Origin of the sequence: uncultured Serinicoccus sp. (genome assembly GCF_947487915.1) — a bacterium.
Lineage (GTDB): Bacteria > Actinomycetota > Actinomycetes > Actinomycetales > Dermatophilaceae > Ornithinicoccus.
The window spans coordinates 1-50,470 of sequence record NZ_CANKYH010000015.1 but is presented as its reverse complement, the minus strand read 5'-3'; the positions used below and the strand labels follow the sequence as shown (position 1 = coordinate 50,470).

General features: G+C 68.4%; 53 protein-coding genes and 4 pseudogenes. 23 read left to right on the top strand and 34 right to left on the bottom strand.

Annotated elements, in window-relative coordinates:
* Positions 1-340: 340 nt before the first annotated feature.
* The 10 genes and pseudogenes from Q0795_RS16485 to Q0795_RS16440 all read right to left on the bottom strand — a co-directional run.
* A pseudogene (locus Q0795_RS16485) lies at positions 341-625 on the bottom strand (integrase core domain-containing protein); the annotation flags it as partial.
* 7 nt (positions 626-632) lie between these two features.
* Positions 633-1,835 carry an IS30 family transposase gene (locus Q0795_RS16480; RefSeq protein ID WP_298891565.1) on the bottom strand — a complete coding sequence of 401 codons (1,203 nt, stop codon included), beginning with the start codon at positions 1,833-1,835 and terminating at the stop codon, positions 633-635.
* 242 nt (positions 1,836-2,077) lie between these two features.
* Positions 2,078-2,965 (bottom strand): annotated as a pseudogene (locus Q0795_RS16475) (IS3 family transposase); the annotation flags it as partial.
* A gap of 410 nt (positions 2,966-3,375) precedes the next feature.
* Positions 3,376-6,135, bottom strand: a complete 2,760-nt coding sequence (locus tag Q0795_RS16470; protein WP_298891561.1) for an AAA family ATPase — start codon at positions 6,133-6,135, stop codon at positions 3,376-3,378.
* Between the two features lie 321 nt (positions 6,136-6,456).
* Positions 6,457-7,590, bottom strand: coding sequence for a tyrosine-type recombinase/integrase (locus Q0795_RS16465; protein ID WP_298891560.1), 1,134 nt, complete (start codon positions 7,588-7,590; stop codon positions 6,457-6,459).
* Positions 7,587-7,751: a hypothetical protein gene (locus tag Q0795_RS16460; RefSeq protein WP_298891558.1), complete on the bottom strand. Its 165-nt coding sequence runs from the start codon at positions 7,749-7,751 to the stop codon at positions 7,587-7,589. Before Q0795_RS16460 ends, Q0795_RS16465 begins: the two co-directional genes overlap by 4 nt.
* The gene (locus tag Q0795_RS16455; protein ID WP_298891556.1) at positions 7,748-8,926 is read right to left on the bottom strand and encodes a tyrosine-type recombinase/integrase; all 1,179 of its coding nucleotides are present in this window, start codon (positions 8,924-8,926) and stop codon (positions 7,748-7,750) included. The genes Q0795_RS16460 and Q0795_RS16455 overlap by 4 nt, the downstream gene beginning before the upstream one ends.
* Before the next feature lie 516 nt (positions 8,927-9,442).
* A complete protein-coding gene (locus Q0795_RS16450) occupies positions 9,443-9,628 on the bottom strand; it encodes a hypothetical protein (protein WP_298891555.1) in 186 nt (61 codons plus the stop codon).
* A gap of 67 nt (positions 9,629-9,695) precedes the next feature.
* A complete protein-coding gene (locus Q0795_RS16445) occupies positions 9,696-10,928 on the bottom strand; it encodes a hypothetical protein (protein ID WP_298891554.1) in 1,233 nt (410 codons plus the stop codon).
* A 169-nt stretch (positions 10,929-11,097) separates the two neighbouring features.
* The gene (locus Q0795_RS16440; protein ID WP_298891553.1) at positions 11,098-11,469 is read right to left on the bottom strand and encodes a hypothetical protein; all 372 of its coding nucleotides are present in this window, start codon (positions 11,467-11,469) and stop codon (positions 11,098-11,100) included.
* Between the two features lie 242 nt (positions 11,470-11,711).
* On the opposite strand from Q0795_RS16440, the gene Q0795_RS16435 reads away from it, so the two are divergent.
* Positions 11,712-12,581: a hypothetical protein gene (locus Q0795_RS16435; RefSeq protein ID WP_298891552.1), complete on the top strand. Its 870-nt coding sequence runs from the start codon at positions 11,712-11,714 to the stop codon at positions 12,579-12,581.
* A gap of 13 nt (positions 12,582-12,594) precedes the next feature.
* On the opposite strand, the gene Q0795_RS16430 is transcribed toward Q0795_RS16435, so the two are convergent.
* The 5 genes from Q0795_RS16430 to Q0795_RS16410 form a co-directional block, all read right to left on the bottom strand.
* Positions 12,595-13,044 carry a hypothetical protein gene (locus Q0795_RS16430; protein ID WP_298891551.1) on the bottom strand — a complete coding sequence of 150 codons (450 nt, stop codon included), beginning with the start codon at positions 13,042-13,044 and terminating at the stop codon, positions 12,595-12,597.
* Positions 13,045-13,082: 38 nt separating this feature from the next.
* The gene (locus Q0795_RS16425) at positions 13,083-13,802 is read right to left on the bottom strand and encodes a hypothetical protein (protein ID WP_298891549.1); all 720 of its coding nucleotides are present in this window, start codon (positions 13,800-13,802) and stop codon (positions 13,083-13,085) included.
* Entirely contained in the window at positions 13,795-13,950 is a 156-nt protein-coding gene (locus Q0795_RS16420; RefSeq protein WP_298891548.1) for a hypothetical protein, read from the bottom strand. Before Q0795_RS16420 ends, Q0795_RS16425 begins: the two co-directional genes overlap by 8 nt.
* A gap of 249 nt (positions 13,951-14,199) precedes the next feature.
* Complete coding sequence (locus tag Q0795_RS16415) at positions 14,200-14,973, bottom strand: hypothetical protein (RefSeq protein ID WP_298891547.1); 774 nt, start codon at positions 14,971-14,973, stop codon at positions 14,200-14,202.
* 124 nt (positions 14,974-15,097) lie between these two features.
* Positions 15,098-15,394, bottom strand: a complete 297-nt coding sequence (locus Q0795_RS16410; RefSeq protein ID WP_298891546.1) for a helix-turn-helix domain-containing protein — start codon at positions 15,392-15,394, stop codon at positions 15,098-15,100.
* 631 nt (positions 15,395-16,025) lie between these two features.
* Here Q0795_RS16410 and Q0795_RS16405 point away from each other — a divergent pair.
* Both Q0795_RS16405 and Q0795_RS16400 read left to right on the top strand, forming a co-directional pair.
* Positions 16,026-16,835, top strand: a complete 810-nt coding sequence (locus Q0795_RS16405; RefSeq protein ID WP_298891544.1) for a sigma factor-like helix-turn-helix DNA-binding protein — start codon at positions 16,026-16,028, stop codon at positions 16,833-16,835.
* Entirely contained in the window at positions 16,822-17,676 is an 855-nt protein-coding gene (locus tag Q0795_RS16400) for a hypothetical protein (protein WP_298891542.1), read from the top strand. The genes Q0795_RS16405 and Q0795_RS16400 overlap by 14 nt, the downstream gene beginning before the upstream one ends.
* A gap of 20 nt (positions 17,677-17,696) precedes the next feature.
* Here the strand turns inward: Q0795_RS16400 and Q0795_RS16395 are convergent, their stop codons facing one another.
* From Q0795_RS16395 to Q0795_RS16375, 5 genes are all read right to left on the bottom strand, one after another.
* Positions 17,697-18,707: a site-specific integrase gene (locus Q0795_RS16395; RefSeq protein ID WP_298891540.1), complete on the bottom strand. Its 1,011-nt coding sequence runs from the start codon at positions 18,705-18,707 to the stop codon at positions 17,697-17,699.
* Positions 18,708-18,775: 68 nt separating this feature from the next.
* Positions 18,776-19,111, bottom strand: coding sequence for a hypothetical protein (locus Q0795_RS16390; protein ID WP_298891538.1), 336 nt, complete (start codon positions 19,109-19,111; stop codon positions 18,776-18,778).
* A complete protein-coding gene (locus tag Q0795_RS16385) occupies positions 19,108-19,992 on the bottom strand; it encodes a hypothetical protein (protein WP_298891537.1) in 885 nt (294 codons plus the stop codon). Before Q0795_RS16385 ends, Q0795_RS16390 begins: the two co-directional genes overlap by 4 nt.
* A gap of 122 nt (positions 19,993-20,114) precedes the next feature.
* Positions 20,115-21,272, bottom strand: coding sequence for a pentapeptide repeat-containing protein (locus Q0795_RS16380; protein ID WP_298891536.1), 1,158 nt, complete (start codon positions 21,270-21,272; stop codon positions 20,115-20,117).
* Positions 21,273-21,337: 65 nt separating this feature from the next.
* Positions 21,338-21,760: a hypothetical protein gene (locus Q0795_RS16375; protein WP_298891535.1), complete on the bottom strand. Its 423-nt coding sequence runs from the start codon at positions 21,758-21,760 to the stop codon at positions 21,338-21,340.
* Between the two features lie 288 nt (positions 21,761-22,048).
* On the opposite strand from Q0795_RS16375, the gene Q0795_RS16370 reads away from it, so the two are divergent.
* From Q0795_RS16370 to Q0795_RS16350, 6 genes are all read left to right on the top strand, one after another.
* A complete protein-coding gene (locus Q0795_RS16370; RefSeq protein WP_298891534.1) occupies positions 22,049-22,174 on the top strand; it encodes a hypothetical protein in 126 nt (41 codons plus the stop codon).
* A gap of 47 nt (positions 22,175-22,221) precedes the next feature.
* A complete protein-coding gene (locus Q0795_RS17270) occupies positions 22,222-22,464 on the top strand; it encodes a helix-turn-helix domain-containing protein (protein WP_366942473.1) in 243 nt (80 codons plus the stop codon).
* Between the two features lie 247 nt (positions 22,465-22,711).
* Positions 22,712-23,797 carry a hypothetical protein gene (locus Q0795_RS16365; protein WP_298891533.1) on the top strand — a complete coding sequence of 362 codons (1,086 nt, stop codon included), beginning with the start codon at positions 22,712-22,714 and terminating at the stop codon, positions 23,795-23,797.
* Positions 23,798-24,053: 256 nt separating this feature from the next.
* Complete coding sequence (locus Q0795_RS16360; RefSeq protein WP_298891532.1) at positions 24,054-25,685, top strand: ParB N-terminal domain-containing protein; 1,632 nt, start codon at positions 24,054-24,056, stop codon at positions 25,683-25,685.
* 140 nt (positions 25,686-25,825) lie between these two features.
* Positions 25,826-26,839, top strand: coding sequence for a DUF932 domain-containing protein (locus tag Q0795_RS16355; protein ID WP_298891531.1), 1,014 nt, complete (start codon positions 25,826-25,828; stop codon positions 26,837-26,839).
* A 115-nt stretch (positions 26,840-26,954) separates the two neighbouring features.
* On the top strand, positions 26,955-27,284 hold the full coding sequence (locus Q0795_RS16350) for a hypothetical protein (RefSeq protein WP_298891529.1): 330 nt from the start codon (positions 26,955-26,957) through the stop codon (positions 27,282-27,284).
* Here the strand turns inward: Q0795_RS16350 and Q0795_RS16345 are convergent.
* Both Q0795_RS16345 and Q0795_RS16340 read right to left on the bottom strand, forming a co-directional pair.
* Positions 27,257-27,715, bottom strand: a complete 459-nt coding sequence (locus Q0795_RS16345; RefSeq protein ID WP_298891527.1) for a hypothetical protein — start codon at positions 27,713-27,715, stop codon at positions 27,257-27,259. The two genes, Q0795_RS16350 and Q0795_RS16345, sit on opposite strands and share 28 nt — an antisense overlap.
* Positions 27,716-27,751: 36 nt before the next feature.
* A complete protein-coding gene (locus tag Q0795_RS16340; protein ID WP_298891526.1) occupies positions 27,752-28,174 on the bottom strand; it encodes a hypothetical protein in 423 nt (140 codons plus the stop codon).
* A 357-nt stretch (positions 28,175-28,531) separates the two neighbouring features.
* Between Q0795_RS16340 and Q0795_RS16335 the strand changes: the two genes are divergently transcribed.
* The 4 genes from Q0795_RS16335 (at position 28,532) to Q0795_RS16320 (ending at position 31,508) form a co-directional block, all read left to right on the top strand.
* Entirely contained in the window at positions 28,532-29,644 is a 1,113-nt protein-coding gene (locus Q0795_RS16335) for a tyrosine-type recombinase/integrase (protein ID WP_298891524.1), read from the top strand.
* On the top strand, positions 29,644-29,979 hold the full coding sequence (locus Q0795_RS16330; RefSeq protein ID WP_075818527.1) for a helix-turn-helix transcriptional regulator: 336 nt from the start codon (positions 29,644-29,646) through the stop codon (positions 29,977-29,979). The genes Q0795_RS16335 and Q0795_RS16330 overlap by 1 nt, the downstream gene beginning before the upstream one ends.
* Entirely contained in the window at positions 29,976-30,251 is a 276-nt protein-coding gene (locus tag Q0795_RS16325; RefSeq protein WP_075818529.1) for a hypothetical protein, read from the top strand. The genes Q0795_RS16330 and Q0795_RS16325 overlap by 4 nt, the downstream gene beginning before the upstream one ends.
* Before the next feature lie 774 nt (positions 30,252-31,025).
* Positions 31,026-31,508 carry a hypothetical protein gene (locus tag Q0795_RS16320; RefSeq protein WP_075818531.1) on the top strand — a complete coding sequence of 161 codons (483 nt, stop codon included), beginning with the start codon at positions 31,026-31,028 and terminating at the stop codon, positions 31,506-31,508.
* A gap of 32 nt (positions 31,509-31,540) precedes the next feature.
* On the opposite strand, the gene lnt is transcribed toward Q0795_RS16320, so the two are convergent.
* From lnt to Q0795_RS16280, 8 genes are all read right to left on the bottom strand, one after another.
* Positions 31,541-33,142 carry an apolipoprotein N-acyltransferase gene (gene lnt / locus Q0795_RS16315; protein WP_075818533.1) on the bottom strand — a complete coding sequence of 534 codons (1,602 nt, stop codon included), beginning with the start codon at positions 33,140-33,142 and terminating at the stop codon, positions 31,541-31,543.
* Positions 33,135-34,049, bottom strand: a complete 915-nt coding sequence (locus Q0795_RS16310) for a cation diffusion facilitator family transporter (RefSeq protein ID WP_298891520.1) — start codon at positions 34,047-34,049, stop codon at positions 33,135-33,137. Before Q0795_RS16310 ends, lnt begins: the two co-directional genes overlap by 8 nt.
* Positions 34,046-36,040 carry a cation-translocating P-type ATPase gene (locus Q0795_RS16305; RefSeq protein WP_298891518.1) on the bottom strand — a complete coding sequence of 665 codons (1,995 nt, stop codon included), beginning with the start codon at positions 36,038-36,040 and terminating at the stop codon, positions 34,046-34,048. The genes Q0795_RS16310 and Q0795_RS16305 overlap by 4 nt, the downstream gene beginning before the upstream one ends.
* Positions 36,037-36,459: a metalloregulator ArsR/SmtB family transcription factor gene (locus Q0795_RS16300; RefSeq protein ID WP_051125173.1), complete on the bottom strand. Its 423-nt coding sequence runs from the start codon at positions 36,457-36,459 to the stop codon at positions 36,037-36,039. Before Q0795_RS16300 ends, Q0795_RS16305 begins: the two co-directional genes overlap by 4 nt.
* Before the next feature lie 61 nt (positions 36,460-36,520).
* Positions 36,521-37,138 (bottom strand): vitamin K epoxide reductase family protein, encoded by a 618-nt coding sequence (locus tag Q0795_RS16295; RefSeq protein ID WP_006593160.1) that lies wholly within the window; start codon positions 37,136-37,138, stop codon positions 36,521-36,523.
* Entirely contained in the window at positions 37,119-37,778 is a 660-nt protein-coding gene (locus tag Q0795_RS16290) for a thioredoxin domain-containing protein (RefSeq protein ID WP_006593161.1), read from the bottom strand. The genes Q0795_RS16295 and Q0795_RS16290 overlap by 20 nt, the downstream gene beginning before the upstream one ends.
* A 152-nt stretch (positions 37,779-37,930) precedes the next feature.
* Positions 37,931-38,485, bottom strand: a complete 555-nt coding sequence (locus Q0795_RS16285; protein WP_075818543.1) for a cadmium resistance transporter — start codon at positions 38,483-38,485, stop codon at positions 37,931-37,933.
* Between the two features lie 91 nt (positions 38,486-38,576).
* Positions 38,577-39,056, bottom strand: a complete 480-nt coding sequence (locus Q0795_RS16280) for a signal peptidase II (protein WP_006593163.1) — start codon at positions 39,054-39,056, stop codon at positions 38,577-38,579.
* Positions 39,057-39,559: 503 nt separating this feature from the next.
* Here Q0795_RS16280 and Q0795_RS16275 point away from each other — a divergent pair.
* Genes Q0795_RS16275 through ccsB form a run of 4 tightly spaced genes read left to right on the top strand, consistent with a single transcriptional unit; the run spans position 39,560 to position 43,584 of the window.
* Positions 39,560-40,156, top strand: a complete 597-nt coding sequence (locus tag Q0795_RS16275; protein ID WP_006593164.1) for a TlpA disulfide reductase family protein — start codon at positions 39,560-39,562, stop codon at positions 40,154-40,156.
* Positions 40,153-40,899: a cytochrome c biogenesis protein CcdA gene (locus tag Q0795_RS16270; protein WP_006593165.1), complete on the top strand. Its 747-nt coding sequence runs from the start codon at positions 40,153-40,155 to the stop codon at positions 40,897-40,899. Before Q0795_RS16275 ends, Q0795_RS16270 begins: the two co-directional genes overlap by 4 nt.
* 1 nt (position 40,900) lies before the next feature.
* Positions 40,901-42,550: a cytochrome c biogenesis protein ResB gene (locus Q0795_RS16265; RefSeq protein ID WP_006593166.1), complete on the top strand. Its 1,650-nt coding sequence runs from the start codon at positions 40,901-40,903 to the stop codon at positions 42,548-42,550.
* On the top strand, positions 42,547-43,584 hold the full coding sequence (gene ccsB / locus Q0795_RS16260) for a c-type cytochrome biogenesis protein CcsB (RefSeq protein WP_006593167.1): 1,038 nt from the start codon (positions 42,547-42,549) through the stop codon (positions 43,582-43,584). Before Q0795_RS16265 ends, ccsB begins: the two co-directional genes overlap by 4 nt.
* A 208-nt stretch (positions 43,585-43,792) precedes the next feature.
* Here ccsB and Q0795_RS16255 read toward each other — a convergent pair whose 3' ends face one another.
* The gene (locus Q0795_RS16255) at positions 43,793-44,350 is read right to left on the bottom strand and encodes an isoprenylcysteine carboxylmethyltransferase family protein (RefSeq protein WP_075957313.1); all 558 of its coding nucleotides are present in this window, start codon (positions 44,348-44,350) and stop codon (positions 43,793-43,795) included.
* 66 nt (positions 44,351-44,416) lie between these two features.
* Entirely contained in the window at positions 44,417-45,034 is a 618-nt protein-coding gene (locus tag Q0795_RS16250; RefSeq protein ID WP_187345494.1) for a class I SAM-dependent methyltransferase, read from the bottom strand.
* 136 nt (positions 45,035-45,170) lie between these two features.
* Between Q0795_RS16250 and Q0795_RS16245 the strand changes: the two genes are divergently transcribed.
* Together Q0795_RS16245 and Q0795_RS17265 are read left to right on the top strand one after the other, a co-directional pair.
* A complete protein-coding gene (locus tag Q0795_RS16245; RefSeq protein ID WP_237770022.1) occupies positions 45,171-45,737 on the top strand; it encodes an FAD-dependent oxidoreductase in 567 nt (188 codons plus the stop codon).
* Between the two features lie 45 nt (positions 45,738-45,782).
* On the top strand, positions 45,783-45,968 hold the full coding sequence (locus Q0795_RS17265) for a hypothetical protein (protein WP_366942474.1): 186 nt from the start codon (positions 45,783-45,785) through the stop codon (positions 45,966-45,968).
* Here Q0795_RS17265 and Q0795_RS16235 read toward each other — a convergent pair.
* Positions 45,943-46,272, bottom strand: a pseudogene (locus Q0795_RS16235) (integrase core domain-containing protein); the annotation flags it as partial. The gene Q0795_RS17265 and the pseudogene Q0795_RS16235 sit on opposite strands and share 26 nt — an antisense overlap.
* Positions 46,273-46,437: 165 nt before the next feature.
* On the opposite strand from Q0795_RS16235, the gene Q0795_RS16230 reads away from it, so the two are divergent.
* From Q0795_RS16230 to Q0795_RS16215, 4 genes are read left to right on the top strand one after another with little or no spacing between them, the layout of a single operon-like run.
* Complete coding sequence (locus Q0795_RS16230; RefSeq protein WP_298891504.1) at positions 46,438-47,643, top strand: tyrosine-type recombinase/integrase; 1,206 nt, start codon at positions 46,438-46,440, stop codon at positions 47,641-47,643.
* On the top strand, positions 47,640-48,596 hold the full coding sequence (locus tag Q0795_RS16225; protein ID WP_298891501.1) for a tyrosine-type recombinase/integrase: 957 nt from the start codon (positions 47,640-47,642) through the stop codon (positions 48,594-48,596). The genes Q0795_RS16230 and Q0795_RS16225 overlap by 4 nt, the downstream gene beginning before the upstream one ends.
* Positions 48,593-48,802, top strand: coding sequence for a hypothetical protein (locus tag Q0795_RS16220; RefSeq protein ID WP_298753035.1), 210 nt, complete (start codon positions 48,593-48,595; stop codon positions 48,800-48,802). Before Q0795_RS16225 ends, Q0795_RS16220 begins: the two co-directional genes overlap by 4 nt.
* The gene (locus Q0795_RS16215) at positions 48,754-49,632 is read left to right on the top strand and encodes a tyrosine-type recombinase/integrase (RefSeq protein ID WP_202817424.1); all 879 of its coding nucleotides are present in this window, start codon (positions 48,754-48,756) and stop codon (positions 49,630-49,632) included. The genes Q0795_RS16220 and Q0795_RS16215 overlap by 49 nt, the downstream gene beginning before the upstream one ends.
* Positions 49,633-49,721: 89 nt before the next feature.
* On the opposite strand, the pseudogene Q0795_RS16210 reads toward Q0795_RS16215, so the two are convergent.
* A pseudogene (locus Q0795_RS16210) lies at positions 49,722-50,396 on the bottom strand (DDE-type integrase/transposase/recombinase); the annotation flags it as partial.
* Positions 50,397-50,470 lie beyond the last annotated feature (74 nt).

Here is a 50,470-nt window from a genome sequence, read left to right as displayed (position 1 = left end):
CGACCTTGACGGCGACCAGCGGCGGCGCACCCTAGAAAGCGACGGCACCGGGGCCCTTGACACAGAGGGGAACCAGAGTCGGACGCGGTCGGTTGGCGCAGCCGTGCGGGTCATTGCGAGGGCCGTGTCGGTGTGACTGGTCGTCGCCGCCCACTCACGTCAGACGCTCGGTGGATTCAGGCGGACCATGGGGTGGCGTCCTGGGAGGACTGCAGAGGCACATGAACGGTCACGGTTCCCGCCGGCGCTGCGGGCGACGGCGAGTAAAGTCCCGTGCAAAAGTCCAGGGCTGCGAATATGGGACTGCTGAAGGTCTGGTTGACACTTCCGGTGTGGTGTTTCAGGCCGCTTGAGCGGCACGGTTGATGGTCTCAAACTCGACCGGGGTGAGCCTGCCGAGGGCGCGTTGCCTCCGCCGGCGGTGGTAGGTGCGCTCGGTCCAGGTGACGATGGCCAGGCGGAGCTGGTCGCGGGTCTGCCAGCGGCGGTCGTTCAGGACGTTCTTCTGGAGCAGCGCGAAGAAGGACTCCATCGCGGCGTTGTCCGCTGAGGAGGCGACCCGGCCCATCGAGCCGCGCAGCGCGTGGCGGTGCAGTGCGGCGACGTAGGGCCGGGAGCGGAACTGACCAGGTTCAACCAGTCGATGCAACACCGGCTTGTTGGAGCAATAGTAGATGCTCGTTGAAGGCTTCGGCTGGTGTCTTCCAGTCCAGGATCTTGCGCGGTCTGGTGTTCAGGGCGTGAGCGACGGCCTCGATCTCCTCGGCCGACCAGCAGGACAGGTCGGTGCCCTTCGGGAAGTACTGACGCAGCAGTCCGTTGGTGTTCTCGTTCGTACCGCGCTGCCATGGCGAGTGCGGGTCCGCGAAGAAGACTGGAATCCCGGTCTCGACGGTGAACTTCGCGTGTGCTGACATTTCCTTGCCGCGATCCCAGGTCACCGACCTCGCCAACTGAACCGGCAGCGTCGACATGGTGTTCGCCAGGGCGTTCTTCATCGTGATCGCGCCGTAGCCGGCCAATGCGGGGCCGTTCTTCGGCGTCTCCTTGTGCCGGTAGCCTTCCTCGCGCGGAAGGTGGACGAGCATCGTGAACCTGGTCGTGCGGTCGACGACGGTGCCGATCGCCGAGCGCTGCAGCCCGATCAACAGATCACCTTCCCAGTGGCCCGGAACGGCACGGTCTTCGGCTTCTGGTGGGCGTTTGCTGATCAGCGTCTTCGGGGTGACGTGCGCCCACGTCTTGCGACGCGATCGTTCCCGTGGCGCCCGCAACGCTCGGCCGGTGCGCAGGCACCAGACCAGCTCGCGCTTCAACGCGCCACGGCCCTGGATGTAGAGCGACTGGTAGATCGCCTCGTGGCTGATGCGCATGGACTCATCCTCGGGGAAGTCGACCTTGAGCCGGTTGCTGATCTGTTCCGGGCTCCACGCCGCGGACCACCCACGATGCTTGCGGTGCGGCTTGTTGATGCCGGTGAACCGCGGCGCCTGCGGGCCGTGGATGATCTTGCCGTCCAGTGTCTTGATCTGCCCGGCCAGCCGCTCCTGCACGTAGGCGTGCAACCGCACGTTGGTCACCAGCTTCGCGACCTTGGGCCGCTTGGCCGCCATGTCGGCCTTCCACTGCGCGACCGAAGCTCGGTACTCAAGCTTCCCGCCACGCGTGGCGGCATTGCGGCGCAGCTCTCGCGACACCGTGCCGGGGTCACGACCAATGTGGCGAGCGATCTCGCGTACGCCCTTGTTCTGCGCCCGCAGGAGCGCGATCTCCTCACGCTCAGCGAAGGACAGGTAGCGGCCCGTAGGCGTGAACTTCAGGTCGAACGGCGGCATGCCGCCAGCGTTGCGGAACCATCGCTGCCCGACGGCTTGCGCCACGCCGACCACGCCCGCGGCTTCGATCGGCAACAGTCCCTTGGCGATCTCGGCCCAGAACGCAGCCTCCACGTTCCGCTGGAACTTCGGATGACCAGGCGACCGCAACTTCGGCCGGATCGCCCGATCTGCACCCTGCTGACGACGGACCACTCAACACCTCCATGACAGGGGTGTTGCGACGACCGATTGATTTCGCCCTGACTGCCCCTATCGGCGTGGACCACGCAGCCAGCCACGCTGTCGCGACCCCTGCGGACGATGGCCATCTCGAGCGCATCCACGGCGAGGTGGCTGGTCATCCTCGAGTCGATGGCGTAGCCGACGATCCGCCGAGACCACACGTCCTTGACCACGCACAGGTATAGCTTCCCCTCGGCGGTGGGATGCTCGGTGATGTCGGTCAGCCACAGCCGGTTCGGCCCGGTCGCGGTGAAGTCCCGCTCGACCAGGTCGTCGTGTACCGGCGGGCCCGGCTTCTTGAACCGGCCTCGTTTGCGGGCGTGCGCGGAGACGATCCCAGCCTGCGAGCAGACCTTCCACACCCGCCGCTCGGAGATCTCGTGGCCGGCGTCGGTGAGCTCGTCGGCGATGAACCGGTACCCGAAGCCCGGGTCGTCCCGGTGGATCTCGAGCGCAGCGTTGGTGGCCGCAGGCGTCGACCAGGTCCCGCTCACAGACAGGGTTCGCCTTCCAGGCATAGAAGGCTTGCCGGGAGAATCCCAGCAGCCCGCAGGTCACCGCGACGGGAATCCCGTCGTCGGCAAGGTCCAGGACCAGCGGGAACGTCATTCTGGGGACTGACCCAGCCGCAAGTTCGCCTGCGACAGGTACGCCGCAGCGCGACGCAGCACCTCGTTCTCCTGCTCAAGAAGCCGGATCTTGCGTTTGGCCTCTCGCAGCTCGGCATTCTCCGCCGCGGTCGTGCCGGGCCGTACGCCGTCCTCGACGTCGGCCTGGCGCAGCCAGTTCCGCAGGCACGATTCGGAGATCCCGAAGTCAGCGGCGAGTTTAGTGATCGGAGCCTCGCCCTTGCGGACGACCGCGACCACGTCGTCGCGGAACTCCTCCGGATGGGGTGCAGGCATGTCGACATCCTCCCAGCGGAGCCTCCTCGGCCCCACAGATCAGGTGTCAACCGAACCCGCAGCAGTCCCTGGCACATTAGCAGCGGGAGACGGGGGGTGGCCGTGTCCAACAGCACCGGCTAGGGACAGCCGCCACGCGGCAGAGGTGGGCCACTGGCATGGTCGGAGGGCCCTCCGGATAGTCCCTGCGGTGACGCCGTGGCCAGATCGCCGCCGGGGGGGCACTTAATAAGCGTCGGCTCGGACTTCGTGCGCTCGTACCGCCGAATCGACGAAGGGGACGGCTCCCTATAGGCAGACTGTCACGCTAGGCCTGCCGCCGGAGTTGTGCTGGCCCATTGTGGAGCCACGAGTATCGCCGTGCCACGCACACGGGCTATCCCGGTGGACCGTTCGCGGGCGCTCGCAGCCTAGATTCCGGCTGCCGCCTTGATGGCAGCCGCTGCAACAGTGGTACCGACAGCCGTTGCAGCTCCCAGCGCCCACTTGCTCAGCTGCTTCAGGTGTGAAGTAGCCGCCTCCGCATCCCCTTGTGTGGCAGCAGCCTCTGCCGCCTCGAGCAACTGCACATCCGCCCTTTCTGCCGCGTCTTCGGCGCCGGGGGCCAAAGCCTCACGCAAGGTCCTCAGTTCTGCGGCTAGCTGCACAAGCTCGCCTGAAGCCCCGTCCGCCCCTTGTTGAGTTCCGTGTACTTCGAAGTTGCTTGCGGACGCATTCTTCCCTACGACGCCCGCCACTCCAGTCTCGTACTTGTCGCCCCTGACCTGCTCCTTTGCCATCTGAATTGATCCAACATTGGGTGCGATCTGATTGACGATACTGACCCTCACGAAAGGGCCGGTTTCGCCCTCTCTGCTCCTTCCAACTCCAACTTCCTCCCCGCCCTCGCCCAGCACATGGGGCAGGGCAAGCAGTAGCTTGTCAGGGAGAGCGCTTGCTTGCTGCTCTAGACGCACGAGGTCGTACGCGAGGCCTGTGATGGGCCGCGGGAGTCGGGGAAAAAAGTATGCAGGATACACGCGAGGCGCGCGCGGAACGATATCCCAAACACGCAACCATAGGTTGGGATCCGCAATTTCACTTTCGCTCAAACCACGACCAAGCGACGAACTCATCGAGGCCGCCGCGAGTTCTGCTCGCCCCTCACGTAAAGCCAAGAGACCAATCAGCCAATCGCTCGCGGCGTTCTTCCCGAGGCCATGACGGCTCGCTGCAGATACGGCTTTACCTACATCTCCCGTCGCCAACCAAGAAAATGCGCATTGAGTTCCCACAGCCGTGTATGCATAATCCGACGCATCTAATAACTCAGCCGAATCTTGATATCGGTTTTCGCACTGGAGCAGGGCAGCGTCGCACACAAGCCGCTTGTCATCGAAGGCTGGACCTAACGGCAGGGTCGACCTGAGACGGTCGATAGTCGATGTGTCCCGTCGCGCCAATGCGGGAAACAGAACGGACTCGAAGGCCTTATGAAAGTTCGTGTTTGACGCCGCAACATCGGCAAGTCGACGTAGAGTAAAAGTTCGAGCCCCACGGTAATCGTCTCGCCGCAGCAGAAGACCGGCGTATAACTGCGCTAATGGAATGGACTCGTTTGCGTCAAACCTGACCACCCCCTTGGCTGCCAAGTCGGCGGCTTGCTCTAGTTGACCGAGCTCCGCTAGGGTCTTGGCCGCAACGATGTAGATTTGTTGCGACGCTGCTGTACCTAACGAAGTAACGGCTCGAGTAGTCGCCCGCACCACAGCGTTAGGCCCTTCCACCAGGCCGGCCAGCTGTATATAAAGCGTCCAGTGCTCCTGCAACGGTTCGGCAAGTACGCACTGACGCAGTTGGTTAAGGGCGACAACGCGGTCCGCCAGGACCCCACGGTCTAATAGGAGCCTCGCTAATAGATAGCGGAGCCGTCCATGTCCCCCATCTGTATCATGAAGTGCCGATGCCAACGTCGCAAGCAGTTCATTGCGCTCACGTTCTCCCGACGGCAAAGACTCACGATCCTGAAGCGAATCAAGCAACCGGTGTCGCATCCCAGACGCAATGCGCTGAAACGCTTCCTCTTTGCCACATGCAATTAGATGAAACCGCGCCTCTACAAATTCTTTCCCGTGCTTCAACTGCTGGGATTTGTTCACCGATTGAAAATGTCTCGAGTAATACTTGGCGGCTACTTCGTGGCTCTGCAACTTCGCGCGCGTGTTCTTCTCTAGAGACGCCAGGGCTAGTAGACGAGCCACCGGTTGCAGGGAATACCAACCTCTGTGATTCTCGATGAGAAAATAATCGATCAGCTTGTCGCGTAACCCTTCAGCATCCCCGACTTGAACCCTATGGTGAGTGAAGGTGGCTTTATCGAAGGGGATTCGATACACCGACAATGCTTGCAGCAAGAAATTGGACCCAGAGTCTAGATGGCCGAGAGTGCGCGCCAGCATGCGCGCTTCCAGCCGTTCCACCAGCCGTCCGGAAAGACCTTGGTGGCGTTCCGCCCAAGACTCCGGCTCCGCATCTATCAGTTCCTCGATTGGGTCCGAGCGGAGACAGATCGCCAAGACCTGTAATGCGCGAGGATTACGGCCCATCCAGGTCACGACGTCCTGCTTAAGTTCTGCCGGAACTGCCCCAGGGACCCCGTGCGTCTCCAGCAGGTTATCTAGCGCGGACACTGCAGTCTCTGTGTCCGGCGCAACCAACGTGATTGTGCCAACCGAGCTGGGATACGGATCGAACGATATCGCTCGGCTGGTGACAAGCAGGATTCGCCCGGGCAAGCCCAAAGTGCTTATTCGAGCCAATGTCTTTATTAGTCCAGCGGTCGCATGGCCAGAGGTAGATGAAAGCAATTCTTGAAAGTCATCAATTACAAGCAACTTGGGGCTCTTTAGTGCGTCGCTCAATCCCTGCAGCAGGTCGCCGTCTGGCCGCGCTGTCATCGCGTAATCGCCCAGTTCTTCGAAAGCGCCAGCAATCTCGAAGAGCAGGTCTTCTTGGCCGAGGGTCCCTGTGGGCACGGTGACCTGGACAACAGGTAAGCTCGCCTCGAACGCGAGTTCCCTTGCAAGCCAGCTCTTGCCGAGTCCAGTAAAACCCTGGAGCACGAGTACGGGTTCAGCCCCGCTCTGGAGCCAGGCTGAGAGTTTCTGCCGGGCACCGTCGTGCAGGTCCACAGCCCTCCTCCCCCAGTCCGGCTCGCTGGCGATGGTCCGACATTACACGGCGCAACGTCCTGGTGTCGTGCTTCTCAGACGTGGTGCTTGTCAGGCGTGAGTTGGGCCGGGTTCGCCGCAGTTGCCAACACCCCCACGAGGCAAGGTTGCCAAGGGCGACCGATTCGACGCCTGCAGCGGCCCTCGGTCGGTGGAGGGGTCGTCGGCAGGGCAGCGGCCAGCCGGGCACGCTTCGTCACCTCTGCAAGGTTGCCCTGTCTGACCGCAGGGGGCCCTGTCTTGCCAAGCATCCGACTCTCGGCATTATGTAGGTATCGGGTGTCAAGAGGCGGCGTCGTTGTCGAGGTTGCTGAGGAGTTGGTCGTAGATCGCGGTGCGGCGGGTCTGGCCCTTGGCGGTGGCGTCGTCGCGTTGGGCGAGCAGGGTGGGGCGGAACTCGATGGTGGTCTGGAAGAAGGTGCAGGACTCGCAGATCGTCTCGTAGACGCAGTCCATGGCTTGGGGTCTGGTGCAGTAGCCGTTGCCGAGCATGCGGGCGTGCTCGCGGCGCAGTCTGGCCATGTTCGGGCCGAGGTCGTCAGCGGGCAGCTGGGCGGGGTGGGCGTAGAGCGCGTCGACCTTGGCGGCGACGGTGAAGTACTCCTCGGCGACGGTGCGGTTGGCGATCTTGGCGTAGACCAGGGTCATGTCCATCGACTTGTGGCCCAGCATCGCGGCGATCGCTTCGAGGGACATGCCGCGGTTGATCGCTTGGGTGGCCAGGGTGTGACGCAGCTGGTGGGGGTGGATGTGACCCAGGCCGGCGGCGGCGCCGGCTTTGTTGATGAACCGGGTGACGGTGTGCCGGTCCAGGGGTTTGCCGTTCTCCCGAGGCAGCAGCAGCCGGTGTCCCTGGGGCACGTGCGTGGCCCGGTAGGCGGCGACGAGCTCGACCAGCCGGGGGTGCAGGGGTAGGTAGCGGTCCTCGTGCAGCTTGCCGACCGGCACGTGCAACCAGTGGGTCTGGCCGATGAGGACGACGGCGTCGGCGGCCAGGGCGGTGTACTCCCCGACGCGTAGCCCGGTGCGCAGGAGGAACTCCACGGTGAGCGCGACGAGCAGACGCCGGTCGGCCTGGGCCGCGACCAGCAGACGTGAGGCGGCCTGGTCGTCCAGGGCCTTGGGCAACGGGTGGCGCTGCTTGGGCACGTCACCGGGGAACATCGGGACCCGGGGCGGGGCGTCGTCCCAGCCCCATTCATCGATACGCAGGAAGAACATGCGCAGGGTGCCGAGCCGGTGCGCCAGGGTGGCGGGATTGGCGCGGGGCGCGCCGGCGCGTCCGGGCCGTGCTGCCAACCAGGGCTTGTACCCCTCGATGTGGACCCGGCCGATCTCACGGATCCTGGTGACCTCACGGTGGTGGGTCAGCAGGTAGGTCGCGAAGACACGCAGGCACTGGTCGGCGTTGCTCACGCTGCCCGGACGCAGCACGACCGCGACCTGGCCCAGGTAGGCCCCATGGTGGCGGCCACGAACGGCAGGTCGGCGTCCACCTGCTCCCAGGTGGCCACCGGCGCCCCGCCACCGCGTCCGGGCTGCTGCGGGCAGAACCGTCCCGGAAGGGCGGTGCTCACCGCAGCCTCCTGAAGCCCGCGATGGGCACCCGGTCCAGCGGGTCCGGATCCGGCGGGCGCGGTGATGCGGCGGTGGGCCCGGCGTAGACCTGGGCATCGATCACCTCGGCCGCCCGCCGGTACTGCGAGGCCAGCCAGTCATCAGCCAGGTGCAGGTAGATCCTGGTCGACTCGATCGAGGCGTGCCCGGCCTGGGCCTGCACGGCTTCCAGGGCCATCCCCGCCTCCCGCAGCCGCGTCAGACAGGTGTGCCGCAGCTCGTGGCAGGACCCGTGCTGTAGCCCGGCTCGTTCCCGAGCCGAGGCGAGCACCTGATCCAGGCCCTTGGCCGACAACGGGCGACCACGGTGAGGCCGTTTCAGGACCAGGAACAGCGCGTCGGAGGCGGTGTCGGCGGGCCGTTCGATGTCCAGATAGGCGCCCACGTGCTCGAAGAACCGTGGTGAGACCGGGACCAGGCGTTGGTGGCCGCCCTTGCCGTCAGCGACGAACAGCTGCCGGTCCCCGGCACGCACGTCGACCAGGCGTAACCCGAGGACCTCGCACCGGCGCAACCCACCGAGCAGCATCGCAGCGACCATGGCCCGGTCCCGGTGGGTGCGCAGCGCGCCGGTCAGGGCATCGACCTGGCCCGGGGACAAGATCCGAGGCAAAGTCCGGGCAGAACGCAGCAGCGGCACGCCCTGGGAAGGGCGCGCCTTCTCCCGACGGGTCGGCAACCCACGCGGTACCGGGTTGGCGTCCACGTCGCCGCGCACCGTCAGGAACGCGTACAGCCCGTTGATCGTCGACAACCGGCGCCGGATCGTGCGCACCGAGACACCCGCGCCCTCAACCACCCCGACCACCGGACCCGGCAGCGGATCCGGCAGCCTCGCCAACCCCGCCCGTTGCGCGCTGATGAAACCGAGCACGTCGACCGCACGCACCTCATCGACCGGCCTGCCCACCACCGTGAAGAAGACCTTCAGATCGAACCACGTCGCCAGCACCGTGTTCGGACGCGCCCTGGCCGCGACGAACTCCAGATAGGCATCCAGACGCGGGTCACCCAAAGACCCCCGCCCCGGGTGGACAGGCGAGACCACGCACGGCAGCACATCACTCATCGCAAGCTCCTCCTCGAGCATCGACAACGAGCCCAACACTGCCGCGCCCACACCCGAGAAGATCACCTACATATCAAGCAGAGTCGGTCTGTCACGACCGCGAGGGCGAATGCCGAGGAGGGGCGAGACGCCGCCTCGGGCAGGGCGCGCGTCTCATGCTGAGGGCACTATCACCCACAAGAGCTGGGGCCGGTCAGCCGGGCGCCTCTCCCCCGTCATTGACGTCAACTCTCCGAGCTATTGACCGGGGCTGATGCCGCGGTTCGGTCTGCTGTGGCTGGGCCACGCCTGTCCAAGTGCTCGGGTCGACGCGCGGGGGCTGGCCTAGCCTCCTGGAGGCTTCTCGTGCTCGTGGCCAGCCCGCTGGCGTGGAAGGCCGCTGCGGAGGCACGTCCGACTTCGCTCAAGTGCTGCCGCGCCGTCCCGTGAAGGGTGGGTCAAGGGGATGGGACGGTTCAGCATGAGAACTTTCGGGGCGATGACGACCGAACTGTCAGCAGGAAGGAACTGGTTGGGATCCTCTTCCTGAGCGTGGTGTCTCATGACGGCGCGTTGTCCGGCTCGGGCGCCAACAGTCATACTTCAAGGGGTGCCGGTGACCTGGTCAACGGTGCCGTCGTCTAGGTCGGTGCATGCGATCGACCAGTGTTTGACGCGTTGCACGCTCCGGGTGTCGGGGTCGCGCAGGTAGGGCACGATGCCAAACCGGTTCTCATCGATCCCCGGGCGCTTGACGTGCCGGCGGTCTACGTCGGTGTCCAGATCCACGGCGGTGAGCATCCGCATCGCCGTGGACGGGACGGGCCTCTCACGCCAGGTCCGGCAGGTACCCGCATCACGGAGCGGTGCGGGAGACAGGACCTGCGGGCGGGGTGCAGTTAGTGGTCCCCTGTCCGTGCCGCGCCTGCTCGCGCACGAGGCGGAGCCGTCCGGGATCCGGACGTGGGCCGATCCGCTCGATCACTGAATTGGCACGGTAGTGCGGTGTGCCGGCGATGGTGCTCACGGCTTGGTCGAGCTGCCGGACGGCCCGCAGCGGGCCTTCGGCCTGTAACGAAGCCGGCGTCATCAGCACCCTAGGTAGCGGCTCAGCTCGTCTCAGCTGCACGCTGCGCGGCGAGACCGGCGTGGAGCGGGGGTCCGGTAGGCGTCCTTGTTCGATCATCGTGGCGATCATCCTCGAGGCGCCTCGCGCGTCGACCCTCAACCCTGGGTGCCGGGTCGCGGTGGCGACAGCGCCGGCGATGCCCACTGCACTCAGGTGGTACTGACGCAACGCGGCAAGTGCTGCTCCCATGTCGGTTCGTGCCGTGATGACTTCGGGTGTGGCTGGGCCCAGGCGGTCCTTGGTCAGTTCTCCGAACGAGGTCCGCAGATCGACGGCGGCGTGCTGCAGCGCCCCAGCTCGTCCCTGCACGGGGTGTGTCAGGGCGTCCCAGGTGCTGGCGAGGGAGAGCCAAGAGTTCCCGGCGTGCTCCAGTGCCGGGTCCAGCTGGGTGCGGTGCTCTCGGGAGTCGACGTGGCCCGCGTCGGCGGCGATGCGCCATAGGGCCCGGGCGTAGGTGGTGGTGACGTGCATGGTGTTCGCCACGTCGCGCAGGTCCCGTGCCGTCGGGGCGCCGGTGAGTACCCGGTGGGCCTGAATGTCGAACGCGCTGACACTGGTGCCGAGGCGGTCCGGGTCCGGCCAGTCGCGGTGGGTCTCGGTCAGTGCCTCTGGGTAGGAGCTCTGGTGGTAGCCGAGCGCAAGACCGGTCGGGATATCCATCCGCCGCCGGAAGCTCTCGTCCACGGGTGAGTGTCGCCCCAACCCGACCGTGGTGGCGTGCCCCGTCAGGTACACGACGTGCGTCACCTGCACCCTGGTGGCGAACGCATCGCGAAGGTGGTCGGGGGTCGGGAGCTTCCGCACGTTGGAGTTCTCGACGGCCGCGGCCGCCCGCATAATCAGGGACCCGATCGCCTCGAGGTCACGGTCGGGCTCGAGCCGTTGGCCGGTAAGCCTGGCGTGCAGGACACGCGCGTCACGGCTCACTGCCTCAACATGCGACTGGATCTGGTCGAGCACCCCGACCTGGGGCTCGGCTGGTCCTGACTGGGGGATAGCGCGCCAGAGCCGGCCAGAGTTCTCGACGAGCGTCTCCCAGGCCCGGACCATGGACAACCCGTCACGGTCTGGAGCGTCGTAGAGAAGGGACCGGGCTCGGAGCTCGGCCTCCTGCAGGAGCTCACCCACGTTAGGCACGGCACCGGTCCCTGGTGGTGTCGATCAGCGCCGCCACCAGTGCCGTCGTCCCCGGCGGGAACTCGTGGATCGGCCGCTCCCGGGTGGCGAGTTCGGCCTGTCGGATCAACCCTCGAGGGTCCTCACCGGTGGGGTCGCCATGCTGGTCTTCTCCCAGGTCGACGCCGTCAGGCAGCAGAGACAGGGCCAGCCCGTTCAGCCCGCCGGCCTCGAACGACAGCTCGGCCATCTCCAAGCCGGCCAGGCCGGTCCCTGGTGCGACCTGCGCCAGGGCCTCTCGCTCAGCCTTGCGAAGCAGGTTGGTGACCCGGATGAGGGCCTCCAGGGCGGCCGGGGTCGTCAGGTCGGGTCCTCTGGTCATCATCGCTCTCCCTTTGTTGATGGGTGGTGGTGCTTCGGGGTGGTGCGCTCCATCACCGCAGATCGACGCCCTCGGTGGGCACTCCTCCCCAGATCTGTGGACAACTCCTCGGGTATGTCAGGGATGTGCGCAACAGTGGTCACACCATCCGAAAGCCGAGCAGCGGCCGCCGCTGGCATCACCGATGCCGGATTCGCGTCATCGCAACTAGTGCTCGACTGGCAGAGGAAAGGAGGTGCGTGACGATGAGCATCATCCGAGCCCGGGCGCTGCGTCTTGGGGCCTTGGCCTTGCCGCTCACCGTCAGTGCCGCGCTCTTCCTGGTCCTCGTGTCACTCCCGGCGCCTTGGGGCACCGTGGTGCTGGCCGGGCTTGTCCTGGTCGCCCTCTGGGGACTCACCGGAGTGGGGGAAGTGGCCGTGGTGCGCGCCCTGACGTTCTCCCGCCTAGCCAAGCTGCACCAGCGGCATACCCTCGCAGGGGTCGCCCGAGTGCTTCGGGACCACCGAGTGGATCCGGTGCAGCTGCTGGTGGCCCGGCGGGGAGGGGTGTGCGCTCGCGCGTACGGCCGGCGGACCGTGGTCGTCGGTCGGTCTCTGGTCGAGGAGGTCGCTCGCGGGCGACTGCCTAGCGCGGACGCCGCTGCGCTCATCGCGCACGAGGTCGGGGTTCAGCGCACCGGGCTGACCCGCACCGACGCCGGCCTCGGGGTGATCCTGCTGCCGTGGGAGTTAGTGGCCGGCGCCCTGATCGGCCTCTGGCGGGCCCTAGGAGCCGTCCTTGCACCGTGGGTCCGCTGGGCCAGCCTCGCGATCGCCTTCGGGATCCAGGTTTGGCTGACGGCCACAGCCGATGCGCGACACCTCGCTCCTGCGCTGTTGCTCGGGGTAATCTTCGTCACGTGCGGGCTCAGCCTGGCCTGGTCTCGGGCCCGCGCCGACCTTGGTGACACCTACCTCACCCAGCACGGGCTGGGACACACCTACGCCGCGATCCTGTGGCGCAGTTTCCCGGATGACCACTCCCGCGACCGCGCGGTCCGGCTGCTGCACGCCCCGGCACCGCAGCCTTCTGGGCCCAGCCCCGTACCGGCCCCCATGCGATCCGAGCTCTGACACCTCCCTTGGATCAGGGAACGACCCACAGGTGCTGACGGCCGGGCCCAGCGTCTGACGACGCGTGCTCGAGCAGCCCTTGCAGGTCTGCGGCAGCGGCCGCAGCCGCGGCCAGGAAGCGGCGAGTCACCCCGGCCGATAACTGCGCGGTGGCGTGCAGGTCGTCCTGCCGGCACAGCGCGGTCGCGACCGGAGAGACGGTGTGACCCGCGGCGTCGAGCGATGACGCCACAACTGCTGCCGCCAACCGTGTCTCGTTCCACGCAGGTGTCGTCGGCACGTCCTCCAGCACACTGCGGGCCAGGTACGCCACGTCGGCAAGGGTGCGGCGCAGGTCTACCGCCTGGTCAATCACCACCAACGTCGGGCTCTGTGCCGCTGCCACCTCAGCCCACGCGTCCACATCACTCAACCGCGCCGACACCAGCCGTCTCACCTCCCGCACCCTGTCCAGCGCCATCATGGGCTTCGATGGGAAGCGACCGGGCACAGCCGACGTGCTCATCGTGCCACTCCCGTCGTCCGTGCAGACGCCGGCTCAGGGATCCTCACTGCCGCCTGCATTCTTGCCCGCGCCGCGGCCGCCACACCGTCCGCATGCCGACCGATCCGCTGAGCGCCCTCGGCCACCACATCCAGCCGGTCACCGGCCTCCTGGGTGGAGACCGTCGCCCCCCTCAAAGACTGGCGCCAGACCTCGCTAGGCGCCTCGACACGCACCGTCCCCTGTTGGGCCGGTCCCACCTCACGAGCCGAGAGTGCAGCACGACGCAGCGAGTTCACCGTCTGCTCCAGTGAGGTCTCCACCTCGTTCAAGGCGGTCGTCAGCTCACGTGCCCGCCCCCGCAGCGCCGCCCGATCCACCCGCTCCTGGGTGGACCCCGACGACCATCCCTCGACCAGGACCCCTGCCGCCTGCAGAGCCGCCCGGACACGCACCACGGCGCGACCCGTGTCTCGACCAGTTTCAGCCGCGTCCTCACATGTCCGTGCCAGGTCCTGCTCTCGTTCCCCGAGCCGGACTCGGCCGGCTGACCCAGCCTCTATCGACCCTGGCTGCCGTTGCGCCCACTCGACGTCGGCCAGGATCCGCACCGCTGTGGAAACCTTATCCTGCAGCTGACCCAAGCCGACACGTGCCAGCAACAAGGCCGCTCGCGCCTCGGTGACGACGTCGACGACCTCCCGTGCGTCCCGATCCCGCCGCGCGAGCTCACTCATCCTCATCACCCTCGCCCACGTCCATCAGCACCTCGACCTGGTGCATGGCCTGGCCGGCGCGCACTGACCACGCCAATGCCTCGGCCAGATCGACCCGCACGGACGTGGGCGTCTCCTCGTGCTCAACAGGATCGGTCATCGCCTGCACACCTCAGCCTCGATCTCAAGGGCGCTCCACACGGACGTGGAGCCCACCTACGATCTACAGGCCGCTCAGCACGGTGGCACAGCGTCACATTGGTCTGGGGATGGGGAACCCAGGGACGAGTGGTCGATGGCTGTCGGTTGATGCACCAGGCGAATGGGCCAACGTGCGGCGTATTCCAGGGGGTCAGGGCGGGATGGGCGGGCGGCGGACCGGACCGGACCGGACCGGTGGAAGTGAGGACTGCGCCGCCTAGGGCTCGGCGATGATTCTCAGGTCTCTGACTCCGCCCTGGTTGATGACGTCTCGGGCGAGATCTCCCATCGTTTGCACGAGCTCGTCGCCCCCCGCCAGTGGGTCAAGGTCGATGGTCACTAGTTCGAACCGGCGAATGGCCTCTGCCGAGTCCTCAGGCTGCAGATAGCCAGCGTGTTCTTCGCGGGTCTGAATGTACAGCGGGCTTCCTTCCCTGCCAACGAGCCCAACTCGGACCCGGTATCCGCCGTGCACACCTCGCTCCTGCGCGTACTTGCGCAAGATGGCGGTGAAGTCGATCAAGGCTGCCTCGACGTCGCCAGAGACGCAGTGGTTCAGTTGCCCCACCGGGGTCCAGGCGGCGGCGCGTTCGTCGTCGCGGAGGCCCCCGAGTCGGTAGCCTGCCAGGACTGTCCCATCGTCATGGAGCGCCTTCCGGTAAGCCTCTGTGGTGTCGGTATTGCTGCGGATGACCCACTGACGCAGGCCCTTTCTCACTTGCCCGGTGTCCCACCGCTGCCACGAAGGGGCATACCCCGCGACGAACCGTGGAGGTGGACGCAGATTCAGGTACGTGAGGGCGTTCTCATGGGTGAAAGACGCCTCACCACGCAACAGCTCCGCCGGGACCGCGGCCAGGACGATGCATACTCCCTGGTCTGGGTGTAGCCCGTCACCCGCCCGGTCAAGGAGACCCGCGATGTGCTGCTCACGGGCGTGGGCCTGCTGGAAGCGTTCCCTAAAACCACGCTCGATCTCCCGCTCGCTCATGGCAACCGTGAGCGAGCCGTTGCGGCGTGGTGCCACGAAAGCGTCTGCCCCCTTGCGAGCGAAGTGCGGGGCGTCGCGCGAGTCGGGCACCCGCAGCAGGACGACGTCGACCTTCTCGGAACCCTCAAGCGGGTGAAACTCCAGGCCCAGGACCGGGGGGGCCGATGTGTGCGTACGCCGCGGTGAGCAGCCGCTTTTCGATGGACGCGTTCCACTCCACGGGCGTGATCTCTTTCGCGGCGTTCCGTTCGCCGTCCTCGGCGACCCCGAACACGATGCACCCGCCACCGCTGTTGGCCATCGCGGCGAAGTCCTTGGCGGCCTCCTCGCGCCACTTCGGGTTCTGGTGGTCGTAGATGACCCGTTTCCAGTCCAGGTCAGCTGTCTCCTCGACACCCTGCGCGACGGCCTCCTCGATCATCTGAAACGTGACCGGTCCAGGTTCGCGGCCAAGAGCCCGGTGCAGAGGTGTGAACAACAGTCGTCCTTCCGACGCAGGTGGTCGCAGCTGCGACCAACGCTACGTTGCTACAGCCCGCGCTGGGTGGCGATCGCGGTGAGCGGCACCGTCCGGGTTGCAGCCGCGGGGGATGTCGACGATCTCGGCGCTTCTAGTGGCCGACGAGCTTGTGGAGAATGGAGACGCTGAGCGCTCCAGCTGCTAGGCCGGCCAGCACCCAGCTGGGGGCGCCCAACCAGGTAAGCACACCCGCGATGACCCCGATGATCAACGACGTCAGCAAGATGAGAAGGGTGCGAGTGCTGAGCAACGGACGGTCCTCGGGAGGCTGGTCGCGGCCGCGCTGAGGGCTGACGGTCTGACTCATCGTGGCTTCCTTCCACACGTGGGTAGTGCCCATCGGCGTGAGGGGCTGTGTCCTCTTGCAGGTCGCTGACCAGCGCGTATCCCACTGTGATAAGAATCTCTGAAGAACGTTCTTAAGCGAACGTGGGGTGGCCTGTTGAGCCTCCCCTATGAAAGTCCGACTTCGTCGATGCGGCGAAGCCGCCCCGGAGCTTGTGAGGGGTTGACGAAAGGCAGTGGGGACGCGATGGTCGCCGAGGACGGGGTTGAGGAGGTGCCTCAGGTGGCGGGTGACGTCTCCCTGCCACCAGCTGCGGAGGGCGGCCTACAACTGGGCAATCAGGCGGCTGAGGATCTCGCAGTCGCTCAAGACGACGCCGACCGGGCCGCCAGACTGCTCGCAGATCAGGAGCTCTTCAATGAGATGGCAGCTGACGGCTTCGCCGGGCCGAAGTTTGAGTTGTGGAGCGAATCCTTGATGCGGTACTCGATCGCGGTCCTTCATGCTCAGCTGATCACGGGGCTGATCTGGGGGTTCGCGGCGCAGAAGGGGAGGCCAGCTGTCGGGGCGACTCTCACGGTTCGACAACGCCTGGCCGAAGATCAAGAGGCCCGTCAAGATCTAGTTCATCTCCTCTTGGCCCAGACGTGGAAACGGTTCTACGACCATGCTCTACAAGAGTCTCAGTGGACCGCCGACGGCGGCGCCAGCCTCCAGACCTACTTTATTGGCGCCGCTCATTTGCAGCTGAGCACGACTTTTCGGGAGTGGCGCAAGAACTACCCCGACCCCGATCCCGCCCGACGCCCGCTCCCCGATCCCGACGCTGGTTCACACGGACGGAGGTCGGAACGTCCAGACACCGCGATCATCGATCAGGCCGAAAAGGACGCAATGCTCGCCCTCGCTCCTGCCGGCTCTCGAGACGTCGTTGTATACCGCCTTGACGGTTACAGCCATGCCGAGATCGCCGAGCTCACCAACAGGACTGAGCGCGCCGTCGAAGGCGTGATTCACCGCTATCGAAAGACCTTGGAGCGCCATGGATACTTCTGACGAGCTTCGCGAATTCGAAGAACGCCTCAAGAGGACCTCCCTTGGAACTGCAGGCGCGCAATCGCTCATCGAGTCAGTGTCGACCGAGGAGGCGCAACAAGTCCTCGCCGAGACCATCGTTCCGCAGGAGGAAGATCGACAGCGGGGCAAAAGCGCTGGTCGAAAGGGGCGGAAGAAGGTGGTGCGGCGCAAAGACGCTGGCCCAGAGGTTCCAACGGTGGTCCGGCCAGAAATTTTGCGCAACATCAGAACGTCGTTCGCTGCGACCTCGCTCCCAAAGTTGCGTGAACTGACAATAACGCCGTCGGCATTGGGTAAGGGTGAGTTTACACCTGACGCCCTTCGGGTCCTGGTAGGAGAAAAGCCACTTCTTGTCCGCATAAGTTCAGACACCCCTGGGTTTGCTCATATCCTCAAGGCATTCGTCCGGAAGCATGCAAGCAAAGCCATGCCAATAGGCGAGCGTCATTTTTTGATTGTCCCAGAGACGGATCCTGAACAGCCCATTGATTCAGTAGATGAAAATTGGGGAGCCGAACGAAAGATGGCCAAGGACATCGTAAGGGATCGTGATTATGAAAGCTTGAGTCCCGAACGTCGCAAATTAAAGGGCAGGGGGCGTTTCCAGCCTAAAAACTCGGAGCGATTGGCGCTCCGTGCTTTCGCACTGCACGCTCGCGGAGTAGCCTTACAACAAATCGCCTGGCGCCTACGCGTCAGTGAAGCCAGCGCCGCACGTCTCATCGAGAGAGGAAGGCTGAGAGAGGACATGGAGAGAGGCATCACCTCTGCAAAGAATCCCAGCGGGCATTCTTCTTCGAAAGACCGCAGGCGGTTATAGCTCCATCTGTCACCGCGTTGCTACAGGCCGAGCTGGGTGGCGGCGTTGTCGGTCCAGGCGTTCTCGATGCGGGTGTAGATCCCGAGGGTGGCCAAGGACCGGTGGCGGGTCTGGTGGGCGATGGCGCGGTCGGTGATGCCACGCAGATGGGCGTAGGTGACGAACCCGGCCCGCAACGAGTGGGCGGTGTACCCGTGCGGGTCGAGGTCCGCGCGGGCGACAGCGTCGGTGATGAGTGTGTTCGCGGCCGCGGCCGTCAAGGGCCGGTCCAAGGCCCGGTTGCCCTTGGACACCGGCCGCAGGAGCGGTCCTTCGGCGGCCGGGTCCTCGAGGCCAGCGAGGTGCCGCCAGGTGGCGATCGCGGTGACCGGGCACCGGGCGGGATTGCCGCCGCGGGGGATGACGACGATCTCGGTGTTCTCGCCGTACTGGTTGGTCTTGGACCTGGGCAGGGTGAGCACGAGCCCGTTGGGGTGCTCGGCGAGGTGCTTCAGCCGGATCCCGACGAGCTCAGAGCGGCGTAGCGCGGCGACGAACCCGACCAGGAGCAGGACCCGGTCCCGGGCGCCGCCCAGGTGCGGCTGCGGGGCGCGTTTCGGGTCGGCCCAGGTGCGGGTGGTGGGGCAGGCGTCCAGGACGGTGAACAGCTCTGGTGGCATTAGCGGCCGGGACTGGACAGGTGGTTGGCCGTGGACCCGGCGGATCCCTTCCCAGACGGCGACGACGCGGGCGTGCTTGGTCGGGTCCGGCAGTTCGCGCAGCTGGTGCGCGAACCGGATCGCCGAGAGCCGGCGGGACATGGTCCCGGTCTTGGCGCCGTGCTCGGCCAAGTAGGTCAAGTATCGGGCGATCGCGACCGCCGACGCCGGCATTAGCTGCTGGCCGTACCCGTTCGCCTCGCACCAGGTCGTGAACTCGCGCCAGTCCGCGGCATACCCGGACAGGGTGTTCTGCGACCGGGCGGCCGCGACGTACTCGGCCTCCTGGTCGGTGAGCTCCTCGGTCACCGGGACCGCGGCCAGCAACGCCATCGGGTCAGCCGGTTGGACCGAAGCATGCGGCAGAGGCGGAGCGCCGGGCGCCGGCGGCTCGAGAAGGCTCATGAGCGGCGCCGAGGGCGGGCGAGGAGGGCGTTGGCCACCAGAGCTAAGACGCGGTCACCGAAGGTGGGGTGGCGCCCGGGGGGAGCGGGCAGCGTCCCTGACGTGCTCGGGCCGTCGAGGCCGTCGAGGCCGTCAAGCCGGAACGGCGGATCGACCAGGGCCTGCCAGGACGTCCTGACCAGGACTAGCCCGGCGGTGTAGATGAGGATCCCCGCTGCACCGACCCAGCCAGCAGCTCCGGTCTGGATTGACGGGTCGAAGGCGACCCAGGCTGCGGTGCCGGTCGTGGCCACCCCGGCGGGAGCCAATGTCGCGCCCAGGCTCAAGGTCACGATGTTGTCCGTAGACGCCGCCGTTGGGCAGGCTGGCCATGGTGATGAGAACGGAAACTGGCCAGTAGCGACGCAGGCGGCTTGGCTACCGGGAGCTCGTCATCGAGGAGCCGCCGAGCGATGCCATTGCGGGCGTTCACTTCCTCAGCGATCGGCACCAGAGCAGCACCGATCGTTATCGGGGCACCCACCAGTAGTCCGCCGAGGAGAATCCAGACGGGACGGGGGGCTCCTGCGGCGCGCTCGACGTCGACACCGACGGCGGCCGTCAGCACCCCCAGCAAGACAGCGAGCAGAGAGCCAAGCAGGAGCAGCGCCGGCCGCGCGAAGGGAAGATAGGGCGGATTGAGCCGCAGGCTCAGGAGCTGAGCAGTCACTTCCCGGTGGAGGTCCTCGATGAGCCGGCGTTGTTCGGGGAGACACGTGCCGGCCTCGAGCAGGCCTCGCCACTGGGCCTCCTCACGGCGGAGGCGGGCCGGGCGAGCAACCGCGGACGCCAGGCCCCAGAGACCGACCAGGCCACCGATGACCACGCCGGCGGCGTTCAGCCAGGCTGTCAGCTGCTCACTCATCAGGAGAGCGCTCCTGGCCGAGGCACGGCATCTGCGTCGGAGCCGGTGCTGCAGATCCTCGCCGTGCGGATCGGGGAGCTGCGGCGGGTCCAGCCGGTCGGCAGGCCAGGTAGCGAGCTGGTGGGCACGCTTGTCGTCGAGATGGCGCCGGCCCCGGTCTCCTACCGCAGGCGGCACCCGGTCCCGCGCCCCGGACTGCTGTCCCATCTTTCGAGCAGTGCGGCGTTTGGTCAGTGCCCACCCGGTCAGCAGGACCAGGACCGTAAGGATCGCCACCACGGCGACGGCAACTGTCGCGAACCCGCTCATGCAGACCAACCCGTCCCAGCTGCCGACATCGCCATATTACCCACCATTCTATTCATTATGGTGGGTAATAGACGACCACGACAGCCCAGCGGAACGCCGACCGCTCGGGTTCGCTCGCGCGGTCACTCCCACCCGTGGAACTGTTTACCGTCTTGGGTGATGGTCGCGCCGTCCTGGAGCCGAGGAGCACTCAGGCCACTGAGCGTGGCGTCGTTCTCTCGCTTGACACCATCGAAGGTCACCTTCACGCCCGTCGTCCGTGGGGGCTGGGCGCAGAACGTCGCCTCGTCAAACCTGGTGGTCTCCCCGGAGAACGTCGCCCCGTCGAACAAGGCGATTTCCCCGGAGAACGTCGCCCCGTCGAACAATGTGTGATCCCCGGAGAACGTCGCCCCGTTGAACAAGGTGGTCTTGGCGGAGAACGTCGCCCCGTCGAACCAGGTGTGATCCCCGGAGAACATCGTCTCGGCAAAGGAGGTCTCCACCCCCGAGAACGTCGCCGCGTAGAAGTCCACGTGCCCTGCGAAGCGTGACTTGGTTAGGTCGAGGTTGGTCAAGTGCGCACCGGTGAGGTTGTAGTCAAGGCTGGACCACGATCGGTGGGCGTCAGGTTGAGTGTGGTCCCGGATTACGGTCGTGATGGTCTCACGGACCTGCTGGTCGAAGGGTTTAGAAGCGGGGTTCTCGTGGTGGACAACGGTGCGGCCGTCGTGGAAGACCTGGGTGATGGTCGTCGAGGTGTCGGCGAGGTGGTTGGTGGCGGGGTCGAACGGGAGCCTCAGGTACCCGCAGAGGACGTCGAGGCACTGTTGCCGGCGGGTGGGGTGTTCGTCGGCCAGGGCGGCCATGGCGTAGACGCCGGCGATCCGTTCTGCGGGTGCGGCGCCGCCGAGCTGGGCGGCGGCGGAGGCGAACCGGTCGGTGAAGGCGGCGTCGAACTCCCGTCTGGTGGTCTGCTCGGACACGTCTTGTTTGCGCAGGTTCACGACCAGGGCGACGAGCACACCGGCTGCGGTGGCGACGGCGAACGCCGCGGTGATCCTCTGAGCCGGGGTGATCCCCGCATCGGTGTCTACTTCGACGAGCTCACCGACACCTACGTAGGCGCCCCAGACCGCGCCAGTTCCCAGTAGCAGAGCACCAAGCAGGACGGCCCATAGTGACCAGCTGGCGAGCCCCCGCAAGCCGGGATCCCTTTCTGGGTTCGGCTTTGGCTGGGGAGCCGGATCCGGGTGCCTGGCGCGCTGTTCCGGCGGGGCGGGGTCGTCGTCGGTGGCCATGAACGCCATCGTTCCAGCAGTCGACCGCTACTGCTGGTCAACCCACACTTTCGAGCTCCACTCCCCTACCGGCGCTCCTCCTGGGTGCGGTATCCCTGGCCGGCGATGGCGCTCTGCGCGGCCTCGAGCGCGGCGCCGAGAGTGCGCGCCGCGTCGGCAGCCGTCAACAGGTGCCCTCGTGCGACGTCGACGCTTTCGTGCGGGTCCCCTGCGGTGTCGTACACGTCGTACTCCGCCAACGACTTCTCCAGCCCCTCCCCCAGCTGGGTCAGCGCCTGCGGCAGCAGGTACCCGACGCCCTTGAGGTTGCCGACAACCTCGTACAGCACCGGTGCCGGCACCGCGTACCCCTGAGAGGTGAGGTGGTTGATCGCCCGGATCGACTCGCACGCCACCTGCGGCCAGCCGGCCACGTCCTCGCGGGCGTTCTGGCCGCCCCAGGCCCGCAGCCCCCGGCCCCCGTGCACCGCGTTCTCGACCCCGCCCATGTCCTTCACCTTCCCGTCGCTGGACTACTACCGTCATCGTGCCCGAGGCCGCGGACGGACCGCTGCAGTTGTCCACAGGGAGACTGCTGGTGTTGCGAAGTGTGTTCGATACCGTGGGTGGATGGCTGGCGGCATGTACGGCAAACGGGGCCCGGGTGTCCCGTTGCGGGACCGCGGCCGCGTCACGGTCACGACGGATGTCGCGGCCCCGGCGCTGCGGCCGGCCGGGCAGGCGCCGGCGACCCGGCATGCCTGGGCCACGTTCGAGGATCTTCAAGACCCGGTCCCGTGCTGGTGGTCAGCTGGCACCGGTCAGCCACCGGGTGGCAGGCGTGGGTCGTGCTCGTCGTCGACGACCAGGCCGTCACGCGGTTCCTGCCGGCGGCCCAGCTGCGTCCGGCGCAGACGTCCTGAGACCCGAGCGCGGGCACGGGGTCACACTAAGGTTGTACGTTCACCAGGTGCCCTACCCCGGCCGGCCCTCGAGCCACGACGCCGACCCAGAACTAGCAGGAACCGCGGCGCCCGGACGGTGCCTGCCCGACCACGTGAAGGCCTACGTCGTCCGCGAGTACGAAGCCGGACGTTCACTGCGCGAGCTGGCCGAACTTACGGGCCGGTCCCACGGCGCCGTCCGGAACATCCTGCAGCGCGCCGGCGTGCCACGCCGCGGCCGCGGCGCACCGCCCGTCGCTTCCCACTGAACGTGAGCACAGCAGCTCAGACAGCGCTCAACGCTTGCACTGATAGGCAGGAGCGACGGTCGACGCAGCCAGGGAATCCACGCGACACGGCTTGCAGGTCCCGTCCCGTTGGCAACTGTTCGGCACCATAGAGTCCGTGGGGGACCAAGCTGACCAGCGAGCAGAGGCACGTGGCGCGTCGCGGACGTGGCTAACGTCGGGCGGGGCAGCCGGATGGGCCGTCGCTGGTGTTCTAGTTGCCATCCAGGTGATCTACGCCTCTCTGAACCAATGGCTGCCCGCGGACGGCTCAGGAGCCCAACTAGAAACGGTCAGGAGCGCCGTCACAATCATCGGTGTCTTCGGCGCCGGGATCCTTGCCACCGCGGCCGTAGTGCGCCTGAAACAGACCGATGACACATACAGGCTCGAACTCGCGAAAGACGACCGCAGCGACATCTCCGCCCTTCGCTCCCGGTATACGACCACGGCGGAGCAGCTCGGCCACCCTTCTCCCGCTATCCGACTCGCCGGCGTCTATGCCATGGCCGCCCTGGCCGACGACTGGGCCGCCCGCGGAAACACCAACGAGGTGCAGACCTGCATCGACGTCCTGTGCAGCATCATCCGGACACCCCCACCAGCAGATCTCGCGGAGCACGAGCAGCGTGCGGACCTCGAGGTCCGCCAGACCATCACCCGAACTATTGCAGCCCATCTGCAGCACGACACCTCACCGGGCTGGCATGGTCGGGACTTTGATTTCACCGGCGCCGCTTTTACTGGCACTCACTCTTTTGCCGGAGTTCACTTCACCACTGGCTACTTCAGTTTTGAGCGCACGCTATTCACCGACTCTACGTTGAGGTTCGACGACGCCCATTTTGACTCCGGCACCGTGGCGTTCGCCAACGCTCGATTCATTGGCCACCGGATGAGCTTCACCAACGCCAGGATCGCCGGATCCAGGCTGAGATTCGACGGGGTGGAGTTCGCCGGTGGGAAAGCAAGCTTCACAAATGCTCGGTTCACCGGCGGCCGCACAAGCTTCTATCGTGCCCAGTTCGTCAACGGAACGTTGAGATTCGACGGAGCCAAGTTCGATGGCGGTGAAACGACCTTTGCCCGCGCCCAGTTCATCAACGGGAACGTTGTCTTCTCCCACACACGGTTCACTGGCGGCACAGTGACCTTCGACAGTGCTTCGCAGGAAAGAGTGGACTGGAACGTGCTGGCGTCTTGGCAGTACCCCGGAGTCGTACTTGGCCAATGGGCAACGGCGCCCCCGGTGGGGTGGCCTCTGCCTGCACGCCAAAGACCCGGCCATGGCGCAAGCGCCAGGTCCGAGGCCTAACACCCTCCCGGGTGCATTGACGGTCGGTGGGTGCGCCCCCTTATGTTCGTCACCCTCCCTCTGAGGGAATCCGCCTGGAGGTGGCGAAGCGGCGGCTGGTGCGTCGGGGCGCGCCGCGTCGGGTGTCGCGTTTCCCCAGGTCAGAGCGGGTTTGGTCGGCTGTCCACAGATTCTCTAGGACGGCCCTGCCGGGGTGTGTCGGTTGGCAGTGTGGGTGGTGCAGGAACACCTGTCATCCGAGGGGAAGGAACCCGACATGAGCACCACCACCAGCCTCAGCACCAGCACCAGCACCATCACCGAGGCCCCCGAGGCCGACGTCCGGGGGTGGGAGGCCGGGAGGGTCTACGAGGTCGACCCGGCCGCCTTGGTGATCGGCACGAATGTGCGCACCGACACCCGCGAGTCCAAGGAGTTCTCCGCGTCAGTCAAGGCCCGGGGGGTGATCGAGCCGATCACCGCGTGGGCCGACCAGGACGGTTCCCTGGTCGTGGAGCGGGGCCAGCGCCGCGCCCTCACCGCTGCGCGGGTCGGGACCCCGTCCGGGACGGTCCCGGTGCGGGTGATCGAGCGTCCGGGTGAGACGGACCGGATCACCGACCAGCTGACCGAGAACATCCACCGGGAGGGCATGCACGCGACCGAGGAGCACGAAGCGATCGAGCAGCTCGCGCTGCTGGGGGTGTCCGCCGCGCAGATCGCGAAGCGGACCGCGATCAAGCGGGGCACCGTGGACACGGTCCTGACCGTCGCCGGGTCGGCCACCGCCAAGGAGAGAATGACCGGGGAGGGTCTGACCCTGGAGCAGGCCGCCGCTGTCGCGGAGTTCGAGGACGAGCCGTGGGCGATGGCCGAGTTGGAGGGCCACCTGCGGTTCGGTGGGTACGGCATCACCCACGTGGTGCAGCGGTTGCGGGACGCCCGCGCCGAGCGGGACCGGGTTCAGGCCGAGGCCGAGCGGCTGCGCCAGGACGAGGGCCTGCCCGCCCTCGACGTGGTGGACTACCCGGCCCGGTGGCGTGACCTGGCCCTGTGCGACCTGGTCCGCGCCGAGGACGGGCAGCCCGTCCCGGAGCAGGACTGGCCCGGTGTGCCTGGTGCCGCCGTCGCGGTCAGCCTCGAATGGGACGACCGCGACACCGACACCACCACCGAGCACGACGGCGAGGGTGAGAACGACGGCGCTGACGCCGACCTCGAGGACCTCGACGCCAGGGAGGACGAGCGGCAGGCGGTGCAGGTGCTGGTGCCGGTGTGGATCTGCACCGACCCGCCAGCGGCCGGGCTGGTCACCTCGTGGGACTACCGCCTGTCCCAGCGCCAGGACTACGGCACCGGGACCGGCAGCGACGGTGGACCGTTGGATGAGGCCGCGCAGGCGGAGGCGAAGCGTTCGCAGCGTCGCCTGGTGCGGGAGAACAACACCGCGTGGCGGTCGGCAGAGACGGTGCGCCGTCAGTGGCTGGCCCAGTTCGTCACCCGGAAGACCCCGCCCAAGGGGGCGGAGGACCTGATCTGCCAGGCGGTGCTGACCGGGCCGCACTGGCTGCGGCAGGCGTTCGAGTCCTCCCATCCCCGGCTGCGAAGCATGCTGCGCCCGACCGAGGACGGCACCCCCCTGGTGTCCTATCTCGGCGGGCACGCCCAGGCCCGTGAGTTGGCCGACGAACCGGTCAACGCCAAGGCCGCGACGATGCGGGCCCTGGCCGCGATCCTCATCGCCTGGGAGGACAAGACCGACGTGCACACCTGGCGCAACCCCGACGACTGGGACCGCCGGGTCATGGCCGCCCTGACCGGGTGGGGCTACGAGGCCTGCGACGTCGAGCAGCTGCTCACCGCCACCGCCGACGAGGGCGAGGGCGCCGCCGAGGACGGCGCCGTCTGAGCCGTCCACACCCCGGGTCCATCGGGCGGGGTCGTCCACAGATCGGGGCGACCCCGCCCGGTGCGGTCCCGTATTGAGAAGACTCAGAAGTGAGCGGGGAGGCCACCAGGGCCGCCGCCACCACAGGGGAGGGACCCACCATGTCGCACCAGATCGAGACCCACGATGACCAGGCCGCAGCCATCTTCGCCCACAAGGACCCCTGGCACCGCCTGGGCACCACCGTGCGGGGGATGTCGTTCACCGCGCAGGACGCGATGACCCTGGGCCGCCTCGGCGGCTGGCGGGTCCGCAAGGCCCCGGTCACCACGACCGAGGTCACCGACGACGGCGTGCACGTCATCGAGGTCACCGGCAAGCAGGCCACCATCCGCACCAACCCGTTCACCGGCACCCCCGAGGCTTTGGGCGTCGTGGGCGAGGGGTACGTGCCGATCCAGAACGAGGAGCACTGCGAGTTCCTGAACCTGCTGGCCGACGAGGGCGGCGCGGTCTTCGACACCGCCGGGTCGCTGCGCGGGGGACGTCAGGTCTTCGTCACCATGCGCCTGCCCCGCACCATGAAGGTCGGCGGCGTCGACGACGTCGACGTCAACATCGCCGCTCTCAACAGCCACGACGGGTCGTCCGCGTTCCGGGTCATGGTCACCCCGATCCGGGTCGTCTGCGCCAACACCCAGCGCGCCGCGCTGCGCCGCAACCACGGCATGATCTCGATCAGGCACACCACCAACGCCAAGGCGATGGTCTCCCAGGCCCGCGAGGCGCTCGGGCTGACGTTCGAGTACGTCGAGGACTTCGAGGCCCAGGCCGAGCAGCTGGTCAACACGACCATGACCGAGGCCGGGTTCATCGACCTGTCCCGGGCCGTCTTCGGCACCCCACGGGCCGAGGCGTCGAAGCGGACCGCCACCACGGCCAAGAAGCGGGAGCAGGCCCTGCTCGCCCTGTGGTCCGACGCCGCGACTCAGGCCAGCGTGCGCGGCACCGCCTGGGCCGGCTACCAGGCCGTGGTCGAGTACGTCGACCACCACGCCCCCGTCCGGTCCACCGACCGGCCCGCCGACCAGGCCCGAGCCGAGCGGCTCCTGACCACCAGCGGCCCGAACCAGGCCAAGGACGCCGCCTGGGCGTTCGCCACCGCCACCCTCTGAGGCCGCACCCCAGACCGCAGGCCCCGACCCGGTACCCCTCCCCCTCGAACCGGGCCGGGGCCTGCACCCACCACCACGCACACTCGACCGCCCTCACCCGGCAGAGAGGGACACCGTGAGCACCACCACCAGCCACCAGCCCGTTCCGGCAGCGGATTACGTCTACACCGGCAGCGTGGCCGACCTGCACGGCCAGCCCGTGCCCACCGCCACCATCGACCGGTGCACCTGCCAGCACTGCCCCACCGACCCGTTCACCTGCCCCACCTGCAGCAGCACCGGCGGCCACGTCGAGTACCTGTGGAACGAGTGCCCGCACCACTGGCCGCCGCCCCGGTACACGGCCTGGACCACCCACCCGGGCGGGCACCCGGTGCGCCTGGTCCACGTCCGCGCCACGTCACTGACCCCGGCCTCTCACCACAACAACAGCTGCTCCCCGTAGAGCGCCCGCAACCGGGCCAGGTCAGCAGCCACCAGGGCAGGGTCTTGCCGGGCCAGGTCCCGCAACTCCCGCGCCCGACGCCGCGCCCCCCGGGGGTCGCCCAACGGCGATCCCGCCAGGTCCCGACGGGCCACCCACTCCCGCCGGTTCTCCTCATACGAGGAGGCCACCACGTGGCCGGGGTGCACCCGCTGGCACAGCGGGTTGTCGCACCGGTGCCCCAGCACCCGGACCTGGTCCAGAGCGTCCAGCCCGTGGGCCAGGCCGAAGGCGAACCGGTGCGCGATGACCACCCGGTCGGGCGCGTAGTAGAACCTGCCGTGCCCGCGCCCGCTGATCGCACCGGTCCACCACCGGCACCCCGACCCCGGCACCTCGACCACCTTGGCCTGCCGCGCTGGCCACCGTCCCGCCGTCGGCCAGCGCGGCACCCAGGGCAGCCAAGCCCGCACCCTCCAACCGCGCCATCACCCCATGATGCCCGCGCCGCCAGGCACCGGCCCGTGCGCGGGCGCTCTCACCGCAGCGTCCTGCCCCGCCGGCTCCTGACCCTGGGCCTGCTCCCCCTTCTCGCTCTGGTCCTGGGCGAGCTGACGCAACCGGGCCGCTTCCCGCGCCTCCAGGCCAGCCCCGCACCACCGGAGCGCCTCCCCGACCGTCAGTCCCTCGACTTCCACCATCGACCGCAGCGCCTTCCCTGCCCGCACCTCAGCCGCCCGGATCCGCTCATCCCTGGCCCGCACCAGGATGTCCCGCTGCGCCAGTTCCTCGGCCACTCTCACCCCCAGGTCACCCAACCGCTTCTCCCTCTCCCTGCGCTCCGCCGCCAAGCGCTGCTGACCCTCCCGAGCCGCACGCCGAGCCTTCTGCCGCGCCGTCTGCTTACCCATGCTGATCACCGGACCTTCCCGACCATCGACGAAACCGACACCTGTCACCACCCACAAGCCCAGCCACCACCCCGGACAGCATCACCACTTCCCCGACCGCCACCACCGAGCACGTCCACCCGCCGCACGCCCGCAGACCCCTCACCACCGCGCTCAACCGCTCCGAGTCCCACACACCTCTTGCATTGCCGGTGGAAGCGAGCATTATCGCGTCAGAAGTCACACCCGCCGGGTGGTCTGCGGATTAGTAGGGACTCCGACGTCCCCACGCGTGTCCGTTGACCAGGGACGCCCAACTAGGTGTAACGTCAGGAGCAACAATATGGCTTCTGCGGCAACGACGGATCGGCGGTCCTGATGGTCGGTATACCCGGCTCGGCGGGGCTCGTCCTGGTCGCCGGGGTGGCTCATCTGAACGAGGAGAGCGCCGTTTTCGAGGCGATGCTGACCGGGTGGGGTCGTCAGCAGGCCTCCCGGCTGCTGGGTGAGAAGACCATCAGCGACCGGGTCCGGCTGGTCCGTCGGTTCACCGAGTTCGCCGAGTCCTACCCGTGGTCGTGGGGCCCTGGGGACGTGGAGGACTTCACGGTATCCCTGGCCAGCGGGGACGGTCGTCGGTCACCCTCGACGATCCGCGGGTACCACCTGGCGCTGCGGATGTTCTGCGATTACCTCACCGACGCCCGGTACGAGTGGCCCCGCCAGTGTCGCGACCGGTTCGGCTCGGTGCCCTCGCAGGTGTGCCACGAGTGGAACACGGTGGCACATCTGAACGAGTACGAGGGCCGTCCGGCACGGCGACCGTTGACGTACGCCGAGTTGCAGGATCTCTTCGACCACCTGGACGCCCAGGTCGAACGGGCCGCGTCCTCGGGCCGCAAGGGAGCGTTGAGCGCGTTGCGGGACGCGCAGGTCTTCAAGACCGCCTATGCGTTCGGCCTGCGCCGCAACGAGCTGTGCCGCCTGGACGTGGCCGACCTGCGCCCCAACCCGCACGTGCCCAGGTGGGGAACGTACGGCTCGGTGCACGTCCGCTACGGCAAGGCCGTTCGCGGCGGTACCCCGCGCCGCCGCACGGTCCTGGCGGTGCCCGAGTTCGACTGGGCCATCGAAGGGATGCGGCAGTGGGTCGAGCAGGCCCGTCCGCTGTTCGGCGTGCCTGGACATCCAGCCCTGTGGGTGACCGAGCGGCTCTCACGGGTCTCGTTGCGCCACTTCGACGCCCGTTTCGCGACGGTCCGCCACCAGGCGGGCCTGGACCCGGCGCTGTCGCTGCACTGCCTGCGCCACTCCTACGTCACCCACCTGGTCGAGTTCGGCTACCCCGAACGGTTCGTCCAGGAACAGGTCGGGCACGCCTACGCCTCGACCACCGCGATCTACGCCTCGGTCAGCAACGACTTCAAGGACAAGACGCTCAAGGCCGCGCTGGCCCGCGTCTACGCACCCACCGATCAGGAGGACCAGTGATGACCGTCCGCACCGTGATGGGGTGGAACCTGCGCCAGGTGATGGCCACCCACGGCATGTACCAGACCTCCGAGCTCGTCCCGCTGCTGGCCGAGCGCGGGGTCCACCTGTCCCGCGAGCACGTCTACCGGCTGGTGGCCCGCACCCCGCAACGGCTGAACATGGACGTCCTGGCGGCCCTGTGCGACATCCTGGACTGCGAACCCAACGACCTGCTGGTCCCCACCGTCGTCGAGGACCAACCCGCCAAGACCGGGACCGGGGACAGCGGTCCGGGCATCGGTGACCTGCGCCCGATCCGGGCCCGGGTCCGCCGCCCGCCCGAGGGCCGGTGAGCCCACGGGCGCGGCTGCCGCGCCAGGACTGCGCGCACTGCGGGCGACACGACCGGTGCACCCGGATCGTCCTGGAGGAGGCGGTCTGCCAGCGCTGCACCCTGCGCTTCGCCCGGACCGCCCAACCCTGCCCCGGTTGCGCCAACATCAGGGTGCTGGCCTTCTACGACACCGCACGCCGGCCGGCGTGCGCGCCCTGCACCGGCAACGAGGCCGTCTACGCCTGCACCGCCTGCGGGAGGGAGGACTCCCCGTGGGGCCGGCTGTTGTAGGTTCTCGGGCGACCTGTCGGGCGCGCAGCCCACTGACCTGCGCAGCGACATCTTGGTGAGACTCCGGCTGTCTCAACAACTTGTCGGAATCTCGGCCCTGATCTGCAGACCAGGCTGGCTGGGGGTCGGCAGCATCGGTTCGTGGGCGGCTAGCGGGGGGCGCTCCCCGCATCTTCCTCGATCACCATCCCGAGTCGATAGAGAGCGTTGCGGCTCGCGAGCAGTTGCCCGAGCCGGATGATGGGGGTCGTAGCAGCCGCTGCGACCTGCCCCAGACCACGCTGCCGAGGACGAGGTCCACCTGAGTCCCGCCAGCGATCGGGGTGACGGTGACGCGAAACCACCGTCCCGGTCCGGAACGGGACGAGCGCAAGACTTCCCGACAGACTGCTATTTCTCCTGCCACAACACGTGGCCCGCGGTCTCATCGGCGGTCGGCTCCAGCGCGCGGAACCGGCGCACGTAAATGCCCTGCAGCCTGCCCTCAGTGCGGTTGCCCTTGCGCATCGTGCCGATAGCCCGGGCCCTCGTCGGGCTGCAGATGTGGTGTCCGGAACGCCGGTGACCGGCGAGCCTGTCCAACTCGGCTCAGCGGCCAACTGGTGAAGCACCGGTCGCCTACAACTGGCCATTGACACCTACCGTGTGCTTGCAGGTTGCCGCTGTACCTGCGGTGCCCCGGTTCTGGTTGCCCCGCCGAGGCGTGGTTCATCCGTCGCCCGGGGCCGCGGAGTCGCGGGGACCGGGTCGTTGCAGTCTTCGGAGAGGTATCGCATGTCCCGTGCTGAGCCAGCCGAGTTCGTGGTGGACCGGCAGGTCTGGACCAGCTATCGACCCTTCCTGGACCTCGGGTCCGTGGGGGTCGTGCTGGGTGGGTTGCTCGCTGCCGTCACAGGGCCTCTGGCGCTGCCCATGGGGTCATGGGCAGCTGCCTACCTCGTGCTAGTGGTCGGGGTCGGCCAGATCGTTCTTGCTGGCGGTCAGGCGTTCGTGGGCGGGTCGGACCTGGCGTCGTGGCGAGTCTGGTCCGAGGTCATGGCGTGGAACCTCGGTAGCGGCATCGTTCTTGTCGGTGGTATGCCCGGGATCCCCGTGGTGGTCGCCGTTGGGGGGCTGGTGCTGCTGGCGGCCCTCGTACTCTTCGCGACCGCGGTGCGTGGCGGGGGAGCAGCCGTGGGCCTGTATCGCTTCTTCACGCTCTTCCTCGCGGCGAGCGTGGCCGTCGGGGTCGGACTCTCTGCCGTACGCCACGGATAAGCCGCCCCCGGCGTGATGGCCCCCACCTTGGATCAGGCGCCTGTGTGGGCCCCGGGTGATCCACGGCGAGGCAGCCGTCGCCGTGGTTGCCAGAAGAGCCCAACGGCGACGACGAGGGCGGCGGCGGGTACGACCCAGGGGCCGGTGTGGACGGCGAGGGTCTGCTCGGTGCGCACCGGCAGCTGCCCCAGCAGGGTCGCCTGGGTGTACGGGTCGCTGCGTTGGTGAACGACTCCGTCCGGGGTGATGAGTCCGGAGACACCGACGTTGCTGACGTGCGCGACGGAGCGGCCGTACTCGACCGCCCGGACCCGGGAGATGGCCAGATGCTGCGCGGACTGGTCTCCGTCGCCGAACCAGGCGTTGCTGGTGGGGACCACGAGCAGCTGCGCGCCGCCGGTGACGAGGTCGCGCACTGCCCGGTCCACGACGATCTCGAAGCAGATGGCCAGTCCCAGGTCCACGGGCCGGCCGTCGGCAAGCGGCACCGGCACCACGCCGGGGCGGTCGCCGGCGCTGAGGTCGACGATCCGGTCCACCCACGGGCTGAGGTGCCTCAGGAGCGGGCGCAGCGGCATGACCTCACCGAAGGGCGCCAGATAGATCTTGCTGTACGTCTGGTCGAGCCCTAGCCCGGGCAGGTAGCTGAACACCATGTTGGCGGGTGGCCCGGCACCGCCCTGTCGGGACAGGCCACCGAGCACCAGCGGGGCGCCGACGGCTTCCACTGCCGCCATGATCTGGTCGGTGGCCGCCTGGCCGACCCGCGGGTCCAGCGGGTCCAGGTCGGTGGCGCCCTCGGGCCACACGACCAGGTCCGGAGCCGCAGCCTGGCCGGCGTCGACACGGGCCGCTAGCTCGTGGGTGCGGTCGGCATACCGGTTGAGCATCGTCCCCGGCTCGGCGGTCAGGGTCCGGGTGTACCCCTCGGGGATGTCTCCCTGGAGCGCGGCCACGCGCACCGGCTCTCCCCCGGTCGGGCGGGGAACCAGCACCGGCCCGACCACCAGGACAGCGGCAGCAACCAGCGCTCCGGTGGCCCTGCCCAGGTGCGTGCGCCCAGGTGCGAGGAACCGCTGCACGGCCACGGCGAGCAGACCACCGGTCAAGGCGAGGAGGAAGCCGAATCCCGGGACTGCCAGGAGGCTGACGGCGCCGAGCATCGGTGAGTCCGCCTGGCTGAAGCCCAGCCGTGCCCAGGGAAAGCCGCCGAACGGTGTTACCGAGCGGGCCCACTCCATCAGTACCCACGCCGCGGCACCGACGACGGGGCGGACCGCGCCCGTGCGCTGCAGCAGCGTCAGCAGCACGCCGAGGGCGGCCGGGTAGAAGGCGGAGGCCACGCTCATGGCAAGCCAGGCCGGAGCGCCGGCGTAGGTGCCGGCCCAGGTGAACATCGGCGTGAACCAGGCCAGTCCCAGCAGCAACCCGGACAGCGCGCCGGCCCACCAGGACGCCCCTGCGGTGGCCAGCGCGAGCGCGGCGCACCCGACGATCGCCAGCCACCACACGTCGTGCCCCGGGAACGCCAGCCACAGGGCGGCACCGCCCAGCAGACCGAGCAGCATGCGTGCCGCGAGCACCAGCAGGAAGTATCCATGGCCCGTCCGGACCGGACGGGCCAGCCTATGCATGGGCGGCGTGCTCGCGTTCGGCGTGGTGCGGGGGTTCGAGCTGGATGGTGGAGTGCTCGATGCTGACGGTGAAGTGGGCGGCGACGCAGTCCTGGAGCTGGGCGAGCATCTCGGCGGCGTGACCGTCGGCGAAGCACTCGTCGTCGAGGACGACGTGGGCGGTCAGCACGGGCAGTCCGGTGGCGATGGTGGAGGCGTGCAGGTCGTGCACGTCCTGAACGTGCGGGACGGCGAGCAGGTGGGCACGGACGTCGTCCAGGTCCAGACCCTTGGGGGTCGACTCCAGCAGGATGTGGCCGGCCTCGCGCAGGATGGCGATCGCCCGGGGCACGATGAGGGCGGCGATGACCATGCCGGCGATCGCGTCGATGCGGACCCACCCGGTGGTCGCGATGACGATGGCGCTGATGATGACGGCCACGGACCCGAGGGCGTCGTTGACGACCTCGAGGAAGGCGGCGCGCATGTTCAGGTTCGCGGCCCTACCGGTGCTGAGGACCAGCATCGAGGCGATGTTGCCGGCCAGGCCGACGATGCCGAAGAGGAGCAGGCCGGTGGAGCTGACCTCGTGCGGTTCGTAGAGCCGCCGTACGCCCTCGACGAAGGCGTAGATCCCGACCCCGAGGAGCACGGTCGCCTGGGCGCCGGCGGCGAGGACCTCTGCACGGCGGAACCCCCAGGTGCGGGCCGGGGTGGGTGGGCGCAGCGCCAGTGACGCGGCGACCAGTGCCATGGCCAGCCCGGCGGCGTCGGTGAGCATGTGCCCCGCGTCGACCAGCAGCGCCAGTGAGCCGGTCCACAGGGCCCCGATCACCTCGGCGACCAGGATGGTCGCGGTGATCGCGAACGCGACCGCCAGCCGGCCCCTGTGGCTGGTCCCGACGCCGTGGTCGTGACCGGCGCTCATGCAGTCGCTCCTTCCAGACGGGCGGGATCCGCCGGGGAGGCGGTCAGGGTGGGCAGCTGCCGGGTGCGTCCGGCGCGGACGCCGTTGGCGATGACCAGGACCTCGGCCAGCTCGTGGACCAGCACCACGGCTGCCAGGCCAAGCACACCGAACAGGGCCAACGGGATGAGGACCGCGATCAGGACCAGGGACAGCACGACGTTCTGCAGCATGATCGTCCGGGTGCGGCGGGCGTGGTCGAACGCGAACGGCAGCAGCCGCAGGTCATCGCCCATTAGGGCCACGTCGGCGGTCTCGATCGCCACGTCGGTGCCCATGGCGCCCATCGCCACGCCGACGTCCGCGGTCGCCAGCGCTGGTGCGTCGTTGACGCCGTCGCCGACCATCGCGATCGCGCCGCGGCCGCGCAACCCGGTGACCACTTTCGACTTGTCCTCCGGGCGCAGGTCGGCGTGCACCTGCTCGATCCCGGCCTGGTCCGCCAGGGCAGCGGCCGTGACGTGGTTGTCGCCGGTGAGCATGGCCACGGTATAGCCGTGGTCGCGGAAGCGGGCGATGACCTCGGCCGCCTCCGGCCGCAGCTCGTCCCGGACGGCGATCGCGCCGACCGGTTGACCGTTGACCTCGACCACGACCGCGGTCGCCCCCGCCCGCTGCATACTGATGACGTCCCCGGACAGGGTGCCCGGGTCGACCCAGTCGGGCTTGCCCAGCCGGACCCGGGCACCGTCCACGGTCCCGACCAGCCCGGCGCCGACCACCGCGTCGACGTCCTGCGCGGCAGGCGCCCGGTCGGCGGCGGCCAGGATCGCTGCGGCGAGCGGGTGCTCGCTGCGGGCCTCCAGCGCGGCCGCCCAGGCCAGCACCTGCTCCCGGTCGGTCCCGGCGCTGGTGGCGACGTCGACCACGGCCGGCCGGTTGCGGGTCAGGGTGCCGGTCTTGTCCAGGGCGACGGTGCGCACCCTGCCCAAGGTCTCCATGGCGGCGCCACCCTTGACCAGGATCCCGCGGCGGCTGGCGGCCCCGATCGAGGCGACGCTGGTGACCGGCACCGAGATCGCCAGCGCGCAGGGAGAGGCGGCGACGACCATCACCAGGGCCCGGTGCACCCACACCGACGGGTCGCCCAGGAGCGCGCCGAGAAGGGCCGTCAGGCCTGCGGCGACCAGGATGCCCGGCACCAGCGGGCGGGCGATCCGGTCGGCCAGTCGCTGGGTGGCGCCGCGGCGGGACTGCTCGGCCTCCACGACGTGCACGATCCGGGCCAGCGAGTTGTCCTGCGCGGTGGAGGTGACCTCCACCTCCAGGGCGCCGGTGCCGTTGATCGACCCGGCGAAGACGTCCTTGCCCGGCCCGGTCTCCACCGGCATGGATTCACCCGTGATGGCCGAGGTGTCCAGGGCGCTTCGACCGGTCCGCACGGTCCCGTCGGTCGCCAGCCGCTCCCCGGGCCGCACCACCATCACGTCGCCGATGACCAGCTGTGCCGGGTCCACCACGAGCTCCCGGCCGTCGCGGAGCACGCTCGCCTCCTTGGGCACCAGGTCCAACAGCGCCCGCAGGCCGTGCCGGGTGCGGGCCAGGGAGTACTCCTCCAGGCCCTCGCTCAGGGAGAACAGGAACGCCAGCGCAGCAGCCTCCTCGACCTGCCCCAGCAGGGTCGCCCCGACCGCGCCGATCGTCATCAGCAGACCCACGCCGAGCTTGCCGCGCGCCAGACGGCGCAGCGCACCCGGCACGAACGTGGAGCCACCCACGAGCAGCGCCGCCGCGGCGAGCACAAGCTCGACGGTCTCCCATCCCCCGAGCCCGGCGAGGAACCCGGCCAGCAGCAGCGCACCGGAGGCCAGACCCAGCTGCACCTCCCGCACCTGCCACAGCCGGGTCGCCGGCTCCTCGACCTCTCCTGCTCGAGCTGGTGGGGCGACGGGAGCCTCGCATCCGCACGCGTCCACCGCCACCTCCCGCTGCGGCGTCTGCGGCCCGCTCACGCCCCCGCCTCCTGCCCGGCGTGGGGGCGCAGCTGCTCGGGGGCCGGGTTCCCCGCGGTCCCCGCGCCGTAGTTCGGGCACAGCGCGACCGCATACCCCGACGTCGCGAGCAGGCGCTCCGCCGCGTCCAGCACGTCCAGCAGCTCCGGAGCACTGGTCAGCGAGAACATCGAGGCCCGGCCCTCCGGGCGCGAGACCACCAGGCCGCAGTCTCGCAGGCAGGCCAGGTGCGCACTGACCGTGGACTGCGCCAGCCCCAGGTGCTCCGTGAGGTCGCGCACCTTGTGCTCCCCCAGCGTCAGGTGCTGCAGGATCGCCAACCGTGACCGGTCTGACAGACCGTGGAACAGCGCGGCCGCCACGTCGAGCCCTTCAGCTCGGGTGCCGTCGCCTGGCGCGGGTGCGCTCTGTGATGTCATCGTCATGCGCCGATCATAGCCGGATGCCGGCCGTCCCGGCGCCTGAGCCGCGGCAAGCGTCCTAGGCGAGGGTGATCCAGTAGTCCCAGAACCGGACGGCGATCAGAGCCGCGACCACCAGGCACCATGTCGTGACGATCGTGACGGCGTAGTCTCCGACCCACCGTGGAAGCGCCCCGGCGCGGGACCACCGGGCCAGTACCGCGACGAACGCGGCCACGGTGACGACCCAGACCACCATGCAGTACGGGCACAGCGCACCGATGCGGTGGACGCTCTGGAAGATGAGCCAGTGCACGAACACCGTGCCCAGCGCCGTACCCGCGGTCAGGCCGATCCAGTACCAGGACGGCAGCCGGGCGCCGCTGATGATCGTGACGGCGACGGTGACCAGGGCGGCGAAGCCGGCCACGCCCAGGATCGGGTTGGGGAACCCGAACAGCTCCGCCTGGGGGGTGCTCATCACCGACCCGCAGCTCAGCAGCGGGCTGATGCTGCAGCTGGGCACGTAGCTCGGGTCGGCGACCAGCCGGATCTTCTCCACCAGCAGCACGAACGCCGCCGACAGACCGACCCAGCCGCACACGAGCAGGACCCACCCCACGGCCCTCCCGACCGGCGCGCCGGGCTCCTGGGAAGGAGCGGTGAGCGCGGCGGGCTCAGCGGTTGACGGCTGCATCGATCTGGGCGCGGAAGTCGCCCTCGGAGGTGGGCTGCAGCAGCTCACCGTCCAGGAAGAAGGTCGGGGTTCCCTGGACACCCAGTGCCATGCCGTCCTGCCGGTCCTGCTCCACGCGCTGCTGGGTGGCGGGGTCGGCGACGGCGGCGTCGTAGGCGGCCATGTCCAGCCCGAGGTCCTGGGCGAACTGCCGGAACAGCGGCGCCTTGGAGTCCTGCTGCTCGCCCCATTCGCTCTGCGTCTGGTACATCCGCGTGTACATGTCCTCGAACCGGCCCTGCTGGGCCGCCGCCTCGACCGCCACCGCCGCGTTCATCGCGTTGGCGTGGCTGGGGATCGGGAAGTACCGGACCACGAACGTCAGCTCCCCGGCGTACTCCTCGCGGATCTGCTCCACCAGCGGGTAGGCCGCCAGGCACGCCTCGCACTCGAAGTCCAGGAACTCCACCAGCACCGGCGCGCCCTCACCGGCGTCGGAGAGCACGTGGCTGTCCTCCCTCACGACCGGCACGGCCGAGCTCGTTCGCGCCGAGTCCGCGACACCGGTGCCGGACGGCGGGCGGGTCACGCCAACGGCGACGGCCACCACCGCAACGAAGACGGCGATCAGCAGGAGGGACAGGATCACGTTGCGCCGCACGGGCACTCCTTCATCAGGCGACACGGACGATCGGCCAGTCTGGCCGAGGATGCGGGAAGTCCCGACGCGGATCGTAGAGCCAGACCCTGAGAAGACTCTGGCCCGGTGCGACAATCGCCATTCGGACAGGGCAGGGACCGATGCGCCCCTACCTACAGGCCGAAGGCGCCACCTTCGACGAGGATCGCCACGCCGAGTCCGATCAGGACCAGAGGGAACAGGACGTGCTCCCAGCGTTCCAGGACCTCTGCGATGGGCCTACGGGTGGCGACGAACTTGGCGAGCAGGACAAGCACCATGACGAGGACGAGGAAGACGACGCAGTAGGCCACGACCGCGCCGGCGCCGACGGTGACGAAGACGGGGACGTAGACGCCGATGTTGTCACCGCCGTTGGCGAAGGTGACACCGGCGACCGTCAGGGCGCTGATCGTCTTGTCCGCGACCCGGTCGTCATCGTCTCCGTCGCCGCGCCAGACCTTCCATGCGGTCAGCAGGCCGAGCAGCAACGGGATGAGCCCGAAGTAGGCGATCGCCGACTCGGGCAGGAAGGTCACCGCGCCCAGGGAGACCAGTACCGAGGCGACGAGTATGCCGCCGAAGCCCAGGTACTGACCCACGACGATCTTCCTGGTCGTGCCGCGCAAGCCGGCGCCCCGGGCGAAGAAGAGTGACAGCACGATGATGTCGTCGATGTTGGTGGCCATGAACAGCCCGAAGGCCTGCAGGACTGAGGTGAGCACAGGGTGATGCCTTCGGTCGTGTGTGGTGGGTCAGGCGGGCGACGTGGCCACGCGGTCAGCCACTGGTGTCGGTCCCGGCCGGCTGCCGTGGTGAGCGCAGCTCGAGCAGCGCCAGCAAGACGACCCCGGTGACGATCGCGGTGTCAGCCAGGTTGAACGTGGGCCACCACCCGCTGTGCAGATAGTCGGTCACCACACCGTCAAGGGAGCGATCGATCCAGTTGCCGCACCCACCACCAAGAATCGCCGTCACTGCGGCGAGCCGCCAACAGTCCCACGTCGGAGCGGCCCGCCAGGCCACGACGGCGATCGCGACGATGACCAGGCCGGTGAGCGCGACGACCAGTGCGGCCGGCGCGTCAGCGCCGAGGGAGAACGCCACCCCCGGGTTGTGACTCAGCACGAGGTCGACCGGACCCAGGGCCAGCCCCGCCTCCAGCGCGCTCTCAGCCCACGCCTTGACCAACAGGTCCGTCACCGCCACCGCCGCGGCACCGGCCACCAGGACGGCGCGACGCGGTGCCAGTTTCGTCACGGACGCTGCTGTCCATCCCACACGACGCCCACCAGGGGTCGTTGACACCCGCTGGCGGGGATCGGCCGGGGCAGAACCGGACACGCCTGCTGCTCGAGGGCCACGCGCCGCAAGGCGGTTGGAGCGCCTCTGGTTGCCCCCAGCTCCTGGCGGGTCAGGCTGGGACCCACCGGGCGGGGTTAGAATCGACATGCGGCGATGGTAGCGAGTGACGCTGCTGTCAGCAAAGGGTAGAGTCGCACGGGCGGCCGTGTGGCCGGCTCGTCACCACCGTGGCGACCCTCAACCATCGCGTTCGGCAGGCAGAGTGGTAGCGGATGGAAGGTAAGCGGCATGGGCACCATAGGGCGACCCCGGGTGGAGCGAGGCGGTGGACGAGCAGGACGCCCCGACCCCCTCGAGCCGGCCAGCGGTCGACGGCCTCGCCGACAGACGATCTCGGTCGTGCGCTCGCGAGGCATGCTCGCAAACGGGGCACACGGCGACTTCGACGGGCTGCTCCGGTGACCCGCGGGCACCTCCTGGCCCTGCTCGCGGCCGTAGCAGTGGTCCTGGCCGGCTGCGGTGGCGAGGGCTCGACGATCAACGACCAGATGCGTCAGGGCGACCAGAAGGGATACGTCGCCGGTGACGGCACCATCCAGGTGCTGGCGCCGGAGGAGCGCGAGACCGTCATCACCCTGGAGGGGACGACCCTGGAAGACGAGGCGTGGTCCTCGCAGGACCACCTGGGCGAGGTCGTGGTGGTCAACGTGTGGGGGTCGTGGTGCGGGCCGTGCGTGGAGGAGGCGCCGGACCTGGAGGAGGTGGCCACCGAGTTCGCCGAGGCGGGTGAGCCGGTGCAGTTCATCGGGGTCAACAGCCGTGACTCGGTACCCAGCGCCCTGGCCTTCCAGCAGAAGTACGACGTGTCCTACCCCTCGCTCCAGGACGACGGCGGGCGCACCCGCGCCCAGCTGCAGGGGCTGGCCGTCGCGACGCCGACCACGATGGTCCTCGACGGACAGGGGCGCCTCGCCGCCCGGGTCAGCGGACCCGTGGAGGCGTCGACGCTGCGCGGCCTGGTCGAGGACGTGCTGAAGAGTGAGTCCGCCCGGTGAGCGAGGTCGTTCTCAGCGGGCCGCTGCTGCTGGCCGCCGCGATCGCCGCGCTGGCAGGTCTCGTCTCGTTCGCCTCGCCGTGCGTGCTACCGCTGGTCCCCGGCTATGTCGGTTACCTCTCGGGAATGGCGTCGCCCATGTCGGGCGCTCACGCGCCGGGGCGGTGGCGCCCGACGGTCGGGGCGCTGCTGTTCGTTATGGGTTTCTCGGCCGTCTTCATGGCGATGAGCGTGGTCATCTCCTCCCTGGGCATGGCCCTGGCGCAGCACCAGGGGCTGCTGCTGCGCCTGTCCGGCGCGGTCGTCCTCGGCCTCGGCCTGGTCATGCTGCTGCAGCCGACAGCATCAGTTTCGGTGCGATGGCGACCGGCCGCCGGGATCGCCGGGGCTCCGCTGCTCGGGGTCGCCTTTGGCCTGGGATTCAGCGCCTGCACCGGACCGGCGCTCGCCGCGATCCAGACGCTCGGCACCTCGATCCTCCCGGGGGACGACCAGGTGGGCCGCGCCCTGGTGCTGGGCACCGCATACAGCCTGGGACTGGGGGTGCCGTTCGTGCTCGCCGCCGCCGGGCTGGGCTGGGCCAGCCGCGCCTCGCGCTGGCTGCGCGACCACTACCTGCTCGTGCAGCGCGTCGGCGGCGGGCTGCTCGTCCTCCTCGGCCTGCTCATGATCGCCGGCATCTGGGCCGAGGCCATGGCGTGGGTCCAGACCCGACTGACCAGCAACTTCACCACGGTGATCTGACATGGCCAGCACGCGAACACCGGAACGGATCGAGCCGTCCTATCCCAAGGACCGCACCACCTTGGGCGGCCCCCGGCTCGGCGCACTGGGCTGGGCACGTTGGGCCTGGCGGCAGCTGACCAGCATGCGCACCGCCATCTACCTGCTTCTGCTGCTGGCGGCCGCGTCCTTCCCCGGCTCAATCTTCCCGCAACGTTCCGTGGACCCGGTGCAGGTGCGCACCTTCTTCGAGAACAACCCCGACCTGGCGCCCTGGCTGGACCGGTTGTTCCTCTTCGATGTGTTCTCCTCCCCGTGGTTCGCCTCGATCTATCTGCTGCTGGTGATCAGCCTGGTCGGTTGCATCATCCCGCGGATGCGCCAACACTGGCGTTCGATCCGAGCCCAGCCGCCGCCGGCACCCCGGCGCCTGGCCAGGCTGCACGCCCGCGCCGACGGAACCCTCACCGCCGAGGCACCCGAGGTACTGGCCGCAGCCCGGCAGTCGCTGAAGGCGAAGGGCTACCGGCTGCGCGAGGCCGAAGACGGCGATCTCTGGGTCACTGGCGAGAAGGGGTACCTGAAGGAGACCGGAAACCTGCTCTTCCATCTGGCTCTGCTGGGTGTGATCGTCGCCTTCGCCGCCGGTAACCTGTTCGGCTGGCGCGGGGAGATCATCATCCAGGAGGGGCAGTCGTGGACGGCCACTGCCGGCACCTTCGACACGCTCAACTTCAGCCCGCTGGCCGGTGAGGGGGACATTCCCACGTTCACCGTGGAGCTCAACAAACTCGACGTAGCCTTCGAGAGTCAGGCCGAAGGCGCCCAGTTCGGCCAACCCCGCAGGTTCGACGGGTTGGCCACCGTCGAGGTCCCCGGCCGGGAACCCGAGCAGCAGGAGTTCGCAGTCAACCACCCGATCTCCGTGGCCGGAGACTCCATCTTCCTGCTCGGCAACGGCTACGCCCCCATCGTGACCATCCGCGACCCCGACGGAGAAGTCCTCTACTCCGACGCGGTCACCTTCCTCCCACAGGACAACAACTACGCCAGCGAGGGCGCCATCAAGGTCACCGCGCGAGACCCCGGCCTCGGTCTGGTCGGCGGCTTCCTACCGACCCTGCGCATTGATCCCGAGCTGGGGATGACGTCCTCCTTCCCCGGCCTGGTCGACCCCGTGCTGGCACTGACGGCATTCGAGGGAAACCTGTTCCCCGACGGGCGCCCGCAGTCGGTCTTCAATATCGACACCGACCAGATGACCCAGCTCACCGACGAGGAGGGCAACCCCGTCGCGATGCTGATCCGCCCGGGCGAGTACTTCGAGCTACCCGACGGCACCACCGTGGAGTTCGACGGCATAATCCGCTGGGCCGGGCTACTGGTGCGGCACGACCCGGGCCGGATACCAGCCCTGGGCTTCGCGATCGCCACCACCGTCGGCCTGGCCCTGATGCTCGGTATCAAGCGACGCCGGATCTACGTACGGATCAACCCTGAACACCCCATCAATGGTCCGATGCAGACACTAGTGAGCATCGGTGGCCAGTCCAAGGGCAGCGACCCCGGACTCCAGGCCGTCGTCGACGACGTCCTGCTCCGGATCACCGGGACCACGGGTGGCCGGACCAATACTCCTAAAACCCACCATCGAGACAAGGACACGGTATGACCGACCCACAGCTGGCCCTGTCCAGCGACATCGCCATCTGGGCCAGCCTGGCCGTGCTCGCGCTGGCCCTCATCTCCTTCTCGGCACACCTGGCCGTCACCGGAACCGCCAGGGAACGCCACGATAAAATCAAGGCCCGCGAGAAGGTCCGCGTGGGTGTTGGCGCCGACGGTGAGCAGCCAGCAGACACAGTCGTTGACGACTGTGCCACTGGACTGACGGACTCGACCACGCCGACCACCGCCGCAGTCGAGCCACCAACAGTCAGTCATCCCGCCGAGGTCACCCGCCGCTGGGGCATCATCGGGGTCCAACTCACCTGGCTGGCGACCTTCGGAGTCGTCGGCGGCACGATCTTGCGTGGCCTGTCGGTACAACGCTGGCCGCTGGGCAACATGTACGAGTTCGCGATCGTCGCCGCATCCTTCGCCCTCATCGTCTACTCCACGTGGAGCCTGAAACGCGACCGGCTGTGGCTCGGTCCCTTCGTCGTGCTGCCAGTCATGGCCGTCCTTGGCGCTGGCAAGATCTGGTACACCGAGGCCTCCCAACTCATGCCCGCCCTGGACAACACGATGTGGCTGTCCATCCACGTCACCCTCGCCACGCTGTCCGTGGCGCTGTTCATCATCGGGGCCGCCCTCGGCGTCGCCTTCCTGCTCCGCGACTCAGCCGAGAAGAGAAACCGCATCCGGGGTTGGCTGGCCGGCCTGCCCCAGGCAGACAAACTGGAGACGATGACCTACGGGATCCACATCTTCGCCTTCCCGCTCTGGACGTTCACCCTCATCACCGGCGCGATCTGGGCCGAGGTGGCCTGGGGCCGCTACTGGGGCTGGGACCCTAAGGAAATCTGGACCTTCATCATCTGGGTCGTCTACGCCGCCTACCTGCACTCCCGCGCCACCAGCGGCTGGACCAAACGACACGCCACCTACGTGGCACTCCTCGGCATGCTCTGCATCATCCTGAACTACACCGTCGTCAACCTGCTCATCACCGGCCTGCACAGCTACTCGGGGGTGAGCACGTGACGCCTTCCGCTACACCGTGAATGCGGCTGATGAACGCCAGCAACCCCAAGAACGTCGACTCCGACCACTACCAGCAAGATCATGGCCGTCAAGTGACCGACGCCCGTGGCCAAGACGGACCCGACCTGAAACGCCATCCCGCAATCGCTGGCCTCCAGCGACGTCATGTCCCTGGGGCACCAGGGCCTAAAGCGTGGCTACCTGGAACTCAAGAAGTCGGACGCAGGCGTCCAATCCCGGGGACGAACCGCCCCACGCGGGCGGCATAGTCGGCATAGGCCCGCCCGTGCGTGGCCAGCAGGTGCGGCTCCTCGACGGCGCGGACCTGCATCTGGATGCCCGCATAGACCAGGACCAGGCCCGCCAAGGCAACAAGGCTCGGGGAGGCCAACGCGAGCCCGGTGAAGGTGATAAGAGCGGTGGTGAAGATCGGGTTGCGGACGAACGCGAAAGGCCCGGAGGTGACCAGCTCGGTGCGTTCTGTCGGGTCGACACCGATGCGCCAGGCGGTGCCCATGGCCAGCTGCGCAGCGTAGGTGCAGAAGATGCCTGACGCGGCCACCACGGCCGCTGCAGTGCGCAGGGCCGGCGAGCTCAGCGGTGACACCACCGGGTCGAGCCCGAGTAGGTCTGCGACCGGTGCGGCGACGCCGACCAGGAGAGAACCCGCACCGCTGATGCGATTGGCCCACCACTGCCGGGTGCCGCGCGCGGCGGCCGCGAAGCGGAATCCGCTGTCACCGGTGCGCCGCCGCTGGACGGCCATGCGACCCACCCCCGGCGAGCAAGGCCCACACGACGAACAGCGCCAGACCGAGGATCGTATGGCCGCTCACAGCGGACCTGGGCTCGCGGCCGCCGGCTTGACGGCGACGCCGAGGACGAAGTCACCGAAGAACCGCGTCACAGCAGGGACCGGCAGCGACAGACCCAGCTCCCCCAGCGCCTCGACGAACTCCTCGGCGCTGAACCGGTCGACCTTCGGGTGCTCGAGGAACGTGCGGTAGGACCAGCGCTGCAACGCGTGGCGGGTGACCTCTTCAAACACAAGCTGCCCGCCCGGGCGCAGCACCCGCACCGCCTCGGCCACCGCCTCGCGCCAGACCGGGACGTGGTGGACCACCGCGAAGTCCACGACGGCATCCACCGCCGCGTCGGCGACCGGCAGCGCGCGTGCGTCACCGACGCGCACATCGACCCGCGACCCGAACCGCGCCAAGCGCCGCCGGGCACGCTGGACCATCACCGGGTCCAGATCCACCGCTGTGACGTGCGCGGCGCCCCACCGCTGCAGCAGCAGCTCGGCACCGGCGCCGCGCCCACAACCGATCTCGACCACGCGCAGGCCGGCGATCCGGGCGCCCAGACGCTCCAACAGCGGCAGTTCGTACGAACGCTGCAGCCACGCCCGGGGTGGGCTGTCGACGAGCATCGTCTCGATCCGGTTCATCAGCACAGCTGCCCTCCCTGGGCCTCGGTCTTGCCTCGTTGCCGTTCATCCCGCATGGACGCTAGCATCGACCAATACCGATCATCGCTGCAAGTCCAAATCTACGTAGCCGGCCGACCTGACCTCGACCACCGCCATGGAGCAACAGGACCTGCCCACCACCTCCATGGTCGTGCTCGGTGGTGGGTACGTCGGCTTGGAGCAGGCCCAGCTCTGGGCACACCTGGGCGTCGACGTCACCCTCGTGGGCCGAGTGGCCCCCTACGCCGAACCCGAGGTCGCTGACGTGCTCCGCACCGCCTTCCAGGAGGAGGGCATCACGGTGCTCGAGGAATGCGGGCGGGAAGTAGCGCCTCACGCCGGAGGGGTCATCGTCACCACCGACAGCGGCGTTCAAGTCCATGGCCAGCGGTTGTTGATCGCCACCGGCCGCCGCGCCAGCACCAGCGGTCTGGGGCTGGAGGCCGCCGGGATCGGCACCGACGCACGCGGATTCATCCTCGTGGATGAGAACCTGCGCACGACCAACCACCGCGTGCACGCGGCCGGGGATGTCTCCGGTGCGCCGCAGTACGTTTACGTCGCCGCGAAGACTGGCCGAGTTGCCGCGGCCGGTGCGCTGGGTGAGCCCTCCACGGTGGACTACCGCGCGGCCTGCCGGGGGTCACCTTCACCACTCCGCAGATGGCCAGCGCCGGACTGACCGAAGCCCGCGCCCTCGAGCTCGGCCACGACTGCGACTTGCCGAATCCTGGGTGCACAGGACATTCCGCGCGCACTGGTCAGCGAGGACACTCGGGGGGTCCTCAAACTCGTCATCGACGCCCAGACCCGCAAGGTCCTGGGTGTGCACGCCGCACCTTACGGCGCCGGAGAGCTCATGAACCGCCCCAGGTTCTCTGCCGGTCCTATACGGGGTGCGGCTCTCGGTTGAGAGCAGCGTAGTGGGCTTGCTCGTACTCCGTGGGTGGGACGTTGCCCAGCGAGCTGTGGAGCCGGCGGGTGTTGTACCAGTCGACCCAGCCGGCGGTGGCGTACTCGACGTCGGCGATGCTCTTGTAGGGCCCGTCGTGGAAGACCGTGGTGCGGATGCACTCGGCCTTGTAGAGGCCGTTGACCGTCTCCATCAGCGCGTTGTCGTACGCGTCGCCGACGGATCCGATGGAGGGCCGGATCTCCTCCAGCGCGAGGTGCTCGGTCAGCCTCAGACTCGTATATTGCGACCCCGCGTCTGAGTTCAGCGGAATTCCGCTGAACTCAGATTATGCCGAGCAGTGCGTTAAGCCGAGGCCTGTGCGTCTGGCCTGCGTGTGAGGGGGTGGCCGGCTGGTTCCTCGGCTTAACGGCCGGGGGTCCGTGGCTAGCGTCCGCTGTGTTCGTGCAACCAGCGGAAGGAGACGGTCATGGGTGCGACGGTGGAGGAGCTCGGCGCGGTGGTCCTGGACGGGCTGCGCACGGCTGGCTACCAGGAGTCGACGGTCGGCCAGTACGAGAAGACGATCAGGGCACTGACCGGGTTCGTCGCGGCGCGCGGCGGCGTGTACACCCCTGCGCTGGGGGCCGCGTTCGCGAGGCTGACGGTCAGTCCCCGGACCGGGCGGTTCAGCGCTCAGCGCCGGTTGGACTACAACCGACTGGTCGCCCTGCTCGACACCTACGTCCTGACCGGACGGTTCGACCTGGCGACGCGGAAGCGCGGTGGTGGGGGGCCTCGACCAGCCTCGGAGCAGTTCGTGGCACTCGATGCCTCGTGGGAGCAGGACATGGCCGATCGGGGATTGGCCCCGGCCACGCGCGCGGCGTACGGGCGCATCGCCCGCGCCTACCTGGTGTTCCTGGAGGACCAGGGGGTCACCGGCCTGGACGGTGCCGACGGGGCCAGCGTGCTGGCGTTCCTGGAGTCGCTGACCGAGCGGTGGGCGAGGTCATCCTTGTTCTGGGTGGTGTCGAACTTCCGCCCGTTCCTGAAGTTCACCGGGCGCACCGACCTGGTGGACGCGGTAGGCCTGGCCGGCGTGAGGCGCTCCCACCGGATCCTTGCCGTCCTCGACGACGCCGACACCCAGCACGTCGTGCAGGCGTGCACCGGCCCGGCGGTGTCCGCCCGGGACGGCGCGCTGACGTTGCTGGCGCTGACTACAGGGTTGCGTGCCTGCGACATCGTCGCCCTGCGGCTGAGCGACATCGACTGGCGCGGCGCGACGGTGGGGATCGTGCAGCAGAAGACGAAGAACCCCCTGACCGTGCCGTTAGCAGCTCTGGTGCTGGCCAGGCTGGCGGACTACGTCCTTGACGAACGACCCGCCTCGGGCGACGATCACGTGTTCCTGCGGTCGGTGGCCCCGTACACCGGGCTGGCCGATCATGCCTCGATCTACCGGGTGATCGCACAGACGTTCCGCACGGCTGGCCTCGCCCAGGTCAAGGCCGGGACCTCGTTCCTGCGGCACAACGCCGCCTCCAAGCTGCTAGCCGCCAGCGTCCCCCTGCCTACGATCTCGGCGGTGCTGGGCCATGCCAGCCAGGAGTCGACGAGCACCTACCTGAGCCTGGATGCCGACCGCCTGCTCGAGTGCGTGCTGCCCGTGCCCGTCGGTGGACGATCATGAGCACCGGTCACGGCTTCACCAGCGTCTTCGCCGCACAGCTGGATGAGTATCTGGCGTTCAAGGAGGCCATGGGCTTCCACGGCGCCTCCCGGGTCTGGTACCTGCGGAAGTTCGACGCCTGGTGCGCCGAGCGCGGCCTCGACACGTTCGACCAGGTCACCGTCGAGGGCTGGGTGACCGACCGGCTGTCCCGCTGCGGGGCCTACCCATCCTGGATGTCCTACATCCGCGACTTCGGCCGCTGGCTGCAGGCTCACGGCCACACCGACGCCTACGTGCTCTCCGAACGGTGGAAGGCACCCTTCGTGCCGGCCCACCCCTACCTGCTCAGCACGGCCGAGATCGACGCGTTCTTCACCGCCGCGGCCCACCTTCGCGCCGCCTCCCCGTGGGCGTGGCAGGCGGTCGCGTTCTTCACGCTTATGCACTGCTGCGGGATCAGGACCGGGGAGGCCCGTGCCCTGGCCACCCAGGACGTCGACCTGACCCACGCTCGCGTCGACATCGTCTCGGCCAAGGGTGAGCGCAGCCGCCGGCTCCCGGTCACCGAGGACGTCGTGAAGGTGCTGCGGGCCTGCGACCACCTCTCCCGTCGTCGCTTCCCGGCACGGCCCACGTTCTTCATCTCCGCGGTCGGAACCCAGGTCAGCCCTGCCGCGGTCGGGGTGATCTTCAACCGGATCTGGGACCAGGCCGCCCTGGTCCGGCGTCCCGGCGGGAAGGCTCCCCGCCCGTACGACTTCAGGCACCACTTCGCCTACGCCAACATCGAGCGGTGGGCGGCCCAGGGCAAGGACGTGGCCGCGCTGCTGCCCTACCTGGCCGCCTACATGGGACACGCGACCTTCGAGTCCACCTACTACTACGTCCACACCTCCCCGGACTTCATGACCGCCTACGCCGACACGGTCTCCTCGGCCGCCTCGGTGCTGCCGGAGGTGGGGTTCGAATGAGACGCGACCCGGACACCGACGCCCCGAACTTCTGGGTCTTCGCCAGGGACTACCTGCACGCCTACATGCCCAGGGCCCGGCGGCTCTCACCCAGGACGGTCCAGGCCTACCGGATCAGCCTGGAGTGCCTCATCGGCTACCTGAGCGAGTCGAAGGCGTGGACCGTGAGGACGTCAGCTTCGACCACCTCGAACGGGCCCACCTGAAGGCGTGGCTGGCCTGGATGAGCGAGCAGAAGGGCTACGCGCCGAACACGACCGCGCTGCGGCTCAGCGCGGTCAAGGCGTTCCTGGCCTACAGCGCGGCCGAGGACATCACCCTGGTCGCGCTCCACCAGGGCGCCCAAGCCCTGCGAGCCCCGGCCAGCCCCAGGAGGCCGGTCGAGTACCTCACCGGTGATCAGACCAGGGCCGTGCTGGGCGCGTTCACCGGCAAGACCGTCAAGTCGCGCCGGAACCGGATGCTGCTGATCCTGCTCTACGAGACCGCCGCCCGCGTCAGCGAGATCACCGACCTGACCCTGGCCGACCTGAGCTTGGACAAGCCGGCCCACGTCAGGCTGACCGGCAAGCGGAACAAGACCCGCACCGTGCCGTTGGCCGACGTCACGACAGCGCACCTGGGCGTCTACCTGGCCGAGTTCCACCCCGACCAAGACCGACTCCCGGCCAGCAGGCCGGTGTTCTACAGCAACCACCGTGGGCAGCCGACCGCCCTGTCGGTCGACACCGTCGCCACCGTGCTGAAGACAGCCGCGAGCACCGCACGAGCCACCAGCCCCACCGTCCCGGCGAGCATCCACTGCCACATGCTGCGCAAGACCAAGGCGATGGACCTCTACCAACAAGGCATCCCGCTGCCGATCATCATGCGCCTGCTCGGCCACGAGAGCGCCTCGACGACATCGGCGTTCTACGCGTTCGCGACCCTGGACATGATGCGCCAGGCCGTCGACGCCGCCACCCCCGCGATCAGCACCCCACCCACACAGCCACTCACCCAGGAAAAGCTCCAAGCCCTCTACGACCTGCGGTAGCCCAGGTCGTTAAGCCGAGGAACCAGCCGGCCACCCCCTCACACGCAGGCCAGACGCACAGGCCTCGGCTTAACCCAGTCCTCGGCATAATCTGAGTGATGGATCAGCTCACCGGCGGGGGTGGGGTGGCCCTCGCGGTCGCGCTGCCACAGCGCCATCCGCAGCGGGATCATCACCAGGTCGGTGTGCTTGGTCGTCGCGGCGTGCCAGGCCACGATCCGCTGGGCGTAGACGTCGAGGATGAACGCGACGTAGGTGAACCCGGCCCACGTCCGCACGTACGTGAAGTCGGTGACCCAGACCCGGTTCGGCGCGCAGGCGGTGAAGTCGCGGTCGAGCAGGTCAGCGGCGCGGATGCCGTCCTTGGCCGGGATCGTGGTCCGGGTGCCCTTGTCGCGGCGCACCCCGACCAGGTCCAGCGTGCTCATCGCCCGGTCCACCGACCCCGCGCTGGCCTCGGGCAGGTCGGTGCGGCGCAGGTAGGCGGTCATCTTCCGCCGCCCGTAGAGGCCCTCCGGGGTCAGCTTGCGTCGCCCGTGCCGGTCGGTGGTCCAGGCGACCTGCCGCACGGCGGCGACGACGTGAGCGTCGGAGAGCGTCCGTGCCGCGACCACGCGGCCGGGCTGCCTCCAGCTGCGGTAGGTCCGCGCGGCGACCTGGCAGCCCTGCTCGCGCAGCACCCGACAGATCGACTCGACCGCGTGGCCCTGAGCCTTCATGGTGTCGATGAACCCCATGATCAGCGGTTGCGGGGGTCGAGTTCCCCGATGCTCCTATGTCAAGGCCGGCGTCTCAGGCGGCCTGCTGGATGTGGGTGGAGGCTGGGATCTGGTCGGCG

Excerpts from the sequence above, each read along its gene's own strand:
- Q0795_RS16480 (WP_298891565.1), bottom strand. The coding sequence starts at position 1,835 with ATGCCGCCGTTCGACCTGAAGTTCACGCCTACGGGCCGCTACCTGTCC.
- Q0795_RS16440 (WP_298891553.1), bottom strand. The coding sequence starts at position 11,469 with ATGATGACCAGAGGACCCGACCTGACGACCCCGGCCGCCCTGGAGGCC.
- Q0795_RS16435 (WP_298891552.1), top strand. The coding sequence starts at position 11,712 with ATGAGCATCATCCGAGCCCGGGCGCTGCGTCTTGGGGCCTTGGCCTTG.
- Q0795_RS16430 (WP_298891551.1), bottom strand. The coding sequence starts at position 13,044 with ATGATGGCGCTGGACAGGGTGCGGGAGGTGAGACGGCTGGTGTCGGCG.
- Q0795_RS16425 (WP_298891549.1), bottom strand. The coding sequence starts at position 13,802 with ATGAGTGAGCTCGCGCGGCGGGATCGGGACGCACGGGAGGTCGTCGAC.
- Q0795_RS16415 (WP_298891547.1), bottom strand. The coding sequence starts at position 14,973 with ATGAGCGAGCGGGAGATCGAGCGTGGTTTTAGGGAACGCTTCCAGCAG.
- Q0795_RS16410 (WP_298891546.1), bottom strand. The coding sequence starts at position 15,394 with ATGATCGAGGAGGCCGTCGCGCAGGGTGTCGAGGAGACAGCTGACCTG.
- Q0795_RS16405 (WP_298891544.1), top strand. The coding sequence starts at position 16,026 with ATGGTCGCCGAGGACGGGGTTGAGGAGGTGCCTCAGGTGGCGGGTGAC.
- Q0795_RS16400 (WP_298891542.1), top strand. The coding sequence starts at position 16,822 with ATGGATACTTCTGACGAGCTTCGCGAATTCGAAGAACGCCTCAAGAGG.
- Q0795_RS16395 (WP_298891540.1), bottom strand. The coding sequence starts at position 18,707 with ATGGCGTTGCTGGCCGCGGTCCCGGTGACCGAGGAGCTCACCGACCAG.
- Q0795_RS16385 (WP_298891537.1), bottom strand. The coding sequence starts at position 19,992 with ATGAGCGGGTTCGCGACAGTTGCCGTCGCCGTGGTGGCGATCCTTACG.
- Q0795_RS16380 (WP_298891536.1), bottom strand. The coding sequence starts at position 21,272 with ATGGCCACCGACGACGACCCCGCCCCGCCGGAACAGCGCGCCAGGCAC.
- Q0795_RS16375 (WP_298891535.1), bottom strand. The coding sequence starts at position 21,760 with ATGGGCGGGGTCGAGAACGCGGTGCACGGGGGCCGGGGGCTGCGGGCC.
- Q0795_RS16360 (WP_298891532.1), top strand. The coding sequence starts at position 24,054 with ATGAGCACCACCACCAGCCTCAGCACCAGCACCAGCACCATCACCGAG.
- Q0795_RS16355 (WP_298891531.1), top strand. The coding sequence starts at position 25,826 with ATGTCGCACCAGATCGAGACCCACGATGACCAGGCCGCAGCCATCTTC.
- Q0795_RS16340 (WP_298891526.1), bottom strand. The coding sequence starts at position 28,174 with ATGGGTAAGCAGACGGCGCGGCAGAAGGCTCGGCGTGCGGCTCGGGAG.
- Q0795_RS16335 (WP_298891524.1), top strand. The coding sequence starts at position 28,532 with ATGGTCGGTATACCCGGCTCGGCGGGGCTCGTCCTGGTCGCCGGGGTG.
- Q0795_RS16330 (WP_075818527.1), top strand. The coding sequence starts at position 29,644 with ATGACCGTCCGCACCGTGATGGGGTGGAACCTGCGCCAGGTGATGGCC.
- Q0795_RS16320 (WP_075818531.1), top strand. The coding sequence starts at position 31,026 with ATGTCCCGTGCTGAGCCAGCCGAGTTCGTGGTGGACCGGCAGGTCTGG.
- lnt (WP_075818533.1), bottom strand. The coding sequence starts at position 33,142 with ATGCATAGGCTGGCCCGTCCGGTCCGGACGGGCCATGGATACTTCCTG.
- Q0795_RS16310 (WP_298891520.1), bottom strand. The coding sequence starts at position 34,049 with ATGAGCGCCGGTCACGACCACGGCGTCGGGACCAGCCACAGGGGCCGG.
- Q0795_RS16300 (WP_051125173.1), bottom strand. The coding sequence starts at position 36,459 with ATGACATCACAGAGCGCACCCGCGCCAGGCGACGGCACCCGAGCTGAA.
- Q0795_RS16295 (WP_006593160.1), bottom strand. The coding sequence starts at position 37,138 with ATGCAGCCGTCAACCGCTGAGCCCGCCGCGCTCACCGCTCCTTCCCAG.
- Q0795_RS16285 (WP_075818543.1), bottom strand. The coding sequence starts at position 38,485 with ATGGCCACCAACATCGACGACATCATCGTGCTGTCACTCTTCTTCGCC.
- Q0795_RS16265 (WP_006593166.1), top strand. The coding sequence starts at position 40,901 with ATGGCCAGCACGCGAACACCGGAACGGATCGAGCCGTCCTATCCCAAG.
- ccsB (WP_006593167.1), top strand. The coding sequence starts at position 42,547 with ATGACCGACCCACAGCTGGCCCTGTCCAGCGACATCGCCATCTGGGCC.
- Q0795_RS16255 (WP_075957313.1), bottom strand. The coding sequence starts at position 44,350 with ATGGCCGTCCAGCGGCGGCGCACCGGTGACAGCGGATTCCGCTTCGCG.
- Q0795_RS16250 (WP_187345494.1), bottom strand. The coding sequence starts at position 45,034 with ATGAACCGGATCGAGACGATGCTCGTCGACAGCCCACCCCGGGCGTGG.
- Q0795_RS16245 (WP_237770022.1), top strand. The coding sequence starts at position 45,171 with ATGGAGCAACAGGACCTGCCCACCACCTCCATGGTCGTGCTCGGTGGT.
- Q0795_RS16230 (WP_298891504.1), top strand. The coding sequence starts at position 46,438 with ATGGGTGCGACGGTGGAGGAGCTCGGCGCGGTGGTCCTGGACGGGCTG.
- Q0795_RS16225 (WP_298891501.1), top strand. The coding sequence starts at position 47,640 with ATGAGCACCGGTCACGGCTTCACCAGCGTCTTCGCCGCACAGCTGGAT.
- Q0795_RS16220 (WP_298753035.1), top strand. The coding sequence starts at position 48,593 with ATGAGACGCGACCCGGACACCGACGCCCCGAACTTCTGGGTCTTCGCC.